This window comes from Aquabacterium sp. A7-Y, from assembly GCF_026153205.1.
Classification (GTDB): Bacteria; Pseudomonadota; Gammaproteobacteria; order Burkholderiales; family Burkholderiaceae_C; genus Caldimonas.
On the sequence record NZ_JAPFBW010000042.1, the window covers coordinates 1 to 51,336 of the forward strand.

Annotated in this window: 51 protein-coding genes and 3 tRNA genes; 18 read left to right on the forward strand and 36 right to left on the reverse strand. The window is 66.4% G+C overall.

The window, feature by feature from the left end:
- From OOT46_RS26940 to OOT46_RS26955, 4 genes are all read right to left on the reverse strand, one after another.
- Window positions 1-271: hypothetical protein (locus OOT46_RS26940; RefSeq protein WP_265406719.1), on the reverse strand; the 271-nt coding region annotated here is incomplete at its 3' end.
- Window positions 272-1,288: 1,017 nt separating this feature from the next.
- Window positions 1,289-1,570 (reverse strand): hypothetical protein, encoded by a 282-nt coding sequence (locus tag OOT46_RS26945; protein ID WP_265406720.1) that lies wholly within the window; start codon window positions 1,568-1,570, stop codon window positions 1,289-1,291.
- 11 nt (window positions 1,571-1,581) lie between these two features.
- Window positions 1,582-1,875, reverse strand: coding sequence for a hypothetical protein (locus tag OOT46_RS26950; protein WP_265406721.1), 294 nt, complete (start codon window positions 1,873-1,875; stop codon window positions 1,582-1,584).
- Window positions 1,838-1,993, reverse strand: coding sequence for a hypothetical protein (locus OOT46_RS26955; RefSeq protein ID WP_265406722.1), 156 nt, complete (start codon window positions 1,991-1,993; stop codon window positions 1,838-1,840). The genes OOT46_RS26950 and OOT46_RS26955 overlap by 38 nt, the downstream gene beginning before the upstream one ends.
- Before the next feature lie 349 nt (window positions 1,994-2,342).
- Here OOT46_RS26955 and OOT46_RS26960 point away from each other — a divergent pair, with 349 nt between their 5' ends.
- Window positions 2,343-3,254 (forward strand): hypothetical protein, encoded by a 912-nt coding sequence (locus OOT46_RS26960; protein ID WP_265406723.1) that lies wholly within the window; start codon window positions 2,343-2,345, stop codon window positions 3,252-3,254.
- A 104-nt stretch (window positions 3,255-3,358) separates the two neighbouring features.
- Here OOT46_RS26960 and OOT46_RS26965 read toward each other — a convergent pair whose 3' ends face one another.
- The 8 genes from OOT46_RS26965 to OOT46_RS27000 all read right to left on the reverse strand — a co-directional run bounded on the left by OOT46_RS26965 (window position 3,359) and on the right by OOT46_RS27000 (window position 7,336).
- A complete protein-coding gene (locus OOT46_RS26965; RefSeq protein WP_265406724.1) occupies window positions 3,359-3,739 on the reverse strand; it encodes a hypothetical protein in 381 nt (126 codons plus the stop codon).
- Complete coding sequence (locus OOT46_RS26970) at window positions 3,736-4,017, reverse strand: hypothetical protein (protein WP_265406725.1); 282 nt, start codon at window positions 4,015-4,017, stop codon at window positions 3,736-3,738. Before OOT46_RS26970 ends, OOT46_RS26965 begins: the two co-directional genes overlap by 4 nt.
- 11 nt (window positions 4,018-4,028) lie before the next feature.
- Window positions 4,029-4,322 carry a hypothetical protein gene (locus OOT46_RS26975; protein ID WP_265406726.1) on the reverse strand — a complete coding sequence of 98 codons (294 nt, stop codon included), beginning with the start codon at window positions 4,320-4,322 and terminating at the stop codon, window positions 4,029-4,031.
- Window positions 4,319-4,840 (reverse strand): DUF1367 family protein, encoded by a 522-nt coding sequence (locus OOT46_RS26980; protein ID WP_265406727.1) that lies wholly within the window; start codon window positions 4,838-4,840, stop codon window positions 4,319-4,321. Before OOT46_RS26980 ends, OOT46_RS26975 begins: the two co-directional genes overlap by 4 nt.
- Entirely contained in the window at window positions 4,837-5,619 is a 783-nt protein-coding gene (locus OOT46_RS26985; RefSeq protein WP_265406728.1) for an ATP-binding protein, read from the reverse strand. Before OOT46_RS26985 ends, OOT46_RS26980 begins: the two co-directional genes overlap by 4 nt.
- A gap of 4 nt (window positions 5,620-5,623) precedes the next feature.
- Entirely contained in the window at window positions 5,624-6,439 is an 816-nt protein-coding gene (locus OOT46_RS26990) for a YdaU family protein (RefSeq protein WP_265406729.1), read from the reverse strand.
- A 37-nt stretch (window positions 6,440-6,476) separates the two neighbouring features.
- Window positions 6,477-6,923, reverse strand: a complete 447-nt coding sequence (locus OOT46_RS26995; RefSeq protein ID WP_265406730.1) for a hypothetical protein — start codon at window positions 6,921-6,923, stop codon at window positions 6,477-6,479.
- Window positions 6,924-7,021: 98 nt separating this feature from the next.
- The gene (locus tag OOT46_RS27000; RefSeq protein WP_265406731.1) at window positions 7,022-7,336 is read right to left on the reverse strand and encodes a hypothetical protein; all 315 of its coding nucleotides are present in this window, start codon (window positions 7,334-7,336) and stop codon (window positions 7,022-7,024) included.
- On the opposite strand from OOT46_RS27000, the gene OOT46_RS27005 reads away from it, so the two are divergent.
- From OOT46_RS27005 to OOT46_RS27030, 6 genes are all read left to right on the forward strand, one after another.
- The gene (locus OOT46_RS27005) at window positions 7,335-8,063 is read left to right on the forward strand and encodes a LexA family transcriptional regulator (RefSeq protein ID WP_265406732.1); all 729 of its coding nucleotides are present in this window, start codon (window positions 7,335-7,337) and stop codon (window positions 8,061-8,063) included. The two genes, OOT46_RS27000 and OOT46_RS27005, sit on opposite strands and share 2 nt — an antisense overlap.
- A gap of 110 nt (window positions 8,064-8,173) precedes the next feature.
- Entirely contained in the window at window positions 8,174-8,476 is a 303-nt protein-coding gene (locus OOT46_RS27010; protein ID WP_265406733.1) for a hypothetical protein, read from the forward strand.
- A gap of 114 nt (window positions 8,477-8,590) precedes the next feature.
- Window positions 8,591-9,715 carry an AAA family ATPase gene (locus OOT46_RS27015; RefSeq protein WP_265406734.1) on the forward strand — a complete coding sequence of 375 codons (1,125 nt, stop codon included), beginning with the start codon at window positions 8,591-8,593 and terminating at the stop codon, window positions 9,713-9,715.
- The gene (locus OOT46_RS27020) at window positions 9,712-10,011 is read left to right on the forward strand and encodes a helix-turn-helix domain-containing protein (RefSeq protein ID WP_265406735.1); all 300 of its coding nucleotides are present in this window, start codon (window positions 9,712-9,714) and stop codon (window positions 10,009-10,011) included. Before OOT46_RS27015 ends, OOT46_RS27020 begins: the two co-directional genes overlap by 4 nt.
- Window positions 10,012-10,123: 112 nt before the next feature.
- On the forward strand, window positions 10,124-10,564 hold the full coding sequence (locus OOT46_RS27025) for a hypothetical protein (RefSeq protein WP_265406736.1): 441 nt from the start codon (window positions 10,124-10,126) through the stop codon (window positions 10,562-10,564).
- Between the two features lie 377 nt (window positions 10,565-10,941).
- Window positions 10,942-11,262 (forward strand): hypothetical protein, encoded by a 321-nt coding sequence (locus tag OOT46_RS27030; protein ID WP_265406737.1) that lies wholly within the window; start codon window positions 10,942-10,944, stop codon window positions 11,260-11,262.
- Window positions 11,263-11,488: 226 nt separating this feature from the next.
- On the opposite strand, the gene OOT46_RS27035 is transcribed toward OOT46_RS27030, so the two are convergent.
- The 11 genes from OOT46_RS27035 to OOT46_RS27085 all read right to left on the reverse strand — a co-directional run bounded on the left by OOT46_RS27035 (window position 11,489) and on the right by OOT46_RS27085 (window position 24,936).
- Window positions 11,489-12,211, reverse strand: coding sequence for a hypothetical protein (locus OOT46_RS27035; protein ID WP_265406738.1), 723 nt, complete (start codon window positions 12,209-12,211; stop codon window positions 11,489-11,491).
- A gap of 382 nt (window positions 12,212-12,593) precedes the next feature.
- Complete coding sequence (locus OOT46_RS27040) at window positions 12,594-13,784, reverse strand: site-specific integrase (RefSeq protein WP_265406739.1); 1,191 nt, start codon at window positions 13,782-13,784, stop codon at window positions 12,594-12,596.
- 171 nt (window positions 13,785-13,955) lie between these two features.
- Window positions 13,956-14,029 (reverse strand) — tRNA-Cys (locus OOT46_RS27045).
- A 116-nt stretch (window positions 14,030-14,145) separates the two neighbouring features.
- Window positions 14,146-14,221 (reverse strand) — tRNA-Gly (locus OOT46_RS27050).
- 159 nt (window positions 14,222-14,380) lie between these two features.
- Window positions 14,381-16,804, reverse strand: a complete 2,424-nt coding sequence (gene lon / locus OOT46_RS27055; RefSeq protein ID WP_265406740.1) for an endopeptidase La — start codon at window positions 16,802-16,804, stop codon at window positions 14,381-14,383.
- Window positions 16,805-16,897: 93 nt separating this feature from the next.
- Complete coding sequence (clpX, locus tag OOT46_RS27060; protein ID WP_265406741.1) at window positions 16,898-18,172, reverse strand: ATP-dependent Clp protease ATP-binding subunit ClpX; 1,275 nt, start codon at window positions 18,170-18,172, stop codon at window positions 16,898-16,900.
- 196 nt (window positions 18,173-18,368) lie between these two features.
- Window positions 18,369-18,977, reverse strand: a complete 609-nt coding sequence (clpP, locus tag OOT46_RS27065; protein ID WP_322114300.1) for an ATP-dependent Clp endopeptidase proteolytic subunit ClpP — start codon at window positions 18,975-18,977, stop codon at window positions 18,369-18,371.
- A gap of 138 nt (window positions 18,978-19,115) precedes the next feature.
- The gene (gene tig, locus OOT46_RS27070) at window positions 19,116-20,423 is read right to left on the reverse strand and encodes a trigger factor (RefSeq protein WP_265406742.1); all 1,308 of its coding nucleotides are present in this window, start codon (window positions 20,421-20,423) and stop codon (window positions 19,116-19,118) included.
- A 21-nt stretch (window positions 20,424-20,444) separates the two neighbouring features.
- Window positions 20,445-20,531, reverse strand: a tRNA-Leu gene (locus OOT46_RS27075).
- A 74-nt stretch (window positions 20,532-20,605) separates the two neighbouring features.
- Window positions 20,606-23,758 (reverse strand): efflux RND transporter permease subunit, encoded by a 3,153-nt coding sequence (locus OOT46_RS27080; RefSeq protein ID WP_265406743.1) that lies wholly within the window; start codon window positions 23,756-23,758, stop codon window positions 20,606-20,608.
- A gap of 14 nt (window positions 23,759-23,772) precedes the next feature.
- On the reverse strand, window positions 23,773-24,936 hold the full coding sequence (locus OOT46_RS27085; protein WP_265406744.1) for an efflux RND transporter periplasmic adaptor subunit: 1,164 nt from the start codon (window positions 24,934-24,936) through the stop codon (window positions 23,773-23,775).
- 213 nt (window positions 24,937-25,149) lie between these two features.
- Here OOT46_RS27085 and hpnC point away from each other — a divergent pair, with 213 nt between their 5' ends.
- Genes hpnC through hpnE form a run of 3 tightly spaced genes read left to right on the forward strand, consistent with a single transcriptional unit; the run spans window position 25,150 to window position 28,112 of the window.
- On the forward strand, window positions 25,150-26,004 hold the full coding sequence (gene hpnC / locus OOT46_RS27090) for a squalene synthase HpnC (RefSeq protein ID WP_265406745.1): 855 nt from the start codon (window positions 25,150-25,152) through the stop codon (window positions 26,002-26,004).
- Window positions 26,001-26,837, forward strand: a complete 837-nt coding sequence (gene hpnD, locus OOT46_RS27095; RefSeq protein WP_265406746.1) for a presqualene diphosphate synthase HpnD — start codon at window positions 26,001-26,003, stop codon at window positions 26,835-26,837. Before hpnC ends, hpnD begins: the two co-directional genes overlap by 4 nt.
- A gap of 3 nt (window positions 26,838-26,840) precedes the next feature.
- Window positions 26,841-28,112, forward strand: coding sequence for a hydroxysqualene dehydroxylase HpnE (gene hpnE, locus OOT46_RS27100; protein WP_265406747.1), 1,272 nt, complete (start codon window positions 26,841-26,843; stop codon window positions 28,110-28,112).
- On the opposite strand, the gene OOT46_RS27105 is transcribed toward hpnE, so the two are convergent.
- The 4 genes from OOT46_RS27105 to OOT46_RS27120 all read right to left on the reverse strand — a co-directional run bounded on the left by OOT46_RS27105 (window position 28,109) and on the right by OOT46_RS27120 (window position 32,696).
- Window positions 28,109-29,281 (reverse strand): tetratricopeptide repeat protein, encoded by a 1,173-nt coding sequence (locus OOT46_RS27105; RefSeq protein WP_265406748.1) that lies wholly within the window; start codon window positions 29,279-29,281, stop codon window positions 28,109-28,111. The two genes, hpnE and OOT46_RS27105, sit on opposite strands and share 4 nt — an antisense overlap.
- Window positions 29,282-29,366: 85 nt before the next feature.
- Complete coding sequence (locus tag OOT46_RS27110) at window positions 29,367-30,518, reverse strand: TIGR03790 family protein (protein ID WP_265406749.1); 1,152 nt, start codon at window positions 30,516-30,518, stop codon at window positions 29,367-29,369.
- A gap of 34 nt (window positions 30,519-30,552) precedes the next feature.
- A complete protein-coding gene (locus OOT46_RS27115) occupies window positions 30,553-31,968 on the reverse strand; it encodes a LutB/LldF family L-lactate oxidation iron-sulfur protein (protein WP_265406750.1) in 1,416 nt (471 codons plus the stop codon).
- A 5-nt stretch (window positions 31,969-31,973) separates the two neighbouring features.
- Entirely contained in the window at window positions 31,974-32,696 is a 723-nt protein-coding gene (locus OOT46_RS27120) for a (Fe-S)-binding protein (RefSeq protein ID WP_265406751.1), read from the reverse strand.
- Between the two features lie 87 nt (window positions 32,697-32,783).
- On the opposite strand from OOT46_RS27120, the gene OOT46_RS27125 reads away from it, so the two are divergent.
- Complete coding sequence (locus OOT46_RS27125) at window positions 32,784-33,551, forward strand: IclR family transcriptional regulator (protein WP_265406752.1); 768 nt, start codon at window positions 32,784-32,786, stop codon at window positions 33,549-33,551.
- An 88-nt stretch (window positions 33,552-33,639) separates the two neighbouring features.
- On the opposite strand, the gene pbpG is transcribed toward OOT46_RS27125, so the two are convergent.
- The 6 genes from pbpG to OOT46_RS27155 form a co-directional block, all read right to left on the reverse strand.
- Window positions 33,640-34,734, reverse strand: a complete 1,095-nt coding sequence (gene pbpG, locus OOT46_RS27130) for a D-alanyl-D-alanine endopeptidase (RefSeq protein WP_416136263.1) — start codon at window positions 34,732-34,734, stop codon at window positions 33,640-33,642.
- A gap of 168 nt (window positions 34,735-34,902) precedes the next feature.
- Window positions 34,903-36,444 carry a 2-isopropylmalate synthase gene (locus tag OOT46_RS27135; protein ID WP_265406754.1) on the reverse strand — a complete coding sequence of 514 codons (1,542 nt, stop codon included), beginning with the start codon at window positions 36,442-36,444 and terminating at the stop codon, window positions 34,903-34,905.
- A 206-nt stretch (window positions 36,445-36,650) separates the two neighbouring features.
- On the reverse strand, window positions 36,651-37,478 hold the full coding sequence (pssA, locus tag OOT46_RS27140; RefSeq protein WP_265406755.1) for a CDP-diacylglycerol--serine O-phosphatidyltransferase: 828 nt from the start codon (window positions 37,476-37,478) through the stop codon (window positions 36,651-36,653).
- Window positions 37,479-37,744: 266 nt separating this feature from the next.
- Window positions 37,745-38,761, reverse strand: coding sequence for a ketol-acid reductoisomerase (ilvC, locus tag OOT46_RS27145; RefSeq protein ID WP_265406756.1), 1,017 nt, complete (start codon window positions 38,759-38,761; stop codon window positions 37,745-37,747).
- A 138-nt stretch (window positions 38,762-38,899) separates the two neighbouring features.
- Window positions 38,900-39,391, reverse strand: a complete 492-nt coding sequence (gene ilvN / locus OOT46_RS27150) for an acetolactate synthase small subunit (RefSeq protein ID WP_265406757.1) — start codon at window positions 39,389-39,391, stop codon at window positions 38,900-38,902.
- Between the two features lie 160 nt (window positions 39,392-39,551).
- Window positions 39,552-41,336 carry an acetolactate synthase 3 catalytic subunit gene (locus OOT46_RS27155; RefSeq protein ID WP_265406758.1) on the reverse strand — a complete coding sequence of 595 codons (1,785 nt, stop codon included), beginning with the start codon at window positions 41,334-41,336 and terminating at the stop codon, window positions 39,552-39,554.
- Between the two features lie 276 nt (window positions 41,337-41,612).
- On the opposite strand from OOT46_RS27155, the gene OOT46_RS27160 reads away from it, so the two are divergent.
- The 6 genes from OOT46_RS27160 to OOT46_RS27185 are packed head-to-tail and all read left to right on the forward strand — an operon-like array spanning window position 41,613 to window position 45,040.
- Window positions 41,613-42,179: an RNA polymerase sigma factor gene (locus OOT46_RS27160; RefSeq protein WP_265406759.1), complete on the forward strand. Its 567-nt coding sequence runs from the start codon at window positions 41,613-41,615 to the stop codon at window positions 42,177-42,179.
- On the forward strand, window positions 42,176-42,628 hold the full coding sequence (locus OOT46_RS27165; RefSeq protein WP_265406760.1) for a DUF3619 family protein: 453 nt from the start codon (window positions 42,176-42,178) through the stop codon (window positions 42,626-42,628). The genes OOT46_RS27160 and OOT46_RS27165 overlap by 4 nt, the downstream gene beginning before the upstream one ends.
- On the forward strand, window positions 42,625-43,455 hold the full coding sequence (locus tag OOT46_RS27170) for a DUF3106 domain-containing protein (RefSeq protein ID WP_265406761.1): 831 nt from the start codon (window positions 42,625-42,627) through the stop codon (window positions 43,453-43,455). The genes OOT46_RS27165 and OOT46_RS27170 overlap by 4 nt, the downstream gene beginning before the upstream one ends.
- Entirely contained in the window at window positions 43,452-44,009 is a 558-nt protein-coding gene (locus OOT46_RS27175; RefSeq protein ID WP_265406762.1) for an RDD family protein, read from the forward strand. The genes OOT46_RS27170 and OOT46_RS27175 overlap by 4 nt, the downstream gene beginning before the upstream one ends.
- Before the next feature lie 4 nt (window positions 44,010-44,013).
- Window positions 44,014-44,415 carry a diacylglycerol kinase gene (locus OOT46_RS27180; protein WP_265406763.1) on the forward strand — a complete coding sequence of 134 codons (402 nt, stop codon included), beginning with the start codon at window positions 44,014-44,016 and terminating at the stop codon, window positions 44,413-44,415.
- Between the two features lie 37 nt (window positions 44,416-44,452).
- On the forward strand, window positions 44,453-45,040 hold the full coding sequence (locus OOT46_RS27185) for a TIGR00730 family Rossman fold protein (RefSeq protein ID WP_265406764.1): 588 nt from the start codon (window positions 44,453-44,455) through the stop codon (window positions 45,038-45,040).
- 66 nt (window positions 45,041-45,106) lie between these two features.
- On the opposite strand, the gene OOT46_RS27190 is transcribed toward OOT46_RS27185, so the two are convergent.
- Together OOT46_RS27190 and OOT46_RS27195 are read right to left on the reverse strand one after the other, a co-directional pair.
- Entirely contained in the window at window positions 45,107-45,445 is a 339-nt protein-coding gene (locus OOT46_RS27190; protein WP_251777985.1) for a P-II family nitrogen regulator, read from the reverse strand.
- 129 nt (window positions 45,446-45,574) lie between these two features.
- Window positions 45,575-47,272: an NAD+ synthase gene (locus OOT46_RS27195; protein WP_265406765.1), complete on the reverse strand. Its 1,698-nt coding sequence runs from the start codon at window positions 47,270-47,272 to the stop codon at window positions 45,575-45,577.
- Window positions 47,273-47,274: 2 nt separating this feature from the next.
- Here OOT46_RS27195 and OOT46_RS27200 point away from each other — a divergent pair, with 2 nt between their 5' ends.
- Window positions 47,275-48,465 (forward strand): GNAT family N-acetyltransferase, encoded by a 1,191-nt coding sequence (locus tag OOT46_RS27200; protein ID WP_265406766.1) that lies wholly within the window; start codon window positions 47,275-47,277, stop codon window positions 48,463-48,465.
- Between the two features lie 43 nt (window positions 48,466-48,508).
- On the opposite strand, the gene OOT46_RS27205 is transcribed toward OOT46_RS27200, so the two are convergent.
- Window positions 48,509-51,229: a M16 family metallopeptidase gene (locus tag OOT46_RS27205; protein ID WP_265406767.1), complete on the reverse strand. Its 2,721-nt coding sequence runs from the start codon at window positions 51,227-51,229 to the stop codon at window positions 48,509-48,511.
- Window positions 51,230-51,336 lie beyond the last annotated feature (107 nt).

Here is a 51,336-nt window from a genome sequence, read left to right on the forward strand (position 1 = left end):
TGCGGGAAACTGCCGCAATCGCACCACTCGCGCTACCGGATGGCGCGAGTTCGAAACGCCTCCACCCAATGTTCTCGTACCAGTAGGCGTCCTGTACCGACCCGTTGGGCCCAACCCACCAGACCTCCATGCTCTCCGGAATGCGCGACACAGCAGTAATCGCCCCCCCCGCGCTACCGGGCGGTGCCAGCTCAAAGCCGTTCCAGCCAATCCCTTCGTACCAGTAGGCGTCCTGCACCGAGCCGTTGGGGGCAACCCACCAGACCTCCATGCTCCCCGGAATGCGCGAGACTGCGGTAATCGGACCACTCGCGCTACCGGGTGGGGCGAGTTGGAAACGCCTCCAGCCTACATTTTCGTACCAGTAGGCGTCCTGTACCGACCCGTTCGGTCCAACCCACCAGACCTCCATGCTCCCTGGGATGCGGGAGACAGCGGCAATGCCGCTGCTTAACAATGCACTGCCAGGCGGTGCGAGCTGATATCGCCTCCAGCCCCCACCATCTTGGTACCAGTATGCCGCCTCGACTGAACCATCGCGTCCGACCCACCACAGCTCCATGCTGTTGGGCACGCGCGAGACGGCGGCAACGCCGCTTCTGAGGGACGCGCTTTGTGACCCTGCCAATGTGAAGGTGCCCCAGCCTGGCGCCAACTGCTGCTTTACGTCGTCGCCAGCAAAGGAGGGACTGCAGAAGGCAGCTGCGGCCACAGCAGCAATAACGGGCACTGCACATATGCGCAGCAATGTACGGAATGCGGTAATCATTGGTGCCTCCCACTCTTTCGCCAAGAACCTCCAACACGGTCGCATCATCAAACGTGCGGAGGAGGTGACAGGGAGCAATTGAGCGCTTGCTGAGCGCAAGTTGAAGTTAACCCCCTGCCCTCACAATTTCAATGTGCCAATTGGCGGGGTCACCACGCGACAGTCCTTCCACACTTAGCTTATGCGCCACAGTCGCCGCCCCAGTGTGCAGCCACCGATGCCACGTCACCGGGCTAGTGCATGGGTAATACCCATCCATGGTTGCCGCCGTCCAAGGGCGGTAGGCCCGAATCAACGCTGCCTGCTGCTGCCTTGGCAGTGCCTCGATCGCCGCATCCAGCTCGCGGAAGTCTTCATGGCTGTAGCCGGTCGGCTCAAAGCTGCCCACCGAGCGGCTGTGCGTCACCCTGAACATCGACGACACGGACGGGTACCCCTTGCCACCAGCGAGCACGTGGGCACGGCCCCACCGGCACAGCATGGCGTCGAGCCATTCGGGTTCTACAGTTGCGCGTCTGCTCATGCGTTCCTCTTGATCGCTTTCGCTTCCTTAATCCGCTCCGCCCAGTGCTTCACGCGCTGGCGCCACTGCTCCAGGTCTGTGCCGAAGACCTTGTGCAGCGCAAGCCGGTAGATCTCCGGTACGTCCTTCAGGCCGGCTGGGTTCACTTTCTCTGCCGCGAACCATGCAGGCCCGTGCGCCACAGCTCGTGCCTCGCACTCTCGGCACCCAGCGCGATAGGAACCGGTGAGCACGTTCCCGGCTGCATCAACACATGCCGCGCACAGGGCCTTGGTCATCGCTGCCTCCATCACGCACTCCTCGCTAAGAGGTGGCCTGCATACAGCTTGCGGATCGTCTCGTTCAGGCACGACAACTCAGTCTTTTTGGTGAGGAGCCACATCCGCCGTTGGCCGTGAAAGCCGTTGATGCTCCCCCTGTGACAGTCCTCGCACAACGGGATCACGGTCAGGTGCTGGCCCTGCTCGATGTGGTGCGCCTCGCTCGGTCCCGGCACGCCACACACCGAGCAGGGCAGCCCCTTCACGCGCTGCAGGTGCGCCAACTCAGCGCACGTGATCGCCTTGGCGTTCTTGGTTTTCATGTGATCCTGCCCGCGCCTCAGGAAGTTGTTCGCCCTGCTTCTGCGCCAGCGTGGCCACGGAGGCTTTGAGCCAGCGGTGCCACGTCACGGAGCTGATGCAGGGGTAATACTCGTCCATGGTTGCGGCTGTCCAGGGCCGGTAAGCCCTCATCAGCGGTGCTCCTGGGCAGCACTGGGTCTGCTCTCTCGGTGGCGGCGAAGCGGGTTGACTGCAGCGAGCGTGACAAGTGCGCCGTTGCTTGCACCCATGTCCGTCGCTCGTTGAGCGGACGCCGCCGAGGTGGCATTGCTATGGGGATGTCAGCTTCCCCCTGACCACCAACTACGCGAGCTAGATGTCACACGGTGTTGGCTGATCAGGCAGTAGCGCTAACAAGCCGTCGCCGCATTGACACCTGCTCACAAACCAAGTATGCGCCCGAGCACCATCGGCAGCACCGCCTTCGACAGGGAAAGGGCCTCAAACCATGGTCACACTGTCTGACGCAGAGCAGGCGCGTATCCGAGCCCTGCTGCAGCGCTTCAATTTGACCGGCGCTGCCGATCTGCTGCTCGAACACGCGCAGCCTTGCATCATGTTGCTGCTTCATCCGGACCAGTATTGGTCCATGCCCAGTCGTCCTGATGGCAAGGACGAGTATGACGAGGACTTCTTGATGCAGATCGCTCTGGCCGACATGCCCCAGCTGCCTGGAAGCCCGTTGCCGGGTGATGGCCTGCTGTATGTGTTTCAGGACATCTATTGCGAGATGTATGTCGACTCCGTCGAAGTGCACTGGGGCTCTACTTGGCCGTCTTCACGGCCGCGCCCTGCGCCGCCTGGTTTGCCGCCTGCCACCTCGGCGGTCATCAACCACGGGAAGCGGTGCATCTTTCCGCTGCGCGGCGTGATCGGGCTCGACGTGGCGCCCAAGGCCCAGCACGACCACGACGTGATCAGTGCTGTCGAGGCCCGTCTGGATGAAGGCCGATGGTCCGACTTCGAAGACCCGAATTCGATCTACGCGCGCGTGCTCAGCTTTGCCGCCCGCGCCTTCGACGCCGAGTTAGATGCCCACCTGGCTTCCGGCGCTTCGGAGCGTTATTGGTGGCATGCCGGTCAGTTACTGGGCCGAGCCAACTACAAAAATGCGATCCTTGCGGCGATGGTCGCGCGCGGTGAGTTCAATCTTATAGGCGACTTCCACTATCAGCGGAAACACCAGGCCGAGATCGACCGCGAAGGCGCGGCCTGGCCACTGCTCCTGCAGATCGAGTGCAACCCGGCTACCGGCTACTCCGCCGGGTGCGACATGGCGCCCCTGCTCGTGATGCGTCATGACGATGGACAGCGCCCATGGCAGCGCTTTGATCGTCTCGTCGCCTCGGTAGCGCCCTGACCTGGCGGAGGGATTCATTCAACGTCGTCTCAAACACTACACTGACACGTCCAAAGTAACGACAGTGGTTCAAAGGCATCCGTCTCCCGCCTTTGCTGGTCTTGTCAAGCGACAGCGCCTTTCCCGGTGGCTTGCCCCCACCGTGCAGCGACTGTCTCTGCTGCCGTATGCAGCCAGCGATGCCACGTCACGGGGCTGGTACACGGGTAATACTCATCCATCGTTGCCGCCGTCCAAGGCCGATAAGCCCGAATCAACGCTGCCTGCTGCTGTCTCGGCAGCGCCTCGATCGCCGCCTCCAGCTCGCGGAAGTCTTCGCGGCTGTAGCCGGTCGGCTCGAAGCTGCCCACCGAGCGGCTGTGCCTCTGCATGAACATTGGCGATACTGACGGGTAGCCCTTGCCGCCCGCGAGCATGTGGGCACGCCCCCAGCGGCACAGCATGGCGTCCAGCCACTCAGGTTCCACGGTTGCGCGTCTGCTCATGCCTTTCCCTCGATCGTTCGTGCTTCCTTGATCCGCTTCCCCCAGAGCATCACGCGCTGGTGCCAGTGCTCCAGGTCCTTGCCGAAGACCTTGTGCAGTGCGTGCCGGTAGATCTCGGGCGCGTCCGCCAGGCTGACCCGGTTCGCCTTCTCGGCCGCGAACCACGCAGGCCCGTGCGCCACAGCTCGTGCCTCGCACTCTCGGCACCCGGCGCGATAGGAACCGGTGAGCACGTTCCCGGCTGCATCAACACATGCCGGGCACAGGGCCTTGGTCATCGCTGCCTCCATCACGCACTCCTCGCTAAGAGGCGGTCCGCATACAGCTTGCGGATCGTCTCGTTCAGGCACGACAGCTCCGTCTTCTTGGTAACCAGCCACATGCGCCGCTGACCGTGGATGCCGTTGAAGCTCCCTCTGTGGCAGTCCTGGCACAGGGGAATCACAACCAAGTGCATGCCCTGCTCAATGTGGTGGGCCTCACTCGGCCCCGGTGCCCCGCACACGGAGCACGGCAGCTCCTTCACCCGCTGCATGTGGTCGGACTCCGCGCCCGTGATCGCCTTGCTGTTCTTCGTCCTCACGCGTCGAACTCTCCCAGGACTGCTTCGATCGCTTGATCGCGCTGGCTGGCAGGCAGCTTCGGCCACAGCGTCTTGCACGCGTGCGCGGTCCGCAGGAAGTCGACGGCGGCGAGGTGGAACTCGCGCATTTCGTTCTCGGGGCACTTCGTGTAGCTGATGGACTTCGGCACCGGGATGACGCCGCCCTTGGGCCCCGGATACCAGTCCACGAAGCCGGCGCCGACCTTGAGCCAGTCCCGGAAGGCCTTGAAGTTCGGGAAGCGCTCCTGTGCCTTGAACACGGCCTGCTCCACCGCCATGTGCATGCGATGGAACGGCCCGCAGCGCTCTCGGTCCATGCGCAGCTGGACCATCTCGCCCGGCTCTGCCTGCAGCAGCCAGTTCCACAGGCGCCGCCAGGCGCGGCGGTCTTGGTCACCCAGGCCGTCCACGATGCCGAACAGCACCCGACGCACTGTCTGCAGCTCGACGTCCGTGAGCGGCACTCGCTCGTGTTTGGTGAGCAGGATGTCGGTCATGGTGAGCTTCCTTCTTGTGGGGGGTTAAACGGGGACGCAGCCTGGCGCGCCGCCAGGCGGTGGCTCGGCCAGTTGAAGGTGACCCACGACGCCGTCTCGCGCACCCGGTCATAGGCGCGTGCACCGATGCACTGTTTGAGGCCCTCGCGGTCCTGGTTGGTGAGCAGCAGCGTCGGCATCGCATCGCGGTAACGCCGGTCGAGGACGTCGAACAAGATCGTTTGCTCGCCGTCGGTGCCGTACTGCACCCCGACCTCGTCGATGACAAGCAAGGGCACGCGGCCGAACTCCCGCAGCAGCTCAGCCTCGGAGCGCTCGGCATCACGCCGCCAGGTCGCCCGGATCGCGCGGATCAGGCCCATGCACGTCGTGTACAGGCCCACGTGGGCCGGCAGGATGGCCTGTAGGATCGCCCCGGCCAGATGGCTTTTCCCTGTGCCAGGCAGGCCGGCGAAAACCAAACCCTTTCCACCGCGCAAGTGCTCCCCGAACTGGCGGGCATAGTCGCGTGCTGCCTCCAGGGCGCGACGCTGGGCCGGCGTCTCTGCATGGAAGTTGTCGAAACCGCGCCCCTGGAACCGCCTCGGTATCGCGGCGGTTTCCAGCATCTCGGCCAGGCGCTGGCGCTCGACCTCGGCTCGGCGCCGCGCTTCGGCCTCGCGCTCCGCGGCGTCGCGCTCCTCGGCGCACACGGGGCACTTCGACCAGATGCTGCCGAGCAGGTGACGGCTCCTGTAGGGACCGTGCGACGGGCACGCAGCAAGGCGGCCGTTCGTCACGGCATCAGGTAATCGATCCATCTTCGTTGATCCCTTCGTTGTAGTCCAAGGTATCAAAGCCGCTGTGCATCACCCTGGGCCTGGAGCCAGAGGCGGGTGAGCGCTGCCCTGCGCGGTGCTTGCAGGCGCCCTTGAGGAATGACGCCGGATCGGCAGGCCGCTGGAGGACCGCGGCACGCACGGCCTCCAGCACCACGGCGTCGCCGTAGTCCTTGACCAGCTTTCCGACGAAGCTGCCGCACTGCGCCGCCGGTAACCCGCCCTGCACCAGCAGCGACTTGCCGGCGCTCCACAGCTCGTCCTTCGTCAGGTCTGAAGACGGCTTCGACGGCCCGCCGTCCGTACCGTTAGGTACGGAAGTATTTGTATTGGGTATGGGATTGGGAGCTTTCACTTGGGTTAGCTCTGGGTTCTTCGCAGAAACCGGCTGGGTTTCCGGCGGGTTCTCAGTTGCTTCCTTCACGGGTGCCTTCTTCGGTTCCGGCTGGGTTTCCGACCTCGCCGGCCGTCCGCCCAGGCTGCCGTTGGCGCGAGCGCGCGCAGTGATGTCCTGGGCCTTCTGGATCTCCTCCTCACAGCGGCGCTGACTCCACCCCGTCTCCGTCAGCGTGAAGAACTCCTTCAGCACACACTCGACCGCTCGGCGTTGGGCTGTGGTGGTGGCGCGCACCAGGCGGCAGGCTTCTGCGATGTCGCTCGGGATGCGCTGCTCGCGCCGGTAGTACAAGTCGAGCAGCCGGCGATAGGCGCAGTCCTCCAGCCAGCTGAGGTGCGCCGTGCCGGTCAGGTAGTCGCCGATGTGGTGCTGGTAGTAGTTCATGCGGCTTCGATGCAGAAGGAAGGGACCACAGCGGCGCTCAGTAGCGACCTGCGCGCTGGTACTTGCGGAAGTCGAAGGCGCCCGCGCGCATCGGGATGGGCCTGCCCGGTGCCGGCTGCTCATAGGCGGGCGACGGGCAGATCTGCACCTGGAGGCCGTGAGGCACCACCACTGGCAGATGCGCCGGCAACACCGAGGGCAAGCGGGCTGGTTTGGCAGCGGTGGGTTTGCTGTATCCGAGCATCCATGCCTCGCCGTGCTCCTGCTTGGCGAACCAGCGGGTGACCCGGTACGCCGCCGCCACCTGGATCAGCTCGCCTTGCTGGGCAAGCTTGCGTAGCGTGCTTCGACATTCAGTGGGCGTGCGACCGGTGATCGATGCGGCCTCATTGGCACTGACCCCTCGTCGGCGGTTCGCGGCCTTGAGGAGCTGCAGGATGTGGTGCGGGCGCGCCCGGCGGGCGCTGGTCTTGGCGTGGTTCATCGCGATGAATCGGTGCTGTTGAAAGCGGGCAAAGCGAGGCCATTACCCCTTGGTCAGGCCAAGGGGCGGGTGCACGGTGTCGATGAGGAAAGGGCCGCTTATCCGGCTGCTTGATCGGCCCTACTACTCGGTGGCGAGGGGGCTACGGCCAGAGAAGCAGCGTTCGAAGAGGCGGAGCGGGCGATGTCTCCCAGCTCGGGACGCAGCTGCAGGAAAAACCGCTGCCACGCCTTCGGGATGCCCTTGCGACGCCACTGGCTCACCGCCTGCGGCGAGATGCCGCAAAGCCGCGCGACCTCACTCGGCCGCAAGTAGATCTGCATGAGGTGGTCGAATTTCATACCAAATTTAAGCATGCTTTTTCGATTGAAGCAACCATGCTTGTTGGCGCGTGATGTAAGATTGCTTTCCATGCAATATGGTGAACGGCTCCAACTCGCCTTGAACTTGGCAGGACAAACGCGGGATGCATTGGCAAAGGCGCTGGGTGTGTCCGTTCAGTCCATCGGACTGGTAATCAATGGCCAGACCAAAGCACACACGGCAGAGAACTGCGCCAAGGCCGCTGCCTTCTTACGTGTGAACTTCTTTTGGCTAGCGACCGGCGTGGGCGAGCCCCGCCCTGCCGGTGGCCTCGGAGAGCTGAACGCCGATCCGTCCTCGCCGTCAGGAATTACCAGTACTACTCGGGAGGCGCCCCCGATAGACTTGGACAATAACTACAACTATCCTGCTGTGCCTCTCGTCAAGTTCAAGTTAGCTGCCGGTGTCTCCGGCTTTGGAGTGGAGTACCTCGACCGAGAAGCCAATCCCATCGTCTTCCGCAAGGATTGGTATGAGAGCCGGGGTCTGAGTCCCAAGCGCCTCTACGCCACCACGGTCAGCGGCCAGAGCATGGAGCCCGGCCTGTGGGAAGGCGACACCGTCGTCGTCAACACCGAAGACACGCGCCCCGCCGACGGCTGCGTCTTCGCTATCAACTACGAAGGTGAGCTGGTGATCAAGCGCCTGATGCGTGACGAGGGCGCCTGGTGGCTGGTCAGCGACCATGCCGACCAGCGGCGTTATCCACGCAAACGCTGCCATGACCAGACCTTCATCCTCGGCCGCATCGTTCACAAGCAGAGCGAACGCCTCTAGCGCTTTCGCACGCGCGATCTGCTACTTCACCTTCCATAAAAGCATACTTGCTTGACGCGTTGACGCGTGCTTTAATCTCGCTTCCTCGAAACTAAAGCGGGAACGAAAGCATGCTCATGCGAGCGAGGGAGCCGATACCCGAGCCGGTCAGCGAGTGGGAACTGGAGATCGAGATCGGCCGCCACTTGCGCCGCGTCACGACCGTGGACCTGCTTGACGAGCTGGTAGATGCCGAGGCGTCCCTGACGCACGCCATCGACGCTGGCAACCCTCTCGTGATCGGCAAGATCGTTCTCGACGTGCGCCGCCACCTCGCGATGCGCCGCGCCTGCTACTGGCTCTACAGCGGCGAGGTGCAGCTGGCAAGCGTGGCCGATGTGGCTGCTGCCGCGCTCATCTGCGGGCGGTCCTGATGCGCCCTCTCCTCTCCGACCTGGTTGCCGCTGTCCTGACCGTCATCTTTGTGGTCGGCTGCACCTACGTCATCGTCTTCTCGTGAACCCGCTCGCTACACTTCGGAGACCTGGGTGAGTCTGTTCAAGCAAGCCGTCAATACGCAGGCCTTCCTGAAGGCCGGCATCATGGGATTCGCCGGGGACGGCAAAACCTACACCGCCAGTGAGCTGGCGATCGGCCTAGTAGAGCTGATGCGGGCCCGCAAGCTGCCCGTCGGCGACCGGCCGGTGATGTTTCTCGACACCGAGACCGGCTCCGATTGGGTGAAGCCGCGCTTCGATGCCGCCTCAATCCCCTTGTTCACGGCCAAGACCCGGGCGTTCGTGGACCTGCTGGCTGCCGTGCGCGAGGCCGAGGCAGCGGGCTCGGTGCTGCTGATCGATTCCATCACCCACTTCTGGCGCAACCTCACCGAGGAGTACGCCGAGCGGCATGACCGCAAGCGCGGGCTGGAGTTCGAAGACTGGGCGTGGCTCAAGGCCGAATGGGGCCGGTTCACGGACCTCTTCGTCAACAGCAAGTGCCACATCATCATGTGCGGCCGAGCTGGCTACGAGTACGACTTTTTCGAGAACGACAACGGCAAGAAGGTGCTGGAGAAGACCGGCGTCAAGATGAAGGCCGAGACCGAGACCGGCTACGAGCCCTCCATCCTGATCCTGATGGAGAAGCACCAGGAGCTGCTGGACAAGGGCGGGAAGCGGGTCTGGCGGACCGGGACGGTGCTCAAGGACCGGTCCACCAAGATCGACGGCCGCAGCTTCGAGAACCCGACGTTTGAAGACTTCATGCCCCACATCGAGTCCCTGAACCTCGGCGGCGAGCATGTGGGAGTGGACCTGGCACGCACCAGCGCTGAGTTGTTCTGCGAAGCCGGCGAGCCTCGCTGGCAGAAGGACCGGCGCATGAAGGAGATTGCGCTCGACGAGATCGCGGAGCTGCTCAACAAGCATCACAGCGGGAGCACACAGGAGGCGAAGAAGTTAAAGGCCGAGCTGCTGGAGCAGGTGTTCGCTTCGCGCTCCTGGGAACGCATCAAGACCTTCGACTACGCCAGGGTGTCGGCTGCCCGCAATGCCCTGTGGCGCGAGCTGGAGGGCAAGCCCTACGCGTGGCCGAAACCTGCAGAGGCAGACGATGAGCAGGGCTGCCTTTGCAAGACGACGGATTGCAATGAGAAGGAAGCGCGGCTATGACCATCGACGCACTCACTGCGGAGCAAGTTGCACCAGCTCTCGGCTGCGAGATCGACACGCTGAATGAGCTGGCCGCGAGGCGTCGGGTTCCGGCGGTCAAGTTCGGCCGGTCATGGCGCTTTCCAGCGGCAGCCATGAACCAGTACCTGGTGGAGTTGGCTCTGCGGCACGTCGAGCGGCCGGATGGTTCCGGTACACCGACTAGAAAGGCAACGCCAACAGTCATCCTGGTACCGAAGCCCGCAAAGCAAAAAATCAAGCTTCCTGATCTCACCCGAGCTGTGCGCGTAGGATGAGAGGACGCTCGACCTGATAGAGCGCGTCCGACGCGTCAAATTACTGCAAGCGTTCGGCCATCCCCGACTTGACCGATCGATCAGTTCGGACAAGCTAAGCTGACGTTTTTGCGTGAAGGTTGAGCAAGTGAAGGGAGTGATCGAATTGTTGGGGCAGCCGTTCGCTGAGATTAGGGCGCATGGATCGCTTGGCGGCTATCCCCTAGAGACTGAGGACATCGGCGATCTGAAGTATGTGTCTATCCCCCAACAAGGGATCTCACTTGTCCTCGGCGCTGGCGAGGAGGTAGCCACTGTACAACTGCATCGTAAGGGGCACGAGGGCTATATGCAGTTCAGTGGCGAGCTTCCTGCGGGCCTCGCGTTCTCGATGTCGCGTCAAGCTGTGCGCCAGTTGTTAGGCCCACCAACCAGGCAGGGTGAACGGCAGATTCTCCCCGTTCTCGGGCGGAAGCCGGCATGGGATAGCTACACCGGTGATCACCTCCAACTTCATATTGAGTACACCGACGACGAGCGAGAAGTTCAGTTGGTTTCCATCGCCGCCTCGTAGCCGTATACGCCCGACAGTGCCCATCCCAGCCGAGCTGCGGCGCTAGAGGATCTGTCGAGGGGCGGCCGATCGGTCGGGTATGGCAGGCGCGCCGGAATGAGTTCATCCTCAAGCTACAGCCCGAAGACGAGCTCTGGTATTGGGGGTACTTTCCGCAGCCGATGACAGGCGGGGCCGGATACTGTGTCGTTCGTGGCGGCTCAAGCGTTGCATGGATCGCCACAGAGCGCAGTTGACCACTTAAGCTGTAGGCGCCGCCAGCTAGCAGCATCCCACCAAAGCGTCGTGCCCTGCCTCAGCCAGACGCATACCGTGCAGAAGGTTGAGAGGTCGGCCACGACAAGTGCGACACTCAGTCAACAATCCTGGAGAAGCGCATGGAGTGGCTCGAACCGTGGTCTTCAACCGAAGGGATGGAGGACACGTACCGTCGCGCCTTCTCGGACCAGCTTGCTAAGGAAATCAGCCCCGGTCATGAGTTATACGGAAAGCAGGTGCGATTGATTGCGCGAGGGAATGGAGATGACGCGCTCTTCGAGCTGCTTGATGGAACTGGGCGCGTGGCGGAAGTTCATCTTGTCTGGCAAGGGCGTCAAACGCCGCCTTGGCCGTCGTCCGCAATCTTCCCCAGCCTTGAAGATTGGAGGATGGCACGCATGATCCCAGAACATCGAGAATGGATCGATGACGATGACTGATGACGAAACGGCCCGCCCACCATCCTCGTTCGCGACGTGAGCGTCCGGGCAAGACGCCTTCCCCGGACGTTCACAGCGCGGCCCGTACGGTCCCAGTAGTTCATCGGGAGATCCCCGTGTCGCTCGGATACGAGTCAACGCCGCATGCGTCGCGAGCCAAGCTGTGCAACAGGAAAGCAACGCGCCCCCAAGCCCCGGGGCAGACCACGAGTTCCAGCCGGGACGCTCAGTCCGAGAGGAAGCTGGCCCAATTGACGGCCTGCAGGCTCAGCGCCAAGAGCGATGCGCCGATGGCCGCACGCCGGAGTCGCTCCCGTTTGCCGCGTCCGCGCCACACGGCCCAGACGCTGCCGAGTGCCACCAGCGGTAGGAGCAGCAACGCCAAGAAAAACAGGTAAAGGAGGGCGAGGACATCGGCGGCCTGGTACAACGAGCCGAAAACCGGGATGCGGGCGGGACTTCGGTCGGCGTACCAGCCTTCCCAATGCGCGACGTACGCCGTGTCGATCAGCAGCGGCCCCCACAGCCAGGCCAAGCACGCGACGATCATGCCGACCGCTCCAGCCCCCTCTTGCTCCTCACGAAAGAACGCGGCGAACGTGGCGACCGCGAATGGCACACCGGAGACGAACAAGGGCAGCATGCGGCTGTAACTCGCACTGCCCACCATTTCCGAGGGGCGGCCCCACACCCAGGCCATCTGCACGACGCTGTAGGTCAGCAGTGCTCCGCACAGCCAGCTCGTTGCATTCGGCGACAAGCGCCGCGGCCAGTGCCGTAGCCGCAGAAGTCCGAAGCCCATGATGGCGAAGTACACCAGGGCAAAAGCGACTTGGGCCACCATCAGTTGCGGAACCGCTTCGTCCCATGGAAGAAACCATTCCGGAACGACGGCATGCACGCATTCCAAGGCTGCAAGCACGCCACCTAGCACGAAGAGAATTCGCATCAACCCAACCAGCGAGGGACTGCGTTGACAGCAGCATTCCTGGCCCAAAGGGCGCGGAGATTACCACAAGAGCGCGAGACGGGCCATGCTTGTGGTGAGCCCGAAGCCCCTCCTCGAACTCGCCACATGCCACGGGAAGGCCTGCAAGTCTCTCAGTGAGACTGCGCCCACTCGGCTGCCGGCAGTGGCACGCTGAGTGAGTGCATCCGCCCGTCCGGGTTGACGAGTCCCACGGGGAAACGTCACGGTATCGGCAGCACCGCCGAGGCCCGCATCCCTTCTTCAAGACGGGATCGCCGGACGCATACTTTGCGACTACGCGCTCCCGAGCAGAGCTGAAGACGGAACGGCTCCCAGCCCTCGGGCAGGTCACCGACGCTGCTTACCACAGCTTTGCCGCCAGGTCGGAGCCCCGGAGCGATACGTAGCGCATGAAGGTACGGGGGTCCTTGTGCCCGGTGATTCGCATTACCTCTTCCGTTCGAAAGAGCCAGCTGCCGGTCTTGTCCGGCAACAGTATCCACCGGCAAGTCGCCTCGTGTCGCAGGTCGTGCTCTGTTAGGTCGGCGCACTGTGCGTACTCGAACGCCCTGCTAAAGGCCCTGCTTAGGTAGCTTGTCACCTGCTTCAGCTCCTGCTTGTCGTCAGAGCCGTCCCACCACGGAAAGATCGGCGCGCTGACCCCGCCTGCAGAGGCGGCCTCCCGGGCGCGCCGCTCCAGCATCGGGTAGAGCGAGCGGATGATGGGAACGTCCCGGCCTACCCCAGTCTTCGAGCGCTCGACATGAACGACCTTGTGCTCAAGGTTGATGTCACCGGCGCGGAGCCGGTAAGCCTCTCGCAGCCGGAGTCCCGTATTCACGATGAGCAGGAACAGCTCTAGGAGCGCTTCGCCATCGGGAAGCAGCAAGGCCCGTTCGCGGTCCTCGCGTTTTTCCCCCTTCAAGGCGGCCACGATGCGCACCTCCTCCTGAGGCGTCAAGCGCCGATCGCGCTGCACGTCCTCTTTGGCCTTCTTGGCCTTCTCGCCCTCCTTGTCTTCGGTCGCGGCGAGCTGTTTGCGTTCGTGGTCGTTGTAGGTCGAGTAGTTCTTTGGCAGCAGCCGCAGCGGATTCGCCAGGGGCTGCCCGCCGGCTTCTGCAGTGCGCTTGAGCCACCAATCCAACAGCCTGGCGAGGGCACCGACACGTTTTCGGATGGTCCCGGGCGCCAGGTTGTGCTGCAGCTTCAGGGCTCGCACCCAGGTCTCAGCCCAGGGATAGCTGATGTCGCTCGACCGAACCCCGCCGATCTGCGAGAACAACAGCTCCAACACCTCCGCATCGAGGTTGCTGGCGGGCTGAGTGTTCAGGTACTCGCGAATCAGCTTGCCGAGGGTCGGCACGCTCGCGCGCGAGCGCTCCGCCATGAGGTCCTGGGGCACCAGCCCTTGCGAAAGGAGCGCTTCCAGCTGCTCGCCATAGTTGCGGGCCGCTACTTCTGTCTCGAAGGTGGCGGTGAAGATGCCACGGGGCAGCATCTTGCTCTTGACCCGCAACTCGAACTTGGACCCGCGTGCACGAACAGTTGCCATGGCGTGCGCCCTCCCCGGCGCATCGCGATGATATTCGCGTGGACGGACAAACCGAGCGGATCCCGGGTAGCTTTGCTACCCGGACCGGGTAGCAACGAGGCGTTTTGAAGCCCAAAACGAGAAACGGCCCCAAAGGGCCGTTTTCTAACTCGTTGAATTTCTCGAATTTTTTGGAGGCGGAGGCCGGAATCGAACCGGCGTGGACGGCTTTGCAGGCCGCTGCATAACCACTTTGCTACCCCGCCAGGGGTCCGGCGCATTCTGCATCGTTTCCGACACACTCGCCAGAACAGGAACCCTGTTCAACGAAAAAGGGAAGCTGCAAGGATCCAGGATCGATGACGCTTCCCTTTAGAGATTCTGGAGCGGGAGACGAGTCTCGAACTCGCGACCTCAACCTTGGCAAGGTTGCGCTCTACCAACTGAGCTACTCCCGCATCGCCTTCGCCCCCTCTCGGGCGCGCAAGCCGCTCTCTCTCAAGAGCTTCAGCGTTTAGCTTTGATCTGAATTTTCGTTCAGTCTCTACGTTGCGCTGAAGCTCGCAGTATATGACGAAATCTTCGGGGTGTGCAAGCAGCACCCCGAAGATTTTTCCTCAGTGCTTCAGCACGTCGGAGGTCGCCTCTGTGGTGGCGGCCTCCTTGGCCGCCGGTTCGACTTTGGCAGGCTCTTCCTCGAGCAGGGCCGTGGGCATCGCTTCGAGTGCCACTTCCAGCACCTTGTCGATCCACTTGACGGGCACGATCTCGAGCTGGCCCTTCACGTTCTCCGGAATGTCCTGCAGGTCCTTGACGTTCTCCTCGGGGATCAGCACCGTCTTGATGCCGCCGCGGTGGGCCGCCAGCAGTTTTTCCTTGAGCCCACCGATGGCCGTGACCTCACCTCGCAAGGTGATCTCGCCGGTCATCGCGACGGTCGCCCGCACCGGGATGCCGGTCAGCGCCGAGACGAAGGCCGTGGTCATCGCGATGCCCGCACTCGGGCCGTCCTTGGGGGTGGCACCGTCGGGCACGTGGATGTGGATGTCGCGCTTCTCGAACAGCTCGTCCTTGATGCCCAGGCGCCGCGAGCGGCTGCGTACCACGGAGCGGGCTGCCTCGACGGACTCCTTCATCACGTCGCCCAGCGAACCGGTGCGGATGATGTTGCCCTTGCCCGGCATCACGGCCGATTCGATCGTGAGCAGGTCGCCGCCGACCTCGGTCCAGGCGAGGCCGACGACCTGGCCGACCTGGTTCTCCTTCTCGGCCATGCCGTACTGGTAGCGGCGCACGCCCAGGAAGTCGTTCAGGTTCTCTTCGGTCACCTGCACGCGGCCTTCGTACTTCTTCAAGGTCAGGCCCTTGACGACCTTGCGGCAGATCTTGGAGACCTCGCGTTCCAGCGAGCGCACCCCGGCTTCACGCGTGTAGTAGCGAATGATGCCGCGGATCGCACCTTCGGTGACCTCCAGTTCCTCGTCCTTCACCCCGTTGTTTTTCATCTGCTTGGGCAGCAGGTAGCGCTGGGCGATGTTGACCTTCTCGTCCTCGGTGTAGCCGGACAGACGGATGACCTCCATCCGGTCCAGCAGCGCCGGCGGGATGTTGAGCGAGTTCGAGGTGGCGACGAACATCACGTCGGACAGGTCGAAGTCGACCTCGATGTAATGGTCGCTGAAGGTGTGGTTCTGCTCGGGGTCCAGCACTTCCAGCAGCGCGCTGGAGGGGTCGCCTCGGAAGTCCATGCCCAGCTTGTCGATCTCGTCGAGCAGGAACAGCGGGTTGCGCGTGCCGACCTTGGTCAGGCTCTGCAGCACCTTGCCCGGCATCGAGCCGATGTAGGTACGACGGTGGCCGCGGATCTCGGCCTCGTCACGCACGCCGCCCAGCGCCATGCGCACGAACTTGCGGCCGGTGGCGCGGGCCACCGACTGCCCCAGCGAGGTCTTGCCGACCCCCGGGGGGCCGACCAGGCACAGGATAGGTGCCTTGACCTTGTCGACGCGCTGCTGCACCGCGAGGTACTCGAGGATGCGGTCCTTGACCTTTTCCAGCCCGTAGTGGTCCTCGTTGAGGACTTCCTCGGCGTGCTGCAGGTCGTGCTTGATCTTGGTCTTCTTGGCCCAGGGCAGGTTGACCAGGGTGTCGATGTAGTTGCGCACCACGGTCGCCTCGGCCGACATCGGCGACATCAGCTTGAGCTTCTTCAGCTCGCTGTCGGCCTTCTTGCGGGCTTCCTTGGGCATGCGGGCGGCTTCGATCTTCTTCTCGAGCTCCTCGAGATCGGCGCCCTCCTCGCCTTCGCCCAACTCCTTCTGGATGGCCTTGACCTGCTCGTTCAGGTAGTACTCGCGCTGGCTCTTTTCCATCTGGCGCTTGACGCGACCGCGGATGCGCTTCTCGACCTGGAGGATGTCGACCTCGTGCTCCAGCTGCTCCAGCAGGCGCTCCAGGCGTTCCGAGACCGAGAACAGGTCCAGCACCGCCTGCTTGCTTTCCAGCTTCAGTGGCAGATGGGCGGCGATGGTGTCGGCCAGGCGGCCGGCGTCGTCGATGCCGGCGATGGAAGTGAGGATCTCGGGCGGGATCTTCTTGTTGAGCTTGACGTACTGGTCGAACTGCTGCGTGACGGCGCGGCGCAGTGCCTCGATCTCGGGGGAGCTGTCGGCACCCGGGGGCACCGGCTTGACCTCGGCGACGAAGTGCTCGCCGTTGTCGTCGATGCGCAGGGTGGTAGCCCGCTGCAGGCCTTCGACCAGGACCTTCACGGTGCCGTCGGGCAGCTTGAGCATCTGCAGGATGCTGGAAACGCAGCCGACCTCGAACATGTCGTCGGACTTGGGCTCATCCTTGCCGGCGGCCTTCTGCGCCACCAGCATGATCTGGCGCCCGGCTTCCATGGCCGATTCCAGCGCCTTGATGGATTTGGGACGCCCCACGAACAAAGGGATCACCATGTGCGGGAACACCACCACGTCGCGCAGCGGCAGCAGCGGCAGTTCGATGGGATCGGGGGGCAAAACGGGATGTCCAGACATCGCTACCTCTCTTTCTCAGACCGATCTGAGGTCTGAGACTTCGTTTACAAGACTCGCTCGCACAGCCGCCCCCGGGGCAAGGGGCGGCCGCTCTCACGCACTCGCCTTGGCTTGCTCGCGATAGACGAGCAATGGTTTGGTGCTTTCCTCGATGGTGTGCTCGTCCACCACCACTTTCGCGACGCCGTCGAGAGCCGGCAGGTCGAACATCGTGTCGATCAGCGCCTGCTCCATGATGGAACGCAAACCGCGTGCCCCCGTTTTGCGGGCCAGGGCCTTGCGCGAGATGGAGGCCAGCGCCGACGGCCGGATCTCCAGCTCGACGCCGTCCATGGAGAACAGCTTCTGGTACTGCTTCACCAGTGCGTTTTTCGGCTCGGTGAGGATCTGGATGAGCGCGTCCTCGGTGAGCTCGCCCAGCGTGGCCACCACCGGCAGGCGGCCGACCAGCTCGGGAATCAGGCCGAACTTGATCAGATCTTCAGGCTCGACCTCGCGGAACACTTCCGAGATGCTGCGCTCGGCCTTGGTCTTCACCGTCGCGCCGAAACCGATGCCCGACTTCTCGGAGCGGTTCTGGATGACCTTCTCGAGACCGTCGAAGGCGCCGCCGCAGATGAACAGGATATTGGTCGTGTCGATCTGCAGGAAGTCCTGGTTGGGGTGCTTCCGGCCGCCCTGCGGCGGTACCGAGGCCATGGTGCCCTCGACCAGCTTCAGCAGCGCCTGCTGCACACCCTCGCCCGAGACGTCGCGGGTGATGGAGGGGTTGTCCGCCTTGCGCGAGATCTTGTCGATCTCGTCGATGTAGACGATGCCGCGCTGCGCCTTCTCGACGTCGTAATTGCAGTTCTGCAGCAACTTCTGGATGATGTTCTCGACGTCCTCGCCCACGTAGCCCGCCTCGGTGAGCGTGGTGGCATCGGCGATCACGAAAGGCACGTTGAGCAGGCGCGCCAGCGTCTGCGCCAGCAGCGTCTTGCCCGAACCGGTCGGTCCGATCAGCAGGATGTTGCTCTTAGCGAGCTCGACATCCTCCTTCTTGCCGTTGGCGCCCATGTGCTTCAGGCGCTTGTAGTGGTTGTAGACCGCCACTGACAAGGTGCGTTTGGCCGCGTCCTGCCCGATCACGTACTGGTCCAGGATGCCCTTGATCTCGGAGGGCACCGGCAGATCGCCGCGCGCGGCCTTGGCGTCGGCGCCGTCAGCCGGGACCTCGTCCCGGATGATGTCGTTGCACAGGTCGATGCATTCGTCGCAAATGAACACCGACGGACCCGCGATCAGTTTCTTCACCTCATGCTGGCTTTTGCCGCAAAAGGAGCAGTAGAGAACTTTCTCGCTGGAGGAGCCTTTTTTCTCGGGCATGGTCTCGGAGGAAGCTGGGAGTTAAGGAGGATGATAAGTCAAATGAAAACAGGGCCTTGTCGGCGAAATAGGCCCCGTTGTGCGTCTTGTTTTTCGGCTCTTGGCCGGCGCGGCGACGCGGCCGCGCCCGACGCTCCCTGCTGAATAACCGCTCGGGGACTAGGGTTCCCCGCGAGCGGCCCCGGCCATGGCCTGTTCAGCCGCGCTGTTCGAGCACCTGGTCGATCAGACCATAGGTCTTCGCTTCGTCGGCCGCCATGAAATAGTCACGTTCTGTGTCGTTTCGGATCTTATCCAGCGACTGCCCGGTGCGCTCGGCGAGGATCTTGTTGAGGTTTTCACGCAGGCGCAGGATTTCGCGCGCCTGGATCTCGATGTCGGTCGCCTGGCCCTGCGCGCCGCCCAGCGGCTGGTGGATCATGATGCGCGAGTTGGGCAGTGCATACCGCTTGCCCTTGGCGCCGGCGGCCAGCAGGAAGGCGCCCATGCTCGCCGCCATGCCCATGCACAGGGTCGAGACGTCGGGCTTGATGAACTGCATGGTGTCGAAGATCGACATGCCGGCGCTGACCGAGCCGCCCGGGGAGTTGATGTAGAGCGAGATGTCCTTGTCAGGGTTCTCGCTCTCCAGGAACAGCAGCTGGGCCACCACCAGGTTGGCGGTCTGGTCGTTGACCGGGCCCACCAGGAAGACCACCCGCTCGCGCAGCAGGCGGCTGTAGATGTCGTAGGCGCGTTCGCCGCGGCCCGACTGCTCGATGACGATGGGCACCATGCCCAAGTTCTGCGTATCCAGTGCGCTCATGGAGTCCTTCCAGTCCTTCCGGTCGTTCTTGATCTGGGATCTGAGGGTGAATTATGAGGGGACAAGCCCCGGCCCACAGAAACGAAAGGGGCGCCGGACCTCGCCCGGCGCCCCTTCCTCGGCAGCGGAGACGGGAGCTCAGGCGCCCATCAGCTCGTCGAACGCCAGGGCCTTGTCGCTGACCTTCGCCTTGGCCAGCACGAAGTCGGTGACGTTGTTCTCCAGCACCACCGCCTCGACCTCGGCCAGGCGCTGGTTGTCGCTCAGGTACCAGCGCACCACTTCCTGGGGCTTCTCGTAGCTCTGGGCCAGCTCCTCGATGTGCGCCTTGATCTGCTCGGGCTTGGCCTGCAGCTCGTTGGCCTTGACCAGTTCGGCCACCACCAGGCCCAGGCGCACGCGGCGCTCGGCCTGGGGCTGGAACACGTCGGCCGGGATCGGCGCGTTGTCGGCATCCTTGACGCCGCGGTTTTTCAGGTCGGCGCGGGCGCCGGCGACCATGCGGTCGACCTCGTTCTGCACCAGCGAACGGGGCAGTTCGAGCTCGGCAGCGCTCGACAGGGCGTCCATCACCGCGCTCTTGTTGCGCGCCAGCACGCGGAACTTGACCTCGCGCTCGAGGTTTTTCTTGATGTCGGCGCGCAGCGCATCGAGCGAGCCCTCGGGGATGCCCAGCGATTCCGCGAAGGCTTCATTGACCTCGGGCAGCTTCTGTTCCTCGATCTTCTTCAGCGTCACCAGGAAGTCGGCTTCCTTGCCGGCCACGTCCTTGCCGTGGTAGTCGTCCGGGAACTTGAGCGGGAAGGTCTTGGAGTCGCCCGTTTTCATGCCGCGCACGGCCTTCTCGAACTCCTCCAGCATGCGGCCTTCGCCGAGGATGAACTGGAAGTCCTCGGCCTTGCCGCCGGCGAAGGGCTCGCCCTCGATCTTGCCTTCGAAGTCGATCGTGACGCGATCGCCGTCGGCGGCGGCCTCGGCGGCCGGACGCTGAGCGAAGGTGCGGCGCTGCTTGCGCAGGATCTCCAGGGTCTTGTCGATCGCAGCGTCGCTCACTTCGGTGGAGACGCGCTCGATCTCGACCTGGCTCAGGTCACCGATCTTGACTTCGGGATAGACCTCGAAGGTGGCGTCGAAGGACAGCTGGCCCTCGGGCGCGCCTTCCTTCTCGGCGATGCGGGGCGCGCCGGCGACACGCAGCTGCGCTTCGGACACGGCCTGGGCGAAGGCCTCGCCGACCTTGTCGTTCATCACCTCGTACTGCACGGCATAGCCGTGGCGCTGGGCCACGATGCTCATCGGCACCTTGCCGGGACGGAAACCATCGGCCTTCACGGTGCGCGCCAGGCGCTTCAGGCGGGACTCCACCTCGTTGTTGATGAGGTCCGCCGACAGCGTCAGCGTGATCTTTCGTTCCAGTTTGTCGAGGGTTTCAACAGTCACGGCCATGGTGATCTCTCTCGTTTAGTGTGGTGCGCGGGGGGGGACTCGAACCCCCACACCATTGCTGGCGTCAGGACCTAAACCTGGTGCGTCTACCAATTTCGCCACCCGCGCGCTATTCCGAACTTCTGAACATCGAAAGGGGAGCCAGGGCTCCCCTTTTTAGGTTGTGCGGCGAACCGGCTATTTTAGCCCGGCGCGGGGGCCTGTCCGCCAGCCCCGGACGGTTTGACACGGAAGCAGGCCGCGTACATGGCCGGCAGCGCGAGCAGCGTGAGGGCGGTCGCGACCACCAGGCCGCCCATGATGGCGACCGCCATCGGGCCCCAGAACACGCTGCGCGAGAGCGGGATCATCGCCAGCACCGCGGCCGCCGCGGTCAGCACGATGGGCCGGAAGCGCCGCACCGCGGACTCGACGATCGCCTCCCAGGCCGGTACGCCGCGCTGGCGATCCTGCTCGATCTGGTCGATCAGGATCACCGAGTTGCGAATGATCATGCCCATCAGCGCGATCACGCCCAGCATCGCCACGAAACCGAAGGGCCGGCCCAGCAGCAGCAGCGCCGCCGCCACCCCGGCAATGCCGAGGAAGCCGGTCACGAAGGCCAGCAGCGAGCGCGAGAAGCTCTGCAGCTGCAGCATCAGCAGCGTGAAGGTGATGAACAGCATCAGCGGCATGTTCGCGAAGATCGAGCCCTGGCCCTTGCTGCTCTCCTCCGCCGTGCCGGCCAGCTCGATGCGGTAGCCCGCCGGCATGCGCGCCTGCAGCTGCTGCATCTTGGGCCACAGGGCACCGCTGACGGTCGGGCCCTGCACGCCGTCGGCCACGTCAGCCTGCACGGTGACCGCGAAGTCGCGGTTCTCGCGCCACAGCACGCCCGGCTCCCAGGCGTGGGTGATGCGCGCGATCTGGGTCAGCGGGATGGAGCGGCCGCTCGCGGTCGGCAGGTAGGCATTGCCGATGTCGGTGATGGCGTCGCGCTCGTCCCGCGGCTGGCGCAGCACGATGTCGATCAAGCGGTCGTTCTCGCGGTACTGGCCGATGGTGGTGCCGGAGAGCACGGTGCGCGAGGCCTGGGCGATGCTCTGGCTGCTGACGCCCAGCGCGCGTGCCTTGTCCTGGTCGACCTCCAGGCGCAGCACCTTGACCGATTCGTTCCAGTTGTCGTTGACCTGGCGGGCGTCGGGGTGGGTGCGCATCAGCGCCTTGGCCTCGTCGGCCCACTTGCGCAGCTCCTTGACGTCCGTGCCCATGATGCGGAACTGCACGGGATAGGGCACTGGCGGGCCGTTGGGTAGCAGCTTGACGCGGCCACGCACCTCGGGGAACTCCTCGGCCAGCAGCTGCGGCAGGCGCTTGCGCAACACCTCGCGCTCCTCCAGCGAGGCCGGCAGCACGATGGCCTGGCTCACATTGGTCTGGGGGAAGATCTGGTCCAGCGGCAGGTAGAAGCGCGGCACACCGCTGCCGACCCAGGTGGTGACGCTCTGCACCCCGGACTCCTTCATGACGCGCGCCTCGAAACGCCGCGCCACCTGCTCGGAGGCCGTGAAGCTCGCGCCCTCGGGCAGCCACAGGTCGACCAGGATCTCCGGCCGGCTGGAATCCGGGAAAAACTGCTGCTGCACGCGGCCCATGCCCGCCACGCCCAGCGCCAGCGTGCCGACGGTCAGTCCGATGGTGATCCAGCGGTGCTGGACGCACCAGTTCACCAGCGAGCGGAAGCGCGCATAAAAGGGCGTGTCGAACAGCTCGTGCGCCTCACCCGGCTGGCGGGCGTGGGTCCTGAGCAGCAGTGCGCCGATGTAGGGCACGAAATAGACCGACACCAGCCAGGAAATCAGCAGCGCCGCGGTGGTGACCGCAAAGATGGCGTAGGTGTATTCCCCGACGGTGGACTGCGCCAGCCCGATGGGCAGGAAACCGACCGCGGTGATCAAGGTGCCGGTCAGCATGGGCATGGCCGTCACATCGTAGGCGAAGGTGGCCGCGCGCATCTTGTCGTAGCCCTCCTCCAGCTTGCGCACCATCATCTCGACGGCAATGATCGCGTCGTCCACCAGCAGGCCCAGCGCGATGATCAGCGCTCCGAGCGAAATCTTGTGCAGCCCCACCCCCCAGTACAGCATGGTCACGAAGGTGATCGCCAGCACCAGCGGGATGGTGATGGCCACCACCAGGCCCGGCCAGATGTCGATGCGCAGCGGCCGGGTGTGCAGGCCCAGGCTGATGAAGCTGACCGCGAGCACCACCACGACGGCCTCGATCAGCACCTTGACGAACTCGCCCACCGAGCGCGAAACCGCCGAGGGCTGGTCTTGCACCTGGCTCATCTCGATGCCGGCCGGCAGCTCGCTGCGGATGACAGCCGCCGTCTCCTTGAGCCGTTCCCCGAGGTGGATGATGTCGCCGCCCTTGGCCATCGAGATGCCCAGCGCGATGACCTCGCTGCCCTGGTGGCGCACCTTGACCTGCGGTGGGTCGACGTAGGCGCGCCGGATCTCCGCGATGTCGCCCAGGCGCAAGGTGCTGGCCGAACCCGTGGCGGCGTTGGTGGCGCGGATCGGGAAGGCGCGCAGTTCCTCGACCGAGTTGAACTGGCCGCCGATGCGCACCTGCAGGTTGTCGCTGCCGGCCTGCAGCACGCCGCCGCCCTCGACCGCGTTCTGCGCGCCGAGCTGGGCGATGACCTGGTTGAAGTCGATGCCCAGCTGGGCCATGCGGCGCTGCGAGATCTCGACAAACAGCTTCTCGTCCTGGACGCCGAAAAATTCCACCTTGGCGACGTCGGGCACCTTGAGCAGCCGCTGGCGCACGCGCTCGGCGTGCTGACGCAGCTCCTCGTAGCTGAAGCCGTCGGCCGACAGCGCGTAGATCGAGCCGAACACGTCGCCGAACTCGTCGTTGAAGAAGGGCCCGATCACGCCCTGCGGCAAGGTGCCGCGCATGTCACCGATCTTCTTGCGCGCCTGGTACCAGACGTTGGCGACCTCTTTGGGTGGCGAGGAGTCCTTGAGCTGGAAGATGATCAGCGTTTCGCCGGGCTTGGCGTAGCTGCGGATCTTGTCGGCATAGGGCACCTCCTGCAGGGTCTTCTCGATCTTGTCGGAGACCTGCTCCGCCATCTGCTGCGCGGTCGCGCCGGGCCAATAGGCCCGCACCACCATGGCGCGGAAGGTGAAGGGCGGGTCCTCGTCCTGACCCAGCTGGAAGTAGGCCGCGAAGCCCAGCACCACCAGCACCACCATCAGGTAGCGGGTCAGCGCGGGGTGCTCCAGCGCCCAGCGGGAGATGTTGAAGCGGCCGGGGTCCCGGTTCTGGTCTTGATGTTCGTCCACGTTGGCTCCGCCGCTCAGTTGCCCTGCTTGTCCGCCGGCTGCGGTGTCGCCGCGACCTGCGCGCCCGCCGGCACCGCAGCGGCCGCCTGGACGCCGCGCTCCTGGTAGAGCTTGACCTTCTGGCCCGGGGTGAGCACATGCACGCCCGCGGTGACGACCGTCTGCCCGGGCTGCAAGCCGCCGGCGATCAGCACCTCGTTGCCTTCGGCACCGGCGACGCGCACCGGCTGGGACTTCACCGTCATGGTCTGGCGGTCGAGCAGCCAGACGGCGCTGCCCGACGGGTCCTCACGCAGCGCCGACAGCGGCAGCCGGGTGCCGGCCGTGGTTTGCGGCAGGTTCACCTGCACGCTGGCGGTCTGGCCGAGCTTGACCTCGGGCCGGCCGATGTCGGCCTTGACCAGATAGGTGCGGGTGACCGGATCGGCCGACGCGGCCAGCTCGCGGATGCGCGCCGGCAGGGACTGGCCTTGGTCACTCCAGAGCCGTACCTGGAGCGTGGCGCCCTGCTCCGCCAGCTGCTTGAACAGCGCCACCTTGTCCTCGGGCACCGAGAACACGACGTCGCGCGGGCCGTCGTGCGCCAGGCGCAGGACCGGGGTGCCGGCCGCCACGACCGCGCCCGGCTCGGCCTCGACCGCCGTCACGACGCCGCTCGCGTCGGCCACCAACGCGGCGTAGGCGGCCTGGTTGCCCTGGGTGCTGGCCTGCGCCTGGGCCTGCTGCAACTGGGCCTGGGCGGACTTGAGCGCGGTGTCGCGCCGCTCCAGCTCGGCCGAGCTGATGAAACCCTGGTCGCGCAGTTCCTTGAAGCGCTTGTAGTCCGCCTGCGCCTGGTCGAAGCTGGCCTGCGCGGCCGACAGAGCGGCCCGCGCAGCCTCCTGGCCGAGACGCAGGTCCTGCGGATCCAGCTGCGCCAGCACCTGACCGTTCTTGACGACGTCGCCCAGGTCGACGCTGCGCCGCACCATCTTGCCCGGCACCCGGAAGCCCAGGCGCGACTCGGTGCGAGCCCTCACCTCGGCCGCGTACTCCAGCTTGGCGGCGGCCGTCGCCGAGGCCACGGTCATCGTCCGGACCGCACGCACCGGTTCGGGCGCAGGCGCGGGCTTGGAGCAGCCGGCCAAGCCGAGGGCAAGGACGAGCGTGGCGAACAGAGGCGGATGAAGGGTGCGCATGGAAATCCTCGAAGGCGTCGGTCCCTGCTTTTTCGCGTCCGCCCCGGCCCGTCAAGGCAGGACGTTTTCTGGCGCAGGGATCACATTAACTGACTGACCGGTCAGTAATGTATTTAGCTTTTTGAGGAGTGTCAAACGTGGCAGGGCCCGGATGGCACATCAAATGCCTCCCGCGACACCGGGTTCGGAGCCCAGGGTGGAAAATGCCCGCCCGTGAGCGTCAACCACTACGAAAACTTCCCCGTCGCCTCCGCGCTGTGCCCGCCGCACCTGCGCCCCGCGGTCACGGCCATTTACTGGTATGCGCGCACCGCCGACGATCTGGCGGACGAAGGCCAGCGCAGCACCGCGGAGCGACTGGCCGATCTGGCGGCCTACCGGGTCGAGCTGCAGGCCATGCTGCGCCAGGAGGCGCCGGGCGAGCGCTGGCGGCAGGTGTTCGCCGGGCTCGGGCCGGTGCAGCGTCAGTTCAGCCTGCCGCCGCAGTTGCTGGAGGACCTGCTGAGCGCCTTCGAGCAGGACGTGGTCAAGCACCGCTACCTGCACCAGGAGGAGTTGCTGGACTACTGCCGCCGCTCGGCCAACCCGGTGGGCCGGCTGCTGTTGCACCTGCAGGGCATCGACGACGCGGCCGCGCTGGCGCAGTCTGACGCGATCTGCACCGCGCTGCAGCTGATCAACTTCTGGCAGGACCTGAGCATCGACACCACCCGCGACCGTCTTTACATCCCGCTCGAAGCCTGCCGGCGCCACCAGGTGCCGGCCGGCTCGCTGCTGGCCCGGCAGGAAACCCCTGCCACACGAGCGCTGGTGCGCGAGATGGTGGAGTGGGCGCGCGAGCTGATGTGGCAGGGTGCGCCGCTGGCCCGCCGCATCCCGGGGCGCTTCGGCTGGGAGCTGCGCCTGGTGATCCAGGGCGGGCTGCGGATTCTTGAGAAAATCGAGGCCCTGGACTACGCCACCCTGCAACGGCGGCCGGTGCTGCGCGCCTGGGACGCTCCCGTGATGCTGTGGCGCGCCCTGGCTGTGCGCGCGCCGCGTCCCCTACACTCTGACGCCCCGAGATGACCCCGGAACAATACGTACAAGACAAGGCAGCCGCGAGCGGGTCCAGCTTCTACTACGCCTTCCTGTTCCTGCCACCGCCGCGGCGGGCGGCCATCACCGCGTTCTACGCCTTCTGTCGGGAGGTCGACGATGTGGTCGACGAGGTCGCCGACCCCCAGGTGGCGCAAGCCAAGCTGCTGTGGTGGCGCAAGGAAGTGGCACAGGCTTTCGGCGGCCAGCCCACCCACCCCGTGATGCAGGCGCTGATGCCCCATGCAGCGCGCTACGGCATCGAGGCGGGGCACCTGCAGGCGGTGATCGACGGTTGCCAGATGGATCTGGAGCAGACCCGCTACCTCGACTACGCCGGCCTGCAGAAGTACTGCCACCTGGTGGCCGGGGTGGTCGGTGAGGTGGCCTCGGCCATCTTCGGCCGCAGCCAGCCGGCGACCGTCCAGTACGCCCACAAGCTGGGCCTGGCGCTGCAGCTGACCAACATCATCCGCGACGTCGGCGACGACGCGCGGCGCGGCCGCATCTACCTGCCGGTCAGCGAGCTGCAGCAGTTCGACGTCAAGGCGCACGAGATCCTCAACCGCGGCTACAGCGAACGCTTCACCGCGCTGATGAAGTTCCAGGCCGAGCGGGCGCACCGTTGTTACGAGGAGGCGCTGGCCGTGCTGCCGGAGGCCGATCGCCGTTCGCAAAAGCCCGGCCTGATGATGGCCCACATCTACCGCACCCTGCTGCGCGAGATCGAGTCCGAGAACTTCCAGGTGCTGCATCAGCGCATCTCGCTGACCCCGCTGCGCAAGCTGTGGATCGCCTGGCGCACCCATTGGCGGGGGCGCTGAGCGGTGGCCCGGCGGGTGGCCGTCGTCGGCGGCGGCTGGGCGGGCTGCGCCGCCGCGGTGCAGTGCATCGACGAGGGACATGACGTCGTGCTCTTCGAGATGGCGCGCCATCTCGGCGGGCGGGCGCGGCGGGTCGAGGTGGAAGGTTTTCCGCTCGACAACGGCCAGCACATCCTGATCGGCGCCTACACGGAAAGCCTCAGGCTGATGCGCCAGGTGGGGGTCAAGACCACCGTCGCGCTGATGCGCACACCGCTCAGGCTGGCCTATCCGGACGGCAGCGGACTGGTGCTTCCGCCCGGCCGGCCGCTGCTGTCCTTCGCGCTCGCGGTGCTGGGTAACCCGGCCTGGCGTTGGACCGAACGGCGCGCCCTGCTGTCGATCAGTGCCCGCTGGGCGCTGGCCGGCTTTCGCTGCGATCCGCAGCTGAGCGTGGCCGAGCTGTGCGCGCACCTGCCCGAGCGCCTGCGCGAGGACCTGATCGACCCGCTCTGCGTCGCCGCACTCAACACGCCGGCCGACCAGGCCAGCGCGGCGGTGTTCCTGCGCGTGATGAAGGACGCGCTGTTCGCCGGCCGAGGCTCCTCGGACCTGCTGTTGCCACGCACCGACCTGAGCCGGCTGTTCCCCGATGCGGCCGGCCGGTGGCTCGAGCATGCCGGTGCGGGCCTGCGGCTGGGCGAGCGGGTGATGCAGCTGACGCCCGCGGGCCAAGGCTGGGCGGTGGGCGACGAGCACTTCGACGCGATCATCGTCGCATGCTCGCCGGCCGAAGCGGCCCGGCTGCTGCGCCCGCATGCGGCCAGTTGGGCCTCGCTCACCGAGGCCCTGCCCTTCGAGCCCATCATCACCGTCTATGCCCGCGGCAGCGGCGTGCGGCTGCCCGCCCCGATGCTGGCGCTGCACGCCGGCCCCGAGGCGCCGGCCCAGTTCGTCTTCGACCACGGCCAGCTCAACGGTCCGCAAGGCCTGCTGGCCTTTGTCGTCAGCGGCGCGGCGCCCTGGGTCGAGCGCGGGCTGGAGGCCGCCGGCCGTGCCGTGTTGAGCCAGGCCGAAGAGGCGCTGGGCCGCTACTTCCGCCCGCCGCTGCGGCTGGTGCGCACGATGATCGAAAAGCGCGCGACCTTCCTGTGCCGCCCGGGCTTGCAGCGTCCGCCGGCGCGCCTGGCGCCGCGCCTCTGGGCGGCCGGCGACTATGTCGAGGGCCCCTACCCCGCCACGCTCGAAGGTGCGGTGCGCTCGGGCGTGCAGGCAGCGCGCCGGGTGTTCGACTAGGGCCGGTTTTCTTCGGCGCGCCCTCGTCCGCCTCGGAGGCGGTCCAGCTTGGCGGCGTAGAGCCGGCGTTGGTCGGCACGCGTGCTGCGCTGCAAGGCCCGCTCCAGGTGGCGGCGCGCCGCCTCCGGGCGCCCCAGCCTGAGTTCCGTGACGCCCAGCCAGAACTGGAAATCGGCGTGTTCGGGGTCGCGCTCCGCTTCCCGGGCGAACCAACCGCGGGCCCGCTCGGGGTCGCCGTCCTGCAGGGCGGCGAGGCCGAGTTCGAAATAGTGATACGGCGGGGTCCGCTCGGCCTGCGAGAGCCGGCGCTGCAGCGTCTCGGCCTCGGCCTGCCGGCCCTGCCGTCGCAGCAGCAAGGCCAGGTTGGCGAGGGCCCGCGTATCGCCGGGCTCCTGCCTCAAGACTTGGGCGAAGGCTTGCTCGGCCGGCCCGGGCAGGCCGCGGCGCAGGTAGATCACCCCCAGGGTGTTGTACGCGGCCAGGAAGCCGGCGTCCTGCACGACCGCCTCGCGGGCCCACCAGTAGGCATCGTCCAGCCGCCCCTGCAGCAGCGACTCGGCCGCGCGGTTGTTCATGAACATCGCCACCACCCGGTCCTCGGTAATGGCTTGCGTGCGCAGGCCTCGCAGGTCTTCGGGCGGCAGGAAGTCGATGGTCGTCGAGGCGCCCACGTCCCGGGCGGTGCCGGCGTCGATCAGGCGCCGTCCCAGCGTCAGGTTGACGTGGCCGCTCAGCAGATACAGCCCGCCGCTGCGGCTCCAGCTGGCGTCGAGCGAAGCGCTGCGGTAGTCGACCTGCAGGCCCAGCGCCTTCGCGAAGGCGGCCGTCATGATCACCAGCGACAGGCAGTTGCCCGAGCGGCTCTCAAAGGCCTGCGCCGCGGTGCCGGTGCTCGTCGTGTCGTAGTCGAGCTGCAGCTGGGCGCGGCTGTAGAGCGCCGCCATCAGGCCCTTCTGGCGGCCGCGCTGGCGCAGCTGCTGGGCGATCTCGGTGTGGAGGTAGTGCTGCATCGCCTCGCTGAGCGCGAAGACGTCCTCGCGCCGGACCGGCGCCGAGGGCGCACCGAAAGCGGCGTCCTGGAACAAGGCGTCCGGCGGTGCCGTGGCAGGCGGCGGGTGGCCGCAGGCCAGCAAGGAGGCGCAGAGCAGGAGGGCGGCGGACAGGCGCACGGGCAACTCCGGTGGGCCGCGGCGGACGGGCGGACCGCGGCGACGCGCTTCGAGTATGCGCCGGGTCCGCGCTGGACGGCGCGCTTCAGCGGCGTGCGAACGGCGCTGCCAGCGGTTCACCCACGAACACCCCCTGCTGCGGCCAGGCCACGCTTTTCCAGTAGGCCTCCAGCGCGGTGCTGCCCTGCAGGTAATGCAGCAGCAGCACCTGAGGGTGCGGGAACTTCTGCAGGTGGTTGCAGGGCTCGCTCACGGTGCCGTAGCTCGCGGTGGCGCCGGCCTGCAGCCAGGCCAGCGCGGTCATCTGCCCCTGCGCCGGCGCGTGGTCCAGCAGGCCGCCGTAGGAGGTCAGGTGGTCGCCGAGAGCGCCCGGCACGAAGTCCAGCGTGTCCAGATGAGGCACGCGCACCGCGCCGGTCTGGTAGAGCAGCACCCGCTCGGCGGAACGCAGCGGCTCGCGGGCCCGGCTGTGCACCTCGACCCCCACCGGGTTGAAGCGGCCCTCGGGCGGGAACAGGTGCGAGCGCACCGAGCGCGCGGTGTCGGAGGTCACATGGAAGTGCGCATGCACCGGCGGCGCCCCGCGCCGGCCCAGCCGGCCGTCGGCCGCCACGCCGCGCTCGATCAGGGCCTGCGCGCTGGCGACATCCGGTGCGGCGAGCAGCATCGAGGGCCGCAGCCGGTGGTCGGTCCAGGGCCGGGCCGAGGCCGAGTTGAAATAGGGCGAGGCCCGACCGGGGGCGTTGCAGCTGCGGCGACACAGCGCGGGGTCATAGCCCAGGGCCAGCGCGCCGGTGATGGAGTTGCAGGACACCGCATAGGGCTGGCGCCAGGCCAGCGCGAGGGCCTCGACCGGTGTCTCGCCGGCATCGGGTGCGTCGAAGTGCTCGTGGATGCGTTGGGCCAAGGACTCGAACTCCTCGGGCGTCAGCACCGGCTTGTGCGGCAGCTCCAGCCTCAGCACCTGGCGGGGCTGGAGCTTGCGCGCCCGGGCATACAACTCGCCCACCTGCACCGAGTAGGGGTCGGCCGTGTTGATCACCAGGCCCAGCCGCGAGGCATCGAGGCGGCTGCGCACGCGGGGCACCTTGATCCAGCGGCGCGCGGGCGCCGCCGTGGCGGACGCCGCGGAAGCCGGTGCCGATGCGACCTCCGACGCCGCCGCACCGGGTGCGCCGCCCTCGCGGGGCTCGGTTTGAGCCGCCGCCGTCGCTCCGAGCAGGACCGCCAGCAGCACGGCGATCCAGCCGCCGGCACAGCGCGGCAGGAAGTCAGCGCCGGCGTTCAGCGTAAAGCTCCTTGAAGGTCTTGCCTGCCGGCGCCGGCAAGTCGCGCGTGGCGGTCCAGCCGCTTGCCACCGGCAGGCGGCGGATGCTGCCGCTGCGGCCCAGCCACTTGAGCACCCGCACGCCCAGCCGCGTCGCCGCCCGGTACAGCGCCGGCCGGCGCGCCAGATGGCCCCAAGCGCGCAGGGCGACACGCTCGCTCCAGGGCCGCAGGCCGCGCTCGAACTGGCGCTCGCGCAGCTTGCGAAGCAGGTCGGGCAGCGGGATCTTCATCGGGCAGACCACATGGCACTGCCCGCACAGCGTGGAGGCCTGCGGCAGATCCAGCGTTTTCTCCAGGCCCACGTAGCTCGGCGTCAGCACCGACCCCATGGGCCCGGGGTAGACCCAGCCGTAACTGTGCCCGCCGATCTTCTGGTAGACCGGGCAGTGGTTCATGCAGGCACCGCAACGGATGCAGCGCAGCATGTCCTGGAACTCCCCGCCCAGCAGCCCGGTGCGCCCGCCGTCGACCAGCACGACATACATGTGCTCGGGCCCGTCGCGCTCACCGGCACCCCGCGGGCCGGTCAGCAGCGAGAAGTAGTTGCTGATGACCTGGCCGGTGGCCGAACGCGGCAGCAACCGCATCATGCTCGCCAGGTCCTCCAAGGTCGGCAGCACCTTCTCGATGCCCGTGATCGCGACGTGCACCTTGGGAATCGTCGTGCACAGCCCCTCGTTGCCCTCGTTCGTGACCAGCGCGACGGAGCCGGTTTCGGCAATCAGGAAGTTGCCGCCGGTGATGCCCATCTCGCTCTGCAGGAAACGCTCGCGCAGCACCTCGCGGGCCTCGCGGGTCATCGCCGGGATCTCCGGGATCCGGCCCGCCGTGCGCTCGCGCGGGTGGTTCAGCTCGAACAGGCGGTAGATCTCTTCCCGGTCCTTGTGCACCACCGGCGCGATGATGTGGCTGGGCGGCTCGTTGTTGTTGATCTGCAGGATGTACTCGCCGAGGTCGGTCTCGGTGACCTGCACGCCGGCGGCCTGCAGCGCCTGGTTGAGCGCCATCTCCTCGGTGACCATGCTTTTGCTTTTGGTGGCCCGCCGCACGCCGTGGCGCTGCGCGATCTCGACCACCAGGCGGGCCGCCTCGGCCGGCGTCTCGGCCCACAGGACGGTGGCGCCGCGGCGGGTCGCCTCGCGCTCGAACTGCTCCAGCCAGATGTCGAGCTTCTCGAGCGCGGCATTGCGCCGCCGCACCGCCTCCTCGCGGATGAGCTCGAACTCGGCCAGCTCGCGCACCGCGTCGGCACGCTGCGTGACGAACTTGGTGGACAGCTTCTTCAGGTTCTTCTGCAGCCGGGCGTCAGCCAGCCGCTGGCCGGCACGCGCCTGGAAAAACATCGATTGGACCTGCATGCGTTTCAGCTCTCTCCGGCCAGCACCTCGGCAATGTGGATCACCCGGGTGCGCGCGTCGCCGCGACGGCGCAGCCGGCCCTCGATGTTGAGCATGCAGCCCAGGTCGCCCAGCACCACCGCGGGCGCCCCGCTGGCGGCGATGTGCTCGCACTTCTCGTCGGCAATGGCGCCGGAGATCTCCCCGTACTTCACCGCAAAGGTGCCGCCGAAACCGCAGCATTGCTCGCAGTGCTCCATTTCCTTCAAGGTGGCGCCGGTGAGCTGCAGCAGTGCGCGGGGCTGCTGCTTGATGCCCAGCTCGCGCAGACCGGCGCAGGAATCATGGTAAGTCAGCTCGCCGTCGTAGCGCCCGGGCACCTGCTCCAGGCGCGCGACATTCACCAGGAAGTCCGTCAGCTCGTAGACCTTGGGGCGCAGCTGCTCGAAGCGGAACGCCAGGTCGGGGTCGTCGCGGAACAGGTCGGCGTAGTGCTCCCGCACCATGCCGCCGCAAGAGCCGGAGGGCATCACGATGTAGTCGAACTGCGCGAACTGGTCGAGCAGCCGCGCCGCCAGCGCCCGGGCCGTGGCGCGGTCGCCGGAGTTGTAGGCGGGCTGGCCGCAGCAGGTCTGGGCCATCGGCACCTCGACGTCGAAGCCGGCGGACTCGATCAGGCGCAGCGCCGCAAAACCGATGGACGGGCGCATCAGGTCCACCAGACAAGTGATGAAAAAGCCGACACTCATTCGCCCCGATTATCTTCACAGTCGCCACACTTGGCCCATGAGTTTTCGCCATGCAAAAAGCGGCCGAATTCAGCGAGAATCTTTCACATGAAAAAGACCGAGGGAAGTACACCGACCATCCAGGTGCTGGAGCGGATGTTCTCGCTGCTGGACGTGCTTGCGGCCCACCAGGACCCCGTGTCTCTGAAGGAGATCAGCGAGCACACCGGCCTGCACCCGTCGACGGCGCACCGCATCCTCAACGACCTGGCTGTCGGCCGCTATGTGGACCGCCCGGAGGCCGGCAGCTACCGGCTCGGCATGCGCCTGCTGGAATTGGGCAACCTGGTGAAGGCCCGGCTGGATGTGCGCGACGCCGCGCTGGGTCCGATGCGCGAGTTGCACAAGCTGACCCACCAGCCGGTCAACCTCTCGGTGCGCCAGGGCGATGAGATCGTCTACATCGAGCGCACCTACAGCGAGCGCTCGGGCATGCAGGTGGTGCGCGCGGTGGGCGGCCGGGCGCCCTTGCACCTCACCTCGGTCGGCAAGCTGTTCCTCGCCAACGACGACGCCCAGCGGGTGCGCGCCTACGCCACCCGGACGGGTCTGGCCGGTCACACCCGCAACAGCATCACCGAGCTGGCGGCGCTGGAGCGCGAGCTCTCGCGCGTCAAGCAGTACGGCACCGCGCGCGACAACGAGGAACTGGAACTGGGCGTGCGCTGCATGGCGGCCGGCATCCGCGACGACCAGGGCAAGCTGGTCGCGGGCCTGTCGATCTCGGCCCCGGCCGACCGGCTGGAGGAAAGCTGGATGGAGCGCCTGACCGCCACCGCGGCCCAGATCTCGGCCGCGCTCGGTCACCGCGGCTGAACCGCCCCGCCCCGGCGGCAGGGCCCGGACAGGCGAAAGCCCGGCACACGGCCGGGCTTTTTTGCCGGGACGGAGAAGTTCCCGGGGCTCAGGACGTCACGCGCGGCGTGAGCTCGGTGGGCGGCGTCACCGGTGCGATCACCGGGGCCACGAATTCCTCCAGCAGCCACTTGCGCACCCGCTCGGCGTCGCCAAGGCGGGAATGGCGGCCGCTCGAGTCGAGGAAAACCATGATGACCTTGCGCCCACCCATGTAGGCCTGCATCACCAGACAGCGGCCTGCCTCGGCGATGTAGCCGGTCTTCTGCAGGCCGATCTGCCAGGCCGGGTTGGAAACCAGGCCGTTGGTATTGCGGAACTGCAGGTGGCGGCTGCCGATGGCGATCTCGTGCGCCGGCGAGGTGGACAGCTCGCGGATCAGCGGGAATTCATGCGCCGCCTTGACCAGCGTGGCGAGGTCGCGGGCGCTGGACTGGTTGCGGCTGGACAGACCGGTGGGCTCGACGTAGCGGGTGTCGTGCATGCCCAGCTCGGCCGCCTTGCGGTTCATCGCCGCGACGAAGGCCGGCAGACCGCCGGGGTAATGGCGGCCCAAGGCATTGGCCGCGCGATTTTCCGAGCTCATCAACGCCAGGTGCAGCATTTCGCCCCGGGTCAGCTCGGCGCCCAGCATCAGGCGCGAGCTGCTGCCCTTTTCGGTGTCGACGTCGGCATCGGTGATGGTGAGCAGCTCGTCGAGCGGCTGCCCGGCCTCGATGACCACCAGGGCCGTCATCAACTTGGTGATCGAGGCAATGGGCAGCACCGCCTGGGAGTTCTTGCTGAGCAGGACCTCGTCGGTCTCCTGGTCCAGCACCAGGGCAACGCTGGACTTCAGCTCCAGCGGGTCCAGGGTTTCGTGCAGGCCATAGACCTGGCCGTAGGACAGGCGGGGGGCGGGCAACACCACCGCGGCGCGGCGCGGCAGCCCGGCGCGTGTCGCCAGGCGACTGCGCGCGGCGGCAGCCTTGGCGGTGCTGATGCGTCCCTTGGCGCGCGCGGCGCGGGTCTCGGCGCTGGAGCGCTTGGCGACCGCCTTCTTGACCGCCTGTTTTTTGGCGGAAGTGGCGGCGGCCCGCCGGCCTTCGCCCTTTTTTGCTGTGGCAGTGCCCTGCAGCCCGCCGAAAAGCAGGCAGCCGGCCATCAACGAGACCGCGAGACGGGACCCCAACAGCTTGCGAAACGAGAACACGGCAAACTCCAACAGCCAGGCGAAACGAGTGTATGTGAACCGAAAAAGGCGCGCAAGATCAAAAGCTTAGGGACCTTTCCTAAAGTCACAGCTCAGGCCGTTCGAGAGGCCGCGCCCGCCTCAGCCCTGCGCCGCCACCCTTTCGGCCTTGCTGTGCAGCTTGTTCAGCGCCGCAAGATAGGCCTTGGCGGAGGCAACCACGATATCGGGGTCGGCCCCGACCCCGTTGACCACCCGACCGCCCAACTGCAGCCGGATCGTGACTTCACCTTGAGATTCTGTGCTGCCAGACGTTATGGCATTCACCGAATACAACAACATTTCAGCGCCACTTTGCACCTTCGTTTCAATTGCCTTGAGGCTGGCGTCCACCGGACCGTTGCCGACACTGTCGGCGTGGTGCTCCTGGTCGCCCGCGGCGAACACCACCTTGGCGTGCGGGCGCTCGCCCATCTCGGAGCGTTGCGACAGCGCCAGCAGGCGGTAGTGCTCCTGCTCGCTGGTGACGCTTTCGTCGCTGACCAGGGCGATGATGTCCTCGTCGAAGATCTCGCTCTTGCGGTCGGCCAGGTCCTTGAAGCGGGCGAAGGCGGCGTTGACCTCGGTCTCGGAGTCGAGTTCGATGCCCAGCTCCTGCAGGCGCTGCTTGAAGGCATTGCGGCCGGAGAGCTTGCCGAGCACGATCTTGTTGGCAGACCAGCCGACGTCCTCGGCCCGCATGATCTCGTAGGTGTCGCGCGCCTTGAGCACGCCGTCCTGGTGGATGCCCGAGGCATGCGCGAAGGCGTTGGCACCGACCACGGCCTTGTTGGGCTGCACGACAAAGCCGGTGGTCTGCGAGACCAGGCGCGAGGCCGGCACGATCTGCGAGGTGTCGATGCCCAGCTCGAGACCGAAGTAGTCGCGCCGCGTGCGCACGGCCATCACCACCTCCTCCAGCGAGCAGTTGCCGGCGCGCTCGCCCAGCCCGTTGATGGTGCACTCGACCTGGCGCGCGCCGCCGATCTGCACGCCGGCCAGCGAGTTGGCGACCGCCATGCCGAGGTCGTTGTGGCAATGCACCGACCAGACCGCACGGTCGGAGTTGGGAATGCGCTCGCGCAGCGTCTTGATGAAGCTGCCGTACAACTCGGGCACCGCATAGCCCACGGTGTCGGGGATGTTGATGGTGGTGGCGCCTTCGGCGATCACCGCCTCCAGCACCCGGCACAGGAAGTCGAGCTCGGAGCGGTAGCCGTCCTCCGGCGAGAACTCGACGTCACCGGTCAGGTTGCGCGCAAAACGCACGGCCTGCCTGGCCTGCTCGAACACCTGGTCCGGTGTCATGCGCAGCTTCTTCTCCATGTGCAGCGGACTGGTGGCGATGAAGGTATGGATGCGCGAGCGGGCGGCGCCCTGCAGCGCCTCGGCGGCGCGCGAGATGTCGCGGTCGTTGGCGCGGGCCAGCGAGCAGACGGTCGATTCCTTGACCACGTCGGCGATCGCCTTGACGGCCTCGAAGTCGCCGTTGGACGAGGCCGCGAAGCCGGCCTCGATCACGTCGACCCGCAGACGCTCGAGCTGGCGGGCGATGCGCAGCTTCTCGTCTTTCGTCATCGAGGCGCCGGGCGACTGCTCGCCGTCGCGCAGCGTCGTGTCGAAAATGATCAGCTTGTCGGCCATGGTGGATCTCCGTGGGGTGTGCCGTCGCGGACGGCGACTCGGTTGCGTTTTGTCGGGGCCAAACGAAAACGGCCCGCAGCGCTGAGCTGGCGGGCCGTTGACGGTGAAACTCTCAGACGTGTGCCATCAGCGTGCCCGAAACACTCCTGCTAGCAGTAGCGTGGAAGGGGCGATGCGCGTCGTCATGAAGCCAATATATCACGTGTTTACTGATGTAAGCCTTTTTCATCGGGCTCGTCGGTGGACACCGCGATCACGCTGACCGGCCGGCCACGGGACTTCTTGATGAAGTAGACCACGTAGCCCGAAACGCCGTAGAGCAGGAACAGCCCGAACAGCACCAACGGTGGGTGGTAGGCGATGACGGCGAAGCCCAGCGCGATCGCGACGATCGCGATGAAGGGCACAGAGCGCTTGAAGCTGACGTCCTTGAAGCTGTAGAAGGGCACGTTGGTGACCATGGTGAGCCCGGCATACAGGGTCAGGCCAAAGGCCAGCCAGCGCAGCCAGTCGATCTGCTCCACCCCCTTGTAGCCCAGGTCGTCCATGACCCAGATCAGCCCGGTGACCAGGGCCGCTGCGGCCGGGCTGGGCAGGCCCTGGAAAAAGCGCTTGTCGACCACCGCGATGTTGGTGTTGAAGCGCGCCAGGCGCAGTGCGGCGCCGGCACAGTAGACGAAGGCCGCCAGCCAGCCCAGCTTGCCCAGGCCCTGCAGGGCCCATTCGTAGACGATCAAGGCCGGCGCAGCACCGAAGGACACCATGTCCGACAGGCTGTCCATCTGCTCGCCGAAGGCGCTCTGGGTATTGGTCATACGTGCGACGCGGCCGTCCAGGCTGTCGAGCACCATGGCGCAGAACACGCCGATGGCGGCCTGGTCGAAGCGGCCGTTCATCGCCATCACCACGGCGTAGAAGCCGCCGAACAAGGCCGCCAGGGTGAACAGGTTGGGCAGGATGTAGATCCCCTTGCGCCGCGGGCGCAGCGGCGCCTCCAGGGTCGGCGGGACGTCGGGGTCGTGCAGATCGTTCATGTCTCTCGGGGCATCGGATGGGAAGGCCGGGCGCTTCGGCGCTCGCGCGCCGCGCCTGCGTCCCTTCCGGGACGAGCAAGGCTTGCGCCCGGCAGGCAGCACGGCCCGCGTGCGCCGCCGCGGGGTGTTCCCGGCAGCGGCAGGCGGGCCGTGCATGGGCGCGAGAATACATCAGGCGAGAAACGCCGGGCGGCCAAGAAAAAGGCCGCCGGCCCTCGGGGGCTGGCGGCCTCGGCCTGGGAGCGGCTCGCGCCGCTGGCGGGGGATCAGTTCTTGGACTGGTCCACCAGGCGGTTCTTCTTGATCCAGGGCATCATCGCGCGCAGCTGCTCGCCCACCACCTCGATGGGGTGCTCGGCGTTCAGGCGGCGGCGCGAGATCAGGGTCGGGGCACCGGCCTTGTTCTCGAGGATGAAGCTCTTGGCGTATTCGCCGGTCTGGATGTCCTTCAGGGCCTGGCGCATCGCGTTTTTGGTGGCCTCGGTCACCACGCGCGGGCCGGTGACGTACTCACCGTACTCGGCGTTGTTGGAGATCGAGTAGTTCATGTTGGCGATGCCGCCTTCGTAGATCAGGTCCACGATCAGCTTGAGCTCGTGCAGGCACTCGAAGTAGGCCATCTCGGGCGCGTAGCCGGCTTCCACCAGGGTTTCGAAACCGGCCTTGATCAGCTCGACGGCACCGCCGCACAGCACGGCCTGCTCGCCGAACAGGTCAGTCTCGGTCTCTTCACGGAAGTTGGTCTCGATCACGCCGGCCTTGCCACCGCCGTTGGCGGCCGCATAGCTCAGCGCCAGGTCGCGCGCCTTGCCGGTCTTGTCGGCATGCACGGCGATCAGGTGGGGCACGCCGCCGCCCTGGGTGTAGGTGGAGCGCACCGTGTGGCCCGGGGCCTTCGGCGCGACCATCCACACGTCCAGGTCGGCCCTGGGGATGACCTGGCCGTAGTGCACATTGAAGCCGTGGGCGAAGGCCAGCGAGGCGCCTTCCTTGATGTTCGGCGCGACGTCCTTTTCGTAGACGGTGGCGATCTGCTCGTCGGGCAGCAGCATCATCACGACATCGGCGCTCTTGACCGCGTCGGCGATCTCGGCGACTTTCATGCCGGCCTTCTCGGCCTTGGTCCAGGACGCGCCGCCCTTGCGCAGCGCCACGGTGACCTTGACGCCACTGTCGGTGAGGTTCTGGGCGTGGGCGTGGCCTTGCGAGCCGTAGCCGATGATCGTGACGTTCTTGCCCTTGATCAGGCTCAGATCCGCGTCCTTGTCGTAATAGACCTTCATGTAGCTCTCTCCAAAAGTAGTCCGTGAACAGGTGACCGAGCGACCGCGTGAACGAGTGCGAACCGCGTCGAATGCCCCACCTCACATGTTCACATGCATCACCTGTTCACTCGTTCACGGTAAGCATGCAGGGCGCCTTCAAACCCGCAGGATGCGCTCGCCGCGGCCGATGCCGCTGGTGCCGGTGCGCACGGTCTCGAGGATGGAGGTGCGGTCGAGCGCCTCGATGAAGGCGTCGAGCTTGCTGGCGTCGCCGGTCAGCTCGATCGTGTAGGTCTTCTCGGTGACGTCGACGATGCGGCCGCGGAAGATGTCGGCCATGCGTTTCATCTCGTCGCGCTCCTTGCCCACCGCGCGCACCTTGATGAGCATCAGCTCGCGCTCGGTGAAGCTGCCTTCGGTCAGGTCGACCACCTTGACCACCTCGATGAGACGGTTCAGGTGTTTGGTGATCTGCTCGATCACCTCGTCGGAGCCCGTCGTGACGATGGTCATGCGCGACAGCGAGGGATCCTCGGTCGGCGCCACGGTCAGGCTTTCGATGTTGTAGCCGCGGGCCGAGAACAGGCCCACCACGCGGGAGAGGGCCCCGGCCTCGTTCTCCAGCAGCACTGCAATGATGTGTTTCATGGCTCGGTGTGCGCGCTCTTCAGGCCGACGGCGGTAACCGCCGACCCTTGGCCACGCTTTCGATCAAAAGAAAAAATAGATCGGTCCTCGACCGTGGGGTGCGGGCGCCGGCGCCTGACGTGCCGCGGTAACGGCAGCGCCCTTGCCGGGCCGCTTCACCTCACAGGTCTTCGGACCCCAGCAGCATTTCGCTGATGCCCTTGCCGGCCTGCACCATGGGCCAGACGTTTTCGGTCGGATCGGTGCGCACGTCAAGGAACACGGTGCGGTCCTTGAGCTTCATCGCCTCGCGCAGCGCCGGCTCGACGTCGGAGGGCTTCTCCACCAGCAGGCCGACGTGGCCGTAGGCCTCGGCCAGCTTGACGAAGTTCGGCAGCGCGTCCATGTAGCTGTGCGAGTAGCGGCCGCCGTAATCGAGCTGCTGCCACTGGCGCACCATGCCCAGGTAGCCGTTGTTGAGCGAGACCACCTTGACCGGCGTCTGGTACTGCTGGCAGGTCGAGAGCTCCTGGATGCACATCTGGATCGAGCCTTCGCCGGTGATGCAGAACACGTCGGCATCGGGCTTGGCGAGCTTGATCCCCATCGCGTAAGGCAGGCCGACACCCATGGTGCCCAGGCCACCGGAGTTGATCCAGCGGCGCGGCTCGTCGAAGCGGTAGAACTGGGCCGCCCACATCTGGTGCTGGCCGACGTCGGAGGTGATGTAGGTTTCGCGGTCCTTGGTCAGCTCCCAGAGGGTCTCGACCACGGCCTGCGGCTTGATCACCTTGTCCGAGCGCTTGTAGCTCAGGCATTCGCGCTTGCGCCACTCGTTGATCTGGCCCCACCAGCCCGACAACGCGTGCACGTCGGGGCGGGCCTGCTGCTCCTTGATCTGGGCGATCAACTCCTGCAGCACGTCCTTGACGTCGCCGACGATGGGGATGTCGACCTTCACGCGCTTGGAGATCGACGAGGGGTCGATGTCGACGTGGATGATCTTGCGCTCCACCGAGGCGAAGTGGCGCGGGTTGCCGATGACGCGGTCATCAAAACGCGCGCCCACGGCCAGCAGGACGTCGCAGTTCTGCATCGTCATGTTGGCTTCGTAGGTGCCGTGCATGCCCAGCATGCCGAGGAACTTCGGGTCGCTGGCCGGATAGGCGCCCAGGCCCATCAGGGTGTTGGTGCAGGGATAGCCCAGCAGGTCCACCAGCTCGCGCAGCTCGGCCGAGGCATTGCCGAGGATCACGCCACCACCGGTATAGATATAGGGACGACGCGCGGCCAGCAGCAGTTGCACGGCCTTGCGGATCTGCCCGCCGTGGCCCTTGCGCACCGGGTTGTACGAGCGCATCTCGACGGTCTCCGGGTACTCGAAGACGCAGGTCTTGAGCGAGACGTCCTTCGGGATGTCGACCACCACCGGGCCGGGCCGGCCGGTGCGGGCGATGTGGAAGGCCTTTTTCATCGTCCGGGCCAGCTCGCGCACATCCTTGACCAGGAAGTTGTGCTTCACGATGGGGCGCGTGATGCCCACGGTGTCGCACTCCTGGAAGGCGTCGAGCCCGATCGCGGGCGTCGGCACCTGGCCGGTGATGATCACCATCGGGATCGAGTCCATGTAGGCGGTCGCGATGCCGGTGATCGCGTTGGTCACGCCAGGACCCGAGGTGACAAGCGCGACGCCAACTTCGCCCGAAGCGCGGGCATAGCCGTCGGCGGCGTGCACGGCCGCCTGCTCGTGGCGAACCAGCACGTGTTCTATGGTCTGCTGCTTGTACAGCGCGTCGTAGATATAGAGGACCGCACCGCCCGGATAGCCCCACATGAACTTGACGCCTTCGGCCTGGAGGCAGCGCACCAGGATTTCGGAGCCATTGAGTTCTTCGGGGGAGTTGGGGGGCGCGGATTTGCCGTCGGTTGCGGCGGCGCGCTTGAGGTCAGCGGCAGAGATGTCCATGTCGAACCTTTCTGATTTTCTCTAACGAAAAACGATCGGTGCCCCTCTTCAACGCTCGGATGAGCTCGCCCTTGTGAGGCGGATTCGGAGGCTGCGCAGTCATCAACAGGGAGGCCCGGGTCGGGCGTCCAAGTCGAGACCCGTCTGTTGTGCAAGGCAGCATTATGGCATTTCGTAGCATTGTTGCTGCGCCGCGCCGCGCGCGGCGGGCAAGTTTCTTGTCGATGAGATAATTTTTCGGTCTTCTTCCCGGTAGCACCTCCACTGCTCCTGCCCTTGGCCAGCGAACAAGAACTCACCGAATTCCTCAAGAGCGTCGACAAGCGGGCCTTCAAACGTACCGTCTACGCCGTGCGGGACACTGACGCGGCGCTCGACATCGTGCAGGACGCGATGATCCGCCTCACCGAAAAATACGGCGACCGCAACGCGGCCGAGCTGCCCTTGCTGTTTCAGCGCATCCTCTCGAACGCCACCACCGACTGGTTCCGGCGGCAGAAGGTGCGCAGCGCCGTGATGACCAGCTTCCACAGCAACGACAGCGCCGACCCCGAGGCCGAGTTCGACCTGCTGGAGACGCTGGAATCCCTGGATCATTCCGCCGGCACCGAAAGCGCGGCCGACTCGGTCGCGCGGGCCCAGATCCTGCAAGCGATCGAGGTCGAGGTCGGCCGGCTGCCGACACGTCAACGCGAAGCCTTTTTGATGCGTTACTGGGAGGAGCTCGATGTTTCCGAGACGGCCGCTGTCATGGGCTGCTCGGAGGGCAGCGTGAAAACACACTGCTCGAGAGCCGTCGCTGCCTTGGCTCGCGCCCTCAAGGCAAAGGGAATTGCGCCATGAACAACCACCACACCGCACTGCACGCTGCTGAACGCGAAGCCCTCGAAGCCCGCCTCGGGCTGCGCATTGCCGGCCGCCTGTCCGAAACCGCCGAGGAACTGCCGGCCGACCTGAGCGAGCGCTTGCGCTTCGCCCGTGAGCAGGCGCTGGCACGCCGCAAGCGCGGCCCGGAAACAGCCGCCGAGCCGGTGGTGGTCGGCGCGGGAAGCAGCGCTGCGCTGGCCAGTGGCATGGGCCGGCGGTCGGGCAGCTCCTGGTGGTGGTCGCTCGCTTCGCTGCTGCCAGTGGCGCTGCTGCTGGCAGGGCTGTTTTTCATCGAGCGGCTGCACGAGCAGCGCCAGGCCGAGGACGCCGCCGAGATCGACTCGGCCCTGCTGGCCGACGACCTGCCGCCCGATGCTTATGCCGACCCGGGTTTCGCCGAGTTCCTGAAAGCCCGCCAGCCATGAGCCTGACGCGGCCGCCGCACCGCCCTGCGCCTCGTCGTGGCGCCGCCGGACTGCTGGCGGGAGCGACTGCTTGCTTCATTCTCGCCAGCGCGGCACTGGCGGCCCCGCCTGCGCAGGCACAACAAGGCGGGACCATCGCTGCACCGGCCGTGGCCGCCCGAGGCGGTCCGGCCTGGAGCGAGCTCAGCCCCAGCCAGCAGGCGGCGCTCGAGCCCCTGCGGCGTGAATGGGCCGGCATCGATGAACCGCGCAAGCGCAAGTGGCTCGCCATCGCGACGCGTTTCCCCAGCATGTCGGCCGACGAAAAGCAACGTCTGCAGGAACGCATGAGCGCCTGGGTGCGGCTGTCGCCCCAGGAGCGGCGCACCGCGCGGATCAACTACAGCGACGCCAAGGACGTCTCGCCGCAGGAACGCCGCGACCGCTGGGCCGCCTACCAGGCCCTCAGCGAGGAAGAGCGGCGCAAACTGGCGCGTCAGGCGGCGCGAGCCCCGAGCCCGGCCTCGGGCAAGGCAGCCGCCCGGACCGCGCCGCTCGCCTCCGGCATGCAGGCACAATCGCCGGGTTCGATGCGTCCCGGCGCGGCGCCTCAAGCGCCCCGGGTGACGGCCGGCGCCCCGCCGTCGCCGACCATGCGGCAAGCCCGTCCCGGGGCGACCACCACCTCCATCACCAAACGCCCGGCCCCGCCGTGGCACCAGCAAGCAGGCATGCCCAAGATCGCCGCCACCCCTCAGTTCGTTGATTCGGCGACCTTGCTGCCGCGTGTCGGTCCGCAAGGCGTCGCGGCGAGCGCCGAACAGCTGCCCGCGCGCCGCCATAAATGAGTGCCGTCGCGTCTGCTGCGCCTGGCGCTGACAGCCGGCCGTCGCCCCAGCTGCGCCGCCGGCTGGCCTGTTTCGTGTACGAGGGCGTGCTGCTTTTCGGCGTGGTGATGCTCGGCGGCCTGCTCTTTTCGCCCCTGGTTCAGCAGCGCCATGCCTTGCAGATGCGCCACGAGTTGCAGGCCTTCATGTTTGTCCTGCTCGGGCTGTACTTCGTCTGGTTCTGGTCGCACGGCGGCCAGACCTTGGCGATGAAAACCTGGCACATCCGCCTGCTGACGCGTGCCGGCGAGCCGGTCGGGACGCTGCGTGCGCTGGCCCGCTTCCTGGCGAGCTGGGTGTGGTTCCTGCCCTCCACCGCCGCGGTCGCCTTGCTCGGCTGGCAGGGCAAGGGCCAGGTGTTCGGACTGATGGCGGGCTGGGTGCTGCTGTATGCCGCGCTGAGCCTGCTGCACCCGCGGCGCCAGTACTGGCATGACGCCCTGTGCGGGACCGAACTGGTCGCCTGCCAGCCTTCCATCGGCGGCGGCAAGCGCCGCGCGGCCACGAAAGCCTGAAAACGTGTCGACTCCTCCCCTCGGCCTCGCGCCGCATCCCCAGAAGCGGCGCACCGGCCTGGCGCGGCTGCTGCACGCGACCCGCTACTCCATCGAAGGCCTGGTGGCCGCCTACGGCGAAAGCGCCTTCCGCCTGGAAACCAGGCTGGCCGCCGTGATGCTGCCGCTGGCCTTCTGGCTCGGCCGCAGCTGGGTCGAGGTGGCCCTGCTGGCAGGCTCGGTGATGCTGGTGCTGATTGTCGAGCTGCTCAATTCGGCCGTCGAAGCGGCCATCGACCGGGTCTCGCTGGAGTTGCACGAGCTGTCCAAGCGGGCCAAGGACATGGGCAGCGCGGCCGTGCTGCTGGCCGTGTTGCTGTGCTCCGGCGTGTGGCTGGGTGCCCTCTGGGCACGGCTGGCCGCCTGACACTGGCGCGTCGCTGCCGCCGTGCGAAGATGACGGCATGAACGATGTTTTTTCCCTCTGTGTCTATTGCGGCTCCCGCCCGGGAGCCTTGCCGGTCTATGAAGAGGCGGCGCGCGAGGTCGGCACCGAGATCGGCCGCCGGGGCTGGCGGCTGGTCTATGGCGGCGGTCGCGCCGGCCTGATGGGGGTGGTGGCCGATGCGGTGCTGGCCGCCGGCGGGACCGCGGTGGGCGTCATCCCGCAGGCCCTGCTGGACCGCGAACTGGGACACCGCGGCCTGACCGAGCTGCACATCGTGCAGACCATGCACCAGCGCAAGCAGATGATGGCGGAGCGGGCCGACGCCTTCGTCGCGCTGGCGGGCGGCATCGGCACCTTCGAGGAGCTGTTCGAGGTCTGGACCTGGCGCCAGCTGGGCTACCACGACAAGCCGGTCGGCCTGCTCAACACCGAGGGCTATTACGACCCGCTGCTGGCATTCCTGGATCGCACCGTCGAGCAGGGTTTCGTGCCGCCGGCACAGCACGAGCTGCTGCAGGTGGAGGGGCAAGCCGTGCCGCTGCTCGACCGCCTGGTCCAATTGGCACAGCGCGCCACCGCGCCGGACGACTACGCGCGGATCTGAGCCCCGGGCAGCGGCTTGCAGCCATAAAAAAGCCCGCTCGAGCGGGCTGTCTGGTCGGCGGCCGGCTCAGACGGCGGCTTCGTCGGTTTCCCCGGTGCGGATCCGCACCACCTGCTCCACCGCAGTGACGAAAATCTTGCCGTCGCCGATCTTGCCGGTCTTGGCGGCCTTGACGACCGCTTCGATGCAGCGTTCGACGTCGTCGTCCTTGACGACCACTTCGACCTTCACCTTGGGCAGGAAGTCGACCACGTACTCGGCACCGCGGTAGAGCTCGGTGTGGCCCTTCTGGCGGCCGAAACCCTTGACCTCGGTCACCGTCAGGCCGGTCACGCCCACCTCGGCCAGGGCCTCACGCACTTCTTCCAGCTTGAAGGGTTTGATGATGGCGGTGATCTGCTTCATGGGAGCTCCGTAAGGTCGAGACAGGGAATTGGCCGTAGTTTAGGGCCTTCGGCGCCGAAAACTGCAGTCAATGCCGCAAGTCGCCGCAGGCCGACCGGCTCATGTCGGGCCGCTCACACCGCCCGCGACTCAGGCCCGGAACTTCGACGTGATCGGGTAGCGCCAGTCACGTCCGAAGGCGCGGTGGGTGATGCGTATGCCGACCGGCGCCTGCCGGCGTTTGTATTCGTTGATCTTGAGCAGCCGGGTGACACGTTCGACATCGGCGGTCGAAAAACCGGCCGCGACGATCTCCTCGATGCCCTGGTCCTCCTCCATGTAGCGCTGCATGATGGCGTCGAGCACCTCGTAGGGCGGCAGGCTGTCCTGGTCGGTCTGGTCGGGGCGCAACTCGGCCGATGGCGGCCGCGTGATGATGCGCTCGGGGATCACGGGGCCCATGCTGCCGTCGGCACAACGTGTGGGCTGGCGGTTCTTCCATTCGGCCAAGCGGTAGACCAGGGTCTTGGCGACGTCCTTCAGCACCGCGAAGCCCCCGGCCATGTCGCCGTAGAGGGTGCAGTAGCCGGTCGCCATCTCGCTCTTGTTGCCGGTGGTCAGCACGATCGCGCCGTGTTTGTTGGACAAGGCCATCAGCAGCGTGCCGCGGATGCGGGCCTGGATGTTCTCTTCGGTCGCGTCCTCGGCCAGGCCCGCGAACTCGGTGGCGAGCCCGGCACGGAAGCTCTCGAAGATGGGCGCGATGGGGATCTCGTCGTAGCGCACGCCCAGGCGCCCGGCCATGTCACGCGCGTCGATCCAGGAGATGTCGGCCGTGTAGGGCGAAGGCATCATCACCGTCCGGACCCGCTCGGCCCCCAGGGCGTCGACCGCGACGGCCAGCACCAGCGCCGAGTCGATGCCTCCGGACAGGCCGATGAGGGCGCCGGGGAAGCCGTTCTTGCCGATGTAGTCCCGCACGCCGGTGACCAGCGCCGACCAGGCCTGCGCCTCGATCTCGGGCACCGGGGCGAGCGCTCCGGCCGCCGTGGCAGGGGTGAGTTCGAGCATCAGCAGCGCCTCCTCGAACAGCGGCGCGCGGGCCGCGAGACTGCCGTCGGCGTTCACCGCGAAGGACGCGCCGTCGAAGACGATTTCGTCCTGGCCGCCCACCAGGTGGGCGTACACCAGCGGCATGCCGGCACGCCGGGCGCACTCGGCCATGCGCGCCTCGCGTTCATGCACCTTGCCGAGGTGAAACGGCGAGGCATTGAGCACCAGCAGCACCTGAGCGCCGGCCTGCTTCGCCGCATCCACGGGCTCTTCGAACCACGCGTCCTCACAGATGTTGATGCCGAAACGCAGGCCCTCGACCTCGAACACCACCGGCGGGTGTCCCGCGTCGCGGCCGGAGGCGAAGTAGCGGCGCTCATCGAAGACCTGGTAGTTGGGCAACTCGCGCTTGGCATAGGTCGCCAGCACGCGTCCCCCTGTCAGCACGGAGGCAGCATTGAAGCTGCGCTGCACGCTCAGGGACTTGGTCCTAAGATCGCCGGACTCATCGGAGGACTGGGGATGACCGACGACCACGTGAAGGCCCGGCAAGTCAGCGAGCTGCGCCGCGCAGTCGCGCAGGGCCTGCTCGTTGGCCTGCATGAAGGCCGGCCGCAGCAGCAAGTCTTCGGCCGGATAGCCGCACAGCGACAGCTCGGGCGTCAGCACGACGCGTGCACCTTGGGCATACGCCTCGTGCGCCATTTGGACAAGTTTGCGGACGTTCGCTTCCAGGTCGCCGACGGTCGCATTGAACTGCGCCACGGCCACTTTCACCGGGTGTAGAGCTGACATCGATGGACAACAAGTTGCACGAGAAGAGGGGCGCGAATGATTATGTCATCCGCCTTCATGACGATCCCGCAAGCCTGGACCGGGACGCGTGGGACACGCTGGCGGCCAGCTCGCCCCAGGCCGGCCCCTTCACCCGCCATGCCTACTTCGATGCCCTGCACCGCTCGGGCAGCGCGACGCCGGACACCGGCTGGGCACCGCATTTCATCTCGGTCTGGCGCGCTGGCCGGATGGTGGCGGTTTGCCCGCTTTACCTGAAGAGCCACTCCTACGGGGAGTACGTTTTCGACTGGGCCTGGGCGAACGCGTACGAGCAGCACGGACTGGCCTACTACCCCAAGCTGCTCGATGCCGTGCCCTTCACGCCGGTGCCCGGGCCCCGGCTGCTCGCGGTGGATGCTGAAGCACGCGCCGTCCTGCTGGGAGCCGTGGAGCAACTGGCCGACGACAGCGGCGTGTCCTCGGTCCACCTGCTGTTCATCGACGAGGTCGAGCGCGCCGAGCTGCAGGCGGCTGGCTGGATGCTGCGCAGCACGGTGCAGTTCCACTGGGAGAACCGGGCCGTGCAGCCCTTCGTCGACTTCCAGGACTTTCTCGCACAACTGCAGCGCGAGAAGCGCAAGAAGATCCAGCAGGAGCGTCGGCGGGTGGCCGAGGCGGGCATCGTGTTCGATGTCCGGCGGGGCGGCGAGATCGGCGAGGACGACTGGGATTTCTTCTACCGCTGCTACGGCTCGACCTATCGCGCTCACCACTCCTCCCCCTATCTGACGCGCGAGTTTTTCCGGCTCATGGCACAGACGATGCCGGAGCACTGGCTGCTGTTCGTCGCGCGTCGCGGCTCGAAGCGGCTGGCCAGTTCGCTGGTCGCGGTGGATGCCGAGCGCCGGCGCGCCTATGGCCGCTACTGGGGCTGTGTCGAGCAGGTGCCCTGCCTGCACTTCGAAGCCTGCTACTACCAGCCGCTGGAGTGGTGCATCGCCCAGGGCTGGCACGGCTTCGAAGGCGGTGCACAGGGCGAGCACAAGATGGCGCGCGGCCTGCTGCCGATCCAGACCTGGTCGGCGCACCGGCTCAGCCACCCGGCTTTCGCCGATGCGGTGGCGCGTTTCCTGGAGCGCGAGCGTTCCGGGGTGGAGGCCTATGTCGACGAGTTGCGGGAGCGCAACCCGTTCAAGGCGGGCGAACCGTGAGGGCGCCCGCCTAGGCGTGCCGTCAGGATTGCCCTCGTCCGCCTCAGGGCTTGAAATCGCCCCCGACGCCGATCACGAAACTCTCGGGCTTGAGGTACTTGCGCAACGCGGCGTTCACCTCGGCAAGCGTGACCCGCTTCAAGGCGTCATCGAGCTGCTGGGCGACCGTGAAGTTGCGCCCCAGATACAGGTTCTCCGCCAGTGTCGCGGCGAGATTGCGGTCCTGGGCACGCGAGAGGTAGCGGAAGCTCAACAGCCCCTGGCGCCCCTGCTCCAGTTCGGCCGCAGTGAAGCCGTCTTTCAAGGCGCGCGCGATCTCCTCGCGCACCGCGTTCTCGACCTTGGCCAGGTTCTGCGGGGCGAAGATGGCGGTAGCGTTCCATAGCGAGTTAGGCTCCCAGGCATTGAACTGCACACCCGAGCGCACGTCGTAGGACAAGCCTTCAGCCTCGCGCACGCGAGCCCAGAGCCGCGAGTTGCCGCCCTGCCCCAGCAGGTAGTTGGCCAGCATCAGCGCGGCATGATCGGCGTGCAGTTCGGCGATCGGCAGCGCCAGGCTGACGCGCAGGTAGGCGTTCTGGCGGTCGGGCGTGCTGAAGCTCAGCCGCTCGGGCTTCACCTGGACCAGCGGATGCGGCACCCGCTTGTGCGCCTCCGGAGCGAACCAGTTGCCGAAGCTCGCCTCCAGCGCCTGGCGCACCTGCGCCACATCCAGGTCACCGACCGCAGCGAACTGGGCCTGGGCCGCGCCGTAAAAGCGCTGATGGAAACCGCGCAGCGCGTCGAGTTGGAGCTGCTCCAGCGCCACGCGCTGTTCGTCGAAGGTGGGCACATAGCGCACGTCCTCGACGGGATAGGGGTTGAAGCGCCGGTCCAGCTCACGGTTGACGATGGTGTCCGGGTCCTTGCGCTCCGACTCCAGCTCGGACAGCGCCTGGCGCCGAACCTCCTCGAAAGCGTCGGCCGGGAAGCTCGGCTCGCGCAGCATCTGGCCGACCAGGGTCAGCAAGGCGGGCAGGTGTTCCCGGCGGGTGCGCATCATCACTGTCACGCCGGTGGCTCCGCCCTGGACGGCGACTTCCGACTGCAACTCGTCGAGCTTGTCCTGTACCTGCTGGCGCGACAGCGTGGCGGTGCCCTTGTCCAGCATCGCCGCCACCACCTGACCGACGATGGACTGTCCCTTGAGGCTCGCCTCGCTGCCGAGGCGCAGGTTCAGCTGGGCCGAGACGACACCGCCCCGCGTGCCCTTGGGCAGTACGGCCGCCTGCAGTCCGCTCTTCAGCCCGAAACGCTGCGTCCGGGTTTCGATGTTGGCCGGCGTTGCATCGAAGGCTTCGGCCTGCTTGACCGCGGGGTCGCCCGTGTACCCGCGCAACATCGCCGCGACGTCGACACGCTGCGGCGTCGGTGCGCGCACTGGCTGCTCGGTCGGCACATAGCTGGCCAGCGTGCGGTTGGACGGCAGCAGATAGGCCGAAGCAGCGCGTTGCACCTGTTCAACGGTCAACTTGCGCACCCGGTCGCGGGTGAGGAAAAAGAGGCGCCAGTCACCCGCGGCGATCGCTTCCGAGAGGGCAACGCCGACACGTTCGGGGTCGGAAAACGCGAGGTCCCAGTCCTTGATCCATTTCAGCCTGGCGCGCTTGAGCTCTTCCTCGGTGATGGGTTCCTTGGCCACCGACTCCAAGGTCTGCAGCATCGCCTCCTGGGCCTTGCCGAGGTCTTGACCGGGCGCGAGCTGGGCGCCGAAGACGGAGAAGCCGGGATCGGACAGCTCCTGGGAGAAGGCAAAGACAGCGGCGGCCAGCTGGCCGTCCACCAGCTTCTTGTGCAGCCGCCCTGACGGCGCGTCTGCCATGATGACGTCGAGCACGTTGATCGCCGCAAAGTCGGGATGCGGGCCGGGCGGCACGTGGTACATCGCATAGGTCATCGGCACGCCGCCGACACGGCGCAGCGTGACATTGCGCTCGCCGTCCTGCACGGGATCCAGCGTGTAGAGCGGAGGCAGGCGGCGCTTCGGTGCGGGGATCTTGCCGAAAGACTGCGCGATCCAGCCCAGGGTGCGCGGCGGGTCGAAGCGGCCCGCCACGATCAGCGTGGCGTTGTCCGGCTGATAATAGGTGCGATAGAAGTTCTGGAGGCGAGCAATGTCGACGTTCTCGACGTCGCTGCGTGCTCCTATGGTGCTCTTGCCGTAGTTGTGCCACTGGTACATCGTGGCCAGGCCTTTTTCGAAAAGGATGCGGCTCGGACTGTTCTCCCCCATTTCCATTTCGTTGCGCACCACCGTCATCTCGGTATCGAGATCGCGCTTCGCGATGTTGCTGTTCACCATCGCATCGGCCTGCCAGCCGAGGTACCACTTCAGATTCTCTTCGTTGCTTGAGAAGCTGGCGAAGTAATTGGTCCGATCCAGCCAGGTCGAGCCATTCGCCCGCAGCCCCCGTTTGGTGAATTCGGCCCAGACATTGGGATGCTTGGGCGTGCCCTTGAAAAGCAGGTGCTCCAGCAGGTGGGCCATGCCGGTTTCGCCGTAGCTTTCCTGGTGCGAGCCGACCCGGTAGGTCATGTTGACCGTGGTGGTGGGCTTGGATTCGTCCGGTACCAGCAGCACCTGAAGGCCGTTCGCCAGCCGGTACTCCTCGATTCCCTCCACCGTGACGACATGCGAGACGCCCACGGGCAGTTTGGAAGGGGCCGCGGCAGCGAGCGCAGGAACGACGGGCAGACAGAACGCAAGGATCAGATGTCGAAGCATGAAGACTCCTTTTCGATGTGTGCATTCTGACCGGATTTGCCCACTTCGCGTTCCGTCACCGGATGACCGAGCAACGATAAGCGCCGGCCGGCAGCCTGAAAACAAGC

Bases quoted from the DNA above. Each gene is read 5' to 3' on its own strand.
- OOT46_RS26945 (WP_265406720.1), bottom strand. From the start codon at position 1,570: ATGACCAAGGCCCTGTGCGCGGCATGTGTTGATGCAGCCGGGAACGTG.
- OOT46_RS26950 (WP_265406721.1), bottom strand. From the start codon at position 1,875: ATGAAAACCAAGAACGCCAAGGCGATCACGTGCGCTGAGTTGGCGCAC.
- OOT46_RS26955 (WP_265406722.1), bottom strand. From the start codon at position 1,993: ATGGACGAGTATTACCCCTGCATCAGCTCCGTGACGTGGCACCGCTGG.
- OOT46_RS26960 (WP_265406723.1), top strand. From the start codon at position 2,343: ATGGTCACACTGTCTGACGCAGAGCAGGCGCGTATCCGAGCCCTGCTG.
- OOT46_RS26965 (WP_265406724.1), bottom strand. From the start codon at position 3,739: ATGAGCAGACGCGCAACCGTGGAACCTGAGTGGCTGGACGCCATGCTG.
- OOT46_RS26970 (WP_265406725.1), bottom strand. From the start codon at position 4,017: ATGACCAAGGCCCTGTGCCCGGCATGTGTTGATGCAGCCGGGAACGTG.
- OOT46_RS26980 (WP_265406727.1), bottom strand. From the start codon at position 4,840: ATGACCGACATCCTGCTCACCAAACACGAGCGAGTGCCGCTCACGGAC.
- OOT46_RS26990 (WP_265406729.1), bottom strand. From the start codon at position 6,439: ATGAACTACTACCAGCACCACATCGGCGACTACCTGACCGGCACGGCG.
- OOT46_RS26995 (WP_265406730.1), bottom strand. From the start codon at position 6,923: ATGAACCACGCCAAGACCAGCGCCCGCCGGGCGCGCCCGCACCACATC.
- OOT46_RS27005 (WP_265406732.1), top strand. From the start codon at position 7,335: ATGCAATATGGTGAACGGCTCCAACTCGCCTTGAACTTGGCAGGACAA.
- OOT46_RS27000 (WP_265406731.1), bottom strand. From the start codon at position 7,336: ATGGAAAGCAATCTTACATCACGCGCCAACAAGCATGGTTGCTTCAAT.
- OOT46_RS27010 (WP_265406733.1), top strand. From the start codon at position 8,174: ATGCTCATGCGAGCGAGGGAGCCGATACCCGAGCCGGTCAGCGAGTGG.
- OOT46_RS27020 (WP_265406735.1), top strand. From the start codon at position 9,712: ATGACCATCGACGCACTCACTGCGGAGCAAGTTGCACCAGCTCTCGGC.
- OOT46_RS27030 (WP_265406737.1), top strand. From the start codon at position 10,942: ATGGAGTGGCTCGAACCGTGGTCTTCAACCGAAGGGATGGAGGACACG.
- OOT46_RS27035 (WP_265406738.1), bottom strand. From the start codon at position 12,211: ATGCGAATTCTCTTCGTGCTAGGTGGCGTGCTTGCAGCCTTGGAATGC.
- OOT46_RS27040 (WP_265406739.1), bottom strand. From the start codon at position 13,784: ATGGCAACTGTTCGTGCACGCGGGTCCAAGTTCGAGTTGCGGGTCAAG.
- lon (WP_265406740.1), bottom strand. From the start codon at position 16,804: ATGTCTGGACATCCCGTTTTGCCCCCCGATCCCATCGAACTGCCGCTG.
- clpX (WP_265406741.1), bottom strand. From the start codon at position 18,172: ATGCCCGAGAAAAAAGGCTCCTCCAGCGAGAAAGTTCTCTACTGCTCC.
- clpP (WP_322114300.1), bottom strand. From the start codon at position 18,977: ATGAGCGCACTGGATACGCAGAACTTGGGCATGGTGCCCATCGTCATC.
- tig (WP_265406742.1), bottom strand. From the start codon at position 20,423: ATGGCCGTGACTGTTGAAACCCTCGACAAACTGGAACGAAAGATCACG.
- OOT46_RS27085 (WP_265406744.1), bottom strand. From the start codon at position 24,936: ATGCGCACCCTTCATCCGCCTCTGTTCGCCACGCTCGTCCTTGCCCTC.
- hpnD (WP_265406746.1), top strand. From the start codon at position 26,001: ATGACCCCGGAACAATACGTACAAGACAAGGCAGCCGCGAGCGGGTCC.
- OOT46_RS27115 (WP_265406750.1), bottom strand. From the start codon at position 31,968: ATGCAGGTCCAATCGATGTTTTTCCAGGCGCGTGCCGGCCAGCGGCTG.
- OOT46_RS27120 (WP_265406751.1), bottom strand. From the start codon at position 32,696: ATGAGTGTCGGCTTTTTCATCACTTGTCTGGTGGACCTGATGCGCCCG.
- OOT46_RS27125 (WP_265406752.1), top strand. From the start codon at position 32,784: ATGAAAAAGACCGAGGGAAGTACACCGACCATCCAGGTGCTGGAGCGG.
- pbpG (WP_416136263.1), bottom strand. From the start codon at position 34,734: ATGGCCGGCTGCCTGCTTTTCGGCGGGCTGCAGGGCACTGCCACAGCA.
- OOT46_RS27135 (WP_265406754.1), bottom strand. From the start codon at position 36,444: ATGGCCGACAAGCTGATCATTTTCGACACGACGCTGCGCGACGGCGAG.
- pssA (WP_265406755.1), bottom strand. From the start codon at position 37,478: ATGAACGATCTGCACGACCCCGACGTCCCGCCGACCCTGGAGGCGCCG.
- ilvC (WP_265406756.1), bottom strand. From the start codon at position 38,761: ATGAAGGTCTATTACGACAAGGACGCGGATCTGAGCCTGATCAAGGGC.
- ilvN (WP_265406757.1), bottom strand. From the start codon at position 39,391: ATGAAACACATCATTGCAGTGCTGCTGGAGAACGAGGCCGGGGCCCTC.
- OOT46_RS27155 (WP_265406758.1), bottom strand. From the start codon at position 41,336: ATGGACATCTCTGCCGCTGACCTCAAGCGCGCCGCCGCAACCGACGGC.
- OOT46_RS27165 (WP_265406760.1), top strand. From the start codon at position 42,176: ATGAACAACCACCACACCGCACTGCACGCTGCTGAACGCGAAGCCCTC.
- OOT46_RS27170 (WP_265406761.1), top strand. From the start codon at position 42,625: ATGAGCCTGACGCGGCCGCCGCACCGCCCTGCGCCTCGTCGTGGCGCC.
- OOT46_RS27175 (WP_265406762.1), top strand. From the start codon at position 43,452: ATGAGTGCCGTCGCGTCTGCTGCGCCTGGCGCTGACAGCCGGCCGTCG.
- OOT46_RS27185 (WP_265406764.1), top strand. From the start codon at position 44,453: ATGAACGATGTTTTTTCCCTCTGTGTCTATTGCGGCTCCCGCCCGGGA.
- OOT46_RS27190 (WP_251777985.1), bottom strand. From the start codon at position 45,445: ATGAAGCAGATCACCGCCATCATCAAACCCTTCAAGCTGGAAGAAGTG.
- OOT46_RS27195 (WP_265406765.1), bottom strand. From the start codon at position 47,272: ATGTCAGCTCTACACCCGGTGAAAGTGGCCGTGGCGCAGTTCAATGCG.
- OOT46_RS27200 (WP_265406766.1), top strand. From the start codon at position 47,275: ATGGACAACAAGTTGCACGAGAAGAGGGGCGCGAATGATTATGTCATC.
- OOT46_RS27205 (WP_265406767.1), bottom strand. From the start codon at position 51,229: ATGCTTCGACATCTGATCCTTGCGTTCTGTCTGCCCGTCGTTCCTGCG.